57 protein-coding genes and 5 pseudogenes (1 of these 62 running past the window's edge) are annotated in these 56,197 nt (G+C 58.3%); 30 read left to right on the top strand and 32 right to left on the bottom strand.

The annotated features are described in order from the left end of the window. From XH88_RS17875 to XH88_RS17830, 10 genes are all read right to left on the bottom strand, one after another. Positions 1-1,316: the 5' portion of a dipeptide ABC transporter ATP-binding protein gene (locus tag XH88_RS17875; protein ID WP_271669573.1), read on the bottom strand. Its footprint begins 343 nt before the window's first position; 1,316 of the gene's 1,659 nt are visible here — the first part of the coding sequence; it begins with the start codon at positions 1,314-1,316; the stop codon falls past the left edge of the window. Then, entirely contained in the window at positions 1,313-2,173 is an 861-nt protein-coding gene (locus XH88_RS17870; RefSeq protein WP_271669572.1) for an ABC transporter permease, read from the bottom strand. The genes XH88_RS17875 and XH88_RS17870 overlap by 4 nt, the downstream gene beginning before the upstream one ends. A gap of 11 nt (positions 2,174-2,184) precedes the next feature. After that, positions 2,185-3,126, bottom strand: a complete 942-nt coding sequence (locus tag XH88_RS17865; protein WP_271669571.1) for an ABC transporter permease — start codon at positions 3,124-3,126, stop codon at positions 2,185-2,187. A gap of 402 nt (positions 3,127-3,528) precedes the next feature. Continuing rightward, positions 3,529-4,176 (bottom strand): hypothetical protein, encoded by a 648-nt coding sequence (locus tag XH88_RS17860; RefSeq protein ID WP_271669570.1) that lies wholly within the window; start codon positions 4,174-4,176, stop codon positions 3,529-3,531. 102 nt (positions 4,177-4,278) lie between these two features. Next, a complete protein-coding gene (locus tag XH88_RS17855; protein ID WP_271669569.1) occupies positions 4,279-5,526 on the bottom strand; it encodes a serine hydrolase domain-containing protein in 1,248 nt (415 codons plus the stop codon). A 289-nt stretch (positions 5,527-5,815) separates the two neighbouring features. After that, complete coding sequence (locus XH88_RS17850) at positions 5,816-6,595, bottom strand: amino acid ABC transporter ATP-binding protein (RefSeq protein ID WP_271669568.1); 780 nt, start codon at positions 6,593-6,595, stop codon at positions 5,816-5,818. 62 nt (positions 6,596-6,657) lie between these two features. Next, positions 6,658-7,398 (bottom strand): ABC transporter permease, encoded by a 741-nt coding sequence (locus XH88_RS17845; protein ID WP_271669567.1) that lies wholly within the window; start codon positions 7,396-7,398, stop codon positions 6,658-6,660. A gap of 7 nt (positions 7,399-7,405) precedes the next feature. Continuing rightward, positions 7,406-8,080, bottom strand: coding sequence for an ABC transporter permease (locus XH88_RS17840; RefSeq protein ID WP_271669566.1), 675 nt, complete (start codon positions 8,078-8,080; stop codon positions 7,406-7,408). Beyond that, positions 8,077-8,706 carry a hypothetical protein gene (locus XH88_RS17835; protein ID WP_271669565.1) on the bottom strand — a complete coding sequence of 210 codons (630 nt, stop codon included), beginning with the start codon at positions 8,704-8,706 and terminating at the stop codon, positions 8,077-8,079. Before XH88_RS17835 ends, XH88_RS17840 begins: the two co-directional genes overlap by 4 nt. 64 nt (positions 8,707-8,770) lie before the next feature. Further along, positions 8,771-9,538 carry a transporter substrate-binding domain-containing protein gene (locus XH88_RS17830; RefSeq protein ID WP_271669564.1) on the bottom strand — a complete coding sequence of 256 codons (768 nt, stop codon included), beginning with the start codon at positions 9,536-9,538 and terminating at the stop codon, positions 8,771-8,773. Positions 9,539-9,838: 300 nt separating this feature from the next. On the opposite strand from XH88_RS17830, the gene XH88_RS17825 reads away from it, so the two are divergent. Continuing rightward, positions 9,839-10,486: a helix-turn-helix domain-containing protein gene (locus tag XH88_RS17825; protein WP_271669563.1), complete on the top strand. Its 648-nt coding sequence runs from the start codon at positions 9,839-9,841 to the stop codon at positions 10,484-10,486. A 168-nt stretch (positions 10,487-10,654) separates the two neighbouring features. On the opposite strand, the gene XH88_RS17820 is transcribed toward XH88_RS17825, so the two are convergent. Continuing rightward, positions 10,655-12,694 (bottom strand): methyl-accepting chemotaxis protein, encoded by a 2,040-nt coding sequence (locus tag XH88_RS17820; RefSeq protein WP_271670373.1) that lies wholly within the window; start codon positions 12,692-12,694, stop codon positions 10,655-10,657. Positions 12,695-13,842: 1,148 nt separating this feature from the next. Here XH88_RS17820 and XH88_RS17815 point away from each other — a divergent pair. The 5 genes from XH88_RS17815 to XH88_RS17795 all read left to right on the top strand — a co-directional run bounded on the left by XH88_RS17815 (position 13,843) and on the right by XH88_RS17795 (position 18,398). Beyond that, on the top strand, positions 13,843-15,045 hold the full coding sequence (locus XH88_RS17815; protein ID WP_271669562.1) for an acyl-CoA dehydrogenase family protein: 1,203 nt from the start codon (positions 13,843-13,845) through the stop codon (positions 15,043-15,045). Positions 15,046-15,129: 84 nt separating this feature from the next. Further along, the gene (locus tag XH88_RS17810; protein ID WP_271669561.1) at positions 15,130-15,672 is read left to right on the top strand and encodes a VOC family protein; all 543 of its coding nucleotides are present in this window, start codon (positions 15,130-15,132) and stop codon (positions 15,670-15,672) included. A 249-nt stretch (positions 15,673-15,921) separates the two neighbouring features. Beyond that, positions 15,922-16,638: a LuxR family transcriptional regulator gene (locus tag XH88_RS17805; RefSeq protein ID WP_271669560.1), complete on the top strand. Its 717-nt coding sequence runs from the start codon at positions 15,922-15,924 to the stop codon at positions 16,636-16,638. Positions 16,639-16,721: 83 nt separating this feature from the next. Next, complete coding sequence (locus XH88_RS17800) at positions 16,722-17,354, top strand: acyl-homoserine-lactone synthase (RefSeq protein ID WP_271669559.1); 633 nt, start codon at positions 16,722-16,724, stop codon at positions 17,352-17,354. Between the two features lie 84 nt (positions 17,355-17,438). After that, positions 17,439-18,398, top strand: a complete 960-nt coding sequence (locus tag XH88_RS17795) for a LysR family transcriptional regulator (RefSeq protein ID WP_271669558.1) — start codon at positions 17,439-17,441, stop codon at positions 18,396-18,398. Here the strand turns inward: XH88_RS17795 and XH88_RS17790 are convergent. The 3 genes and pseudogenes from XH88_RS17790 to XH88_RS17780 all read right to left on the bottom strand — a co-directional run. Then, the gene (locus XH88_RS17790; RefSeq protein WP_271669557.1) at positions 18,365-18,610 is read right to left on the bottom strand and encodes a DUF2274 domain-containing protein; all 246 of its coding nucleotides are present in this window, start codon (positions 18,608-18,610) and stop codon (positions 18,365-18,367) included. The genes XH88_RS17795 and XH88_RS17790 overlap by 34 nt on opposite strands. Positions 18,611-18,614: 4 nt before the next feature. After that, positions 18,615-19,052, bottom strand: a pseudogene (locus XH88_RS17785) (TrbI/VirB10 family protein); the annotation flags it as partial. Next, positions 19,052-19,240 (bottom strand): annotated as a pseudogene (locus XH88_RS17780) (ArdC-like ssDNA-binding domain-containing protein); the annotation flags it as partial. The pseudogenes XH88_RS17780 and XH88_RS17785, both read right to left, overlap by 1 nt. 1,332 nt (positions 19,241-20,572) lie before the next feature. Between XH88_RS17780 and XH88_RS17775 the strand changes: the two are divergent. Beyond that, a complete protein-coding gene (locus XH88_RS17775; protein WP_271669556.1) occupies positions 20,573-20,851 on the top strand; it encodes a hypothetical protein in 279 nt (92 codons plus the stop codon). Positions 20,852-20,877: 26 nt separating this feature from the next. On the opposite strand, the gene XH88_RS17770 is transcribed toward XH88_RS17775, so the two are convergent. Beyond that, positions 20,878-21,066 carry a DUF3606 domain-containing protein gene (locus tag XH88_RS17770; protein WP_091881179.1) on the bottom strand — a complete coding sequence of 63 codons (189 nt, stop codon included), beginning with the start codon at positions 21,064-21,066 and terminating at the stop codon, positions 20,878-20,880. Positions 21,067-21,188: 122 nt separating this feature from the next. Here XH88_RS17770 and ligD (XH88_RS17765) point away from each other — a divergent pair. Beyond that, positions 21,189-22,092, top strand: a pseudogene (ligD, locus tag XH88_RS17765) (non-homologous end-joining DNA ligase). Continuing rightward, a complete protein-coding gene (locus XH88_RS17760) occupies positions 22,093-22,260 on the top strand; it encodes a hypothetical protein (protein WP_271669555.1) in 168 nt (55 codons plus the stop codon). Between the two features lie 54 nt (positions 22,261-22,314). Here XH88_RS17760 and XH88_RS17755 read toward each other — a convergent pair whose 3' ends face one another. Continuing rightward, positions 22,315-22,932 carry a cell envelope biogenesis protein TolA gene (locus XH88_RS17755; RefSeq protein WP_271669554.1) on the bottom strand — a complete coding sequence of 206 codons (618 nt, stop codon included), beginning with the start codon at positions 22,930-22,932 and terminating at the stop codon, positions 22,315-22,317. A 141-nt stretch (positions 22,933-23,073) separates the two neighbouring features. On the opposite strand from XH88_RS17755, the pseudogene ligD (XH88_RS17750) reads away from it, so the two are divergent. From ligD (XH88_RS17750) to XH88_RS17735, 4 genes and pseudogenes are all read left to right on the top strand, one after another. Beyond that, a pseudogene (gene ligD, locus XH88_RS17750) lies at positions 23,074-24,021 on the top strand (non-homologous end-joining DNA ligase). 334 nt (positions 24,022-24,355) lie between these two features. After that, positions 24,356-24,520 (top strand): hypothetical protein, encoded by a 165-nt coding sequence (locus tag XH88_RS17745; RefSeq protein ID WP_171947749.1) that lies wholly within the window; start codon positions 24,356-24,358, stop codon positions 24,518-24,520. Between the two features lie 67 nt (positions 24,521-24,587). Then, positions 24,588-24,776 carry a hypothetical protein gene (locus XH88_RS17740; protein ID WP_130228312.1) on the top strand — a complete coding sequence of 63 codons (189 nt, stop codon included), beginning with the start codon at positions 24,588-24,590 and terminating at the stop codon, positions 24,774-24,776. Then, on the top strand, positions 24,763-24,996 hold the full coding sequence (locus tag XH88_RS17735; RefSeq protein WP_271669553.1) for a hypothetical protein: 234 nt from the start codon (positions 24,763-24,765) through the stop codon (positions 24,994-24,996). Before XH88_RS17740 ends, XH88_RS17735 begins: the two co-directional genes overlap by 14 nt. Before the next feature lie 176 nt (positions 24,997-25,172). Here XH88_RS17735 and XH88_RS17730 read toward each other — a convergent pair whose 3' ends face one another. The 3 genes from XH88_RS17730 to ku all read right to left on the bottom strand — a co-directional run bounded on the left by XH88_RS17730 (position 25,173) and on the right by ku (position 27,134). Then, positions 25,173-25,637 carry a metallophosphoesterase family protein gene (locus XH88_RS17730; RefSeq protein WP_271669552.1) on the bottom strand — a complete coding sequence of 155 codons (465 nt, stop codon included), beginning with the start codon at positions 25,635-25,637 and terminating at the stop codon, positions 25,173-25,175. After that, a complete protein-coding gene (locus XH88_RS17725) occupies positions 25,634-26,137 on the bottom strand; it encodes an NUDIX domain-containing protein (RefSeq protein ID WP_271669551.1) in 504 nt (167 codons plus the stop codon). The genes XH88_RS17730 and XH88_RS17725 overlap by 4 nt, the downstream gene beginning before the upstream one ends. A gap of 64 nt (positions 26,138-26,201) precedes the next feature. Further along, on the bottom strand, positions 26,202-27,134 hold the full coding sequence (gene ku / locus XH88_RS17720; protein ID WP_271669550.1) for a non-homologous end joining protein Ku: 933 nt from the start codon (positions 27,132-27,134) through the stop codon (positions 26,202-26,204). A 147-nt stretch (positions 27,135-27,281) separates the two neighbouring features. Here ku and XH88_RS17715 point away from each other — a divergent pair, with 147 nt between their 5' ends. The 5 genes from XH88_RS17715 to XH88_RS17695 all read left to right on the top strand — a co-directional run bounded on the left by XH88_RS17715 (position 27,282) and on the right by XH88_RS17695 (position 32,276). Beyond that, positions 27,282-27,677: a hypothetical protein gene (locus tag XH88_RS17715; RefSeq protein WP_271669549.1), complete on the top strand. Its 396-nt coding sequence runs from the start codon at positions 27,282-27,284 to the stop codon at positions 27,675-27,677. A gap of 46 nt (positions 27,678-27,723) precedes the next feature. Further along, positions 27,724-28,173 carry a hypothetical protein gene (locus XH88_RS17710; RefSeq protein ID WP_253587629.1) on the top strand — a complete coding sequence of 150 codons (450 nt, stop codon included), beginning with the start codon at positions 27,724-27,726 and terminating at the stop codon, positions 28,171-28,173. Positions 28,174-28,176: 3 nt separating this feature from the next. Further along, entirely contained in the window at positions 28,177-28,893 is a 717-nt protein-coding gene (locus tag XH88_RS17705; RefSeq protein ID WP_271669548.1) for an SOS response-associated peptidase, read from the top strand. A gap of 225 nt (positions 28,894-29,118) precedes the next feature. Next, complete coding sequence (locus XH88_RS17700; protein ID WP_271669547.1) at positions 29,119-29,484, top strand: hypothetical protein; 366 nt, start codon at positions 29,119-29,121, stop codon at positions 29,482-29,484. Between the two features lie 11 nt (positions 29,485-29,495). Beyond that, entirely contained in the window at positions 29,496-32,276 is a 2,781-nt protein-coding gene (locus XH88_RS17695; protein WP_271669546.1) for a caspase family protein, read from the top strand. A 37-nt stretch (positions 32,277-32,313) separates the two neighbouring features. Here XH88_RS17695 and XH88_RS17690 read toward each other — a convergent pair whose 3' ends face one another. After that, positions 32,314-32,799 carry a hypothetical protein gene (locus tag XH88_RS17690; protein WP_271669545.1) on the bottom strand — a complete coding sequence of 162 codons (486 nt, stop codon included), beginning with the start codon at positions 32,797-32,799 and terminating at the stop codon, positions 32,314-32,316. A 264-nt stretch (positions 32,800-33,063) separates the two neighbouring features. On the opposite strand from XH88_RS17690, the gene XH88_RS17685 reads away from it, so the two are divergent. Next, positions 33,064-33,324 carry a pyocin activator PrtN family protein gene (locus tag XH88_RS17685; protein ID WP_271669544.1) on the top strand — a complete coding sequence of 87 codons (261 nt, stop codon included), beginning with the start codon at positions 33,064-33,066 and terminating at the stop codon, positions 33,322-33,324. Between the two features lie 159 nt (positions 33,325-33,483). On the opposite strand, the gene XH88_RS17680 is transcribed toward XH88_RS17685, so the two are convergent. From XH88_RS17680 to XH88_RS17660, 5 genes are all read right to left on the bottom strand, one after another. Continuing rightward, on the bottom strand, positions 33,484-35,979 hold the full coding sequence (locus XH88_RS17680) for an NACHT domain-containing protein (protein ID WP_271669543.1): 2,496 nt from the start codon (positions 35,977-35,979) through the stop codon (positions 33,484-33,486). Between the two features lie 224 nt (positions 35,980-36,203). Continuing rightward, positions 36,204-37,556, bottom strand: coding sequence for a hypothetical protein (locus tag XH88_RS17675; protein ID WP_271669542.1), 1,353 nt, complete (start codon positions 37,554-37,556; stop codon positions 36,204-36,206). Positions 37,557-37,558: 2 nt separating this feature from the next. After that, complete coding sequence (locus XH88_RS17670) at positions 37,559-38,077, bottom strand: hypothetical protein (protein WP_271669541.1); 519 nt, start codon at positions 38,075-38,077, stop codon at positions 37,559-37,561. Beyond that, on the bottom strand, positions 38,025-38,531 hold the full coding sequence (locus XH88_RS17665; RefSeq protein ID WP_271669540.1) for a DUF7665 family protein: 507 nt from the start codon (positions 38,529-38,531) through the stop codon (positions 38,025-38,027). Before XH88_RS17665 ends, XH88_RS17670 begins: the two co-directional genes overlap by 53 nt. After that, positions 38,524-39,039: a hypothetical protein gene (locus tag XH88_RS17660; protein WP_271669539.1), complete on the bottom strand. Its 516-nt coding sequence runs from the start codon at positions 39,037-39,039 to the stop codon at positions 38,524-38,526. The genes XH88_RS17665 and XH88_RS17660 overlap by 8 nt, the downstream gene beginning before the upstream one ends. A gap of 157 nt (positions 39,040-39,196) precedes the next feature. Between XH88_RS17660 and XH88_RS17655 the strand changes: the two genes are divergently transcribed. The 11 genes from XH88_RS17655 to XH88_RS17605 all read left to right on the top strand — a co-directional run bounded on the left by XH88_RS17655 (position 39,197) and on the right by XH88_RS17605 (position 50,004). Further along, entirely contained in the window at positions 39,197-39,550 is a 354-nt protein-coding gene (locus XH88_RS17655; protein WP_271669538.1) for a helix-turn-helix domain-containing protein, read from the top strand. Then, on the top strand, positions 39,550-40,422 hold the full coding sequence (locus XH88_RS17650; RefSeq protein ID WP_271669537.1) for an ImmA/IrrE family metallo-endopeptidase: 873 nt from the start codon (positions 39,550-39,552) through the stop codon (positions 40,420-40,422). Before XH88_RS17655 ends, XH88_RS17650 begins: the two co-directional genes overlap by 1 nt. A 147-nt stretch (positions 40,423-40,569) precedes the next feature. Continuing rightward, positions 40,570-41,700 (top strand): AAA family ATPase, encoded by a 1,131-nt coding sequence (locus XH88_RS17645; protein WP_271669536.1) that lies wholly within the window; start codon positions 40,570-40,572, stop codon positions 41,698-41,700. Then, entirely contained in the window at positions 41,697-43,940 is a 2,244-nt protein-coding gene (locus XH88_RS17640; RefSeq protein WP_271669535.1) for a S8 family peptidase, read from the top strand. Before XH88_RS17645 ends, XH88_RS17640 begins: the two co-directional genes overlap by 4 nt. A 229-nt stretch (positions 43,941-44,169) precedes the next feature. Beyond that, a complete protein-coding gene (locus XH88_RS39235; RefSeq protein ID WP_442868444.1) occupies positions 44,170-44,607 on the top strand; it encodes a DUF6932 family protein in 438 nt (145 codons plus the stop codon). After that, positions 44,604-46,052 (top strand): XRE family transcriptional regulator, encoded by a 1,449-nt coding sequence (locus XH88_RS17630; RefSeq protein WP_271669533.1) that lies wholly within the window; start codon positions 44,604-44,606, stop codon positions 46,050-46,052. Before XH88_RS39235 ends, XH88_RS17630 begins: the two co-directional genes overlap by 4 nt. Positions 46,053-46,060: 8 nt before the next feature. After that, on the top strand, positions 46,061-46,666 hold the full coding sequence (locus tag XH88_RS17625) for a DUF4186 family protein (RefSeq protein ID WP_271669532.1): 606 nt from the start codon (positions 46,061-46,063) through the stop codon (positions 46,664-46,666). Next, a complete protein-coding gene (locus XH88_RS17620; protein ID WP_271669531.1) occupies positions 46,666-47,694 on the top strand; it encodes a radical SAM protein in 1,029 nt (342 codons plus the stop codon). Before XH88_RS17625 ends, XH88_RS17620 begins: the two co-directional genes overlap by 1 nt. Next, positions 47,691-49,025 carry a hypothetical protein gene (locus XH88_RS17615; RefSeq protein WP_271669530.1) on the top strand — a complete coding sequence of 445 codons (1,335 nt, stop codon included), beginning with the start codon at positions 47,691-47,693 and terminating at the stop codon, positions 49,023-49,025. The genes XH88_RS17620 and XH88_RS17615 overlap by 4 nt, the downstream gene beginning before the upstream one ends. After that, positions 48,968-49,471, top strand: a complete 504-nt coding sequence (locus tag XH88_RS17610; RefSeq protein WP_271669529.1) for a hypothetical protein — start codon at positions 48,968-48,970, stop codon at positions 49,469-49,471. The genes XH88_RS17615 and XH88_RS17610 overlap by 58 nt, the downstream gene beginning before the upstream one ends. Then, positions 49,468-50,004: a hypothetical protein gene (locus XH88_RS17605; protein ID WP_271669528.1), complete on the top strand. Its 537-nt coding sequence runs from the start codon at positions 49,468-49,470 to the stop codon at positions 50,002-50,004. Before XH88_RS17610 ends, XH88_RS17605 begins: the two co-directional genes overlap by 4 nt. A 153-nt stretch (positions 50,005-50,157) precedes the next feature. Here the strand turns inward: XH88_RS17605 and XH88_RS17600 are convergent, their stop codons facing one another. From XH88_RS17600 to XH88_RS17570, 7 genes and pseudogenes are all read right to left on the bottom strand, one after another. After that, positions 50,158-51,120 carry a DUF4238 domain-containing protein gene (locus XH88_RS17600; RefSeq protein ID WP_271669527.1) on the bottom strand — a complete coding sequence of 321 codons (963 nt, stop codon included), beginning with the start codon at positions 51,118-51,120 and terminating at the stop codon, positions 50,158-50,160. Positions 51,121-51,311: 191 nt separating this feature from the next. Further along, complete coding sequence (locus tag XH88_RS17595; RefSeq protein WP_271669526.1) at positions 51,312-52,232, bottom strand: hypothetical protein; 921 nt, start codon at positions 52,230-52,232, stop codon at positions 51,312-51,314. Positions 52,233-52,478: 246 nt separating this feature from the next. After that, positions 52,479-53,165 (bottom strand): hypothetical protein, encoded by a 687-nt coding sequence (locus XH88_RS17590; protein WP_271669525.1) that lies wholly within the window; start codon positions 53,163-53,165, stop codon positions 52,479-52,481. Positions 53,166-54,305: 1,140 nt separating this feature from the next. Continuing rightward, a complete protein-coding gene (locus XH88_RS17585; protein ID WP_164937378.1) occupies positions 54,306-54,473 on the bottom strand; it encodes a hypothetical protein in 168 nt (55 codons plus the stop codon). Positions 54,474-54,993: 520 nt separating this feature from the next. Then, a pseudogene (locus XH88_RS17580) lies at positions 54,994-55,287 on the bottom strand (SOS response-associated peptidase family protein); the annotation flags it as partial. A 17-nt stretch (positions 55,288-55,304) separates the two neighbouring features. After that, positions 55,305-55,727: a hypothetical protein gene (locus XH88_RS17575; RefSeq protein ID WP_128948389.1), complete on the bottom strand. Its 423-nt coding sequence runs from the start codon at positions 55,725-55,727 to the stop codon at positions 55,305-55,307. A 103-nt stretch (positions 55,728-55,830) separates the two neighbouring features. Beyond that, the gene (locus XH88_RS17570) at positions 55,831-56,052 is read right to left on the bottom strand and encodes an excalibur calcium-binding domain-containing protein (RefSeq protein ID WP_245471749.1); all 222 of its coding nucleotides are present in this window, start codon (positions 56,050-56,052) and stop codon (positions 55,831-55,833) included. Positions 56,053-56,197: the final 145 nt, after the last annotated feature.

The following is a 56,197-nucleotide window of genomic DNA, read 5'->3' as shown; positions in this document are numbered from 1 at the left end:
CTTGCGATGCATATACGTTGTCGCTGTCCGCCGGAGAATTCATGTGGAAAGCGATCGAGGTCGTGACGCCGGAGGCCTACGAGTTCAAGCAAACCGCCAGCTTGATCAACAGCTTCCTTGTACTTGGTCCCATAGTATATGGGGCCTTCCGTGATTGCCTGGCCGACGGTGCGCCGTGGATTGAGCGATTTGTATGGATCCTGAAAGATCATCTGAATCCTCCGCCGGAAGTTTCGCAAGCCTGCGCCGCTCAATAGCTCGATATTGTGGCCATTGATCGAGATGCGTCCCCTATCCGGCACTTCAAATCGCATGACGCACTTCGCCAGCGTCGTCTTGCCCGAGCCGGATTCGCCCACAATGCCAACCGTTTCACCCCTGCCAATTTCAAAAGACACGCCGTTCAATGCTCTCGTCTCACGTTTTCTTCCACTGAGCGAGCGACTTTGGTAGGTAAGGTGGAGGTTGTCGGCCTTGAGCACGGGTTCGGTCGTGCCCTCGACTGACCTACGAAACCGAAAGCTCGGCACTGCGGCAACGAGCGCCTGCGTATAGGGATGCGACGGATTGTCCAGCACATCGCGCGGGCCGCCACGCTCGACGACTCGACCGTGCCGCATGACAAGAATTTCGTCGGCGACCTCTGCCACAACGCCGAAGTCGTGCGTAATCAACAAGAGCGCACTTTTGTGTTTGAATAAGAGCTCCCGAAAGAGCTTGAGGATCTGAGCTTGCGTGGTGACATCGAGCGCTGTGGTCGGTTCATCGGCAATTATGAGGGCCGGCTCAAGAGCCAAGGCCATCGCAATCACGGCGCGCTGCCGTTGTCCGCCCGACAGCTGGTGTGGGTAGCTATGACGGATGCCGGCCGGATCCGGCAGGTGAACGTCTGTCAGCAATTCCAGCACGCGGTCATCGATCGCGCGTTTTCGCGAATTCGGTTCATGGATCTTAATGACCTCGGCAATTTGTGCCCCGATTGTCATGACCGGGTTCAGCGCCGTCAGCGGCTCCTGGAAGACCATCGCCATCCGGCTTCCCCGCAACTCGCAAAGTCGCCGATCGCTTGCGACGGCGATTTCCTCACCCTCCAAGAGAATTGAGCCGCGAGAAATCGTCAGCAGCTTCCTTGGCAAGACACCCATGACCGAGGCAGCCGTAACAGACTTGCCCGAGCCGGATTCGCCCACCAGGCAGACGATCTGCCCTTGGCGCACTTCGAGATCCACATCTTCGATCGCATTCTCGCGGTCCATGCCCGCGGGCAACGCGACCGTGAGCTGGTTTACCTTCAGAAGAATCGATGGCTCCGTCATGCCGAGACCTTCGTCATTCGGGACAGTCGCGGATCGAGCCGATCGCGTAAGCCGTCGCCAAGTATGTTGACTGCCAGGACCGTGATCGCGAGAAAAAGGCCGGGAAAAATGATCGTCCAAGGCGCCCGTTGGAACACCGCGCGGCCTTCCGCCAGGATGTTGCCCCATGACGGGATGTCTGGTGGGAAGCCAACTCCTAAGAAGCCGAGAACGGCTTCAAACAGGATGGCCGCCGCGAACATGTAGGTTGCCTGAACCACGAGGGGAGCCATGCAACTCGGCAATATATGGCGGAAAAGTATAATCCGGCGGGGTAGTCCGAGCCCTTGTGCTGCCTGAACGAATGCTTCTTCGCGTACTGTGAGGACGACACCACGGACCAGGCGGGTCACTCGCGGAATCTCGGCGAACGCGATCGCCGCAACAATCGTAAAAAGACTCGGCCGCAGCAACGAAACCATGGCAATAGCCAGGAGCAGCGCCGGGATCGCCATCACGCCATCCATAATTCGCATAATGATTGCATCGAGAACGCGGGAAGCCCCTGCAATCAATCCGATGACAGTTCCGCAGACGCCCCCGGCGAGCGCCGAGGTCGCACCTACAAGAAGTGACGTTCTTCCACCGAAAATAACGCGGCTCAAAACATCTCTTCCAATGGCGTCCGTTCCAAACCAGAGTTCAGCGTTTGGAGGCTTAAGACGAAGACGGGGCCTGATTTGCGCCGGATCCAGACCATGCAGGAACGGCGCGGCGAGCGACAGAACGATCAGGACGAGTAACAGGCCTCCCCCGATGCCGATTGCCATGTTGATCTTCATCACTGGAAATCGCCTGATGAGGAGGCGTTGGGTCATCAGCATTGTCGTCAGTACCGGATACGAGGATCGACCACGATGTAGAGCACGTCGACGACAAGGTTGATGCCGACGTAGAAGAGCGCGAAGAGAAGGATGAGCCCCTGGACGACAGGGTAGTCTCGACTGAGAATGGCATCGATCGTGAGCCGTCCTAGGCCAGGGATGTTGAATACGCTCTCGGTGACCACAACACCGCTGATGACAAGGGCCACGGCTGCGCCAACGACAGTGATAATTGGTATTGCCGCGTTCGGCAGCGCATGGCGCCAGAGGATGCGGGCTCCGCTGCTCCCCTTCGCGAGTGCTGTCTTTATGAAGTTTTCGCCGAGCACATCGAGGACACTCGATCGCGTGACGCGCGAGATCAGGGCAATTAGGACGCAGGACAACGTCAACGATGGCAGCACCAAGTGCTTGATGCTTCCGACGAGGTCCTGAAATGGGCTTACGTAGCCTTGGACCGGTAGCAGGTCGGCCCACATTGCGAAGGCCAAGATCAACAGATAGCCAGTCACGAAGGTCGGCATGGAAAAGCCGGCGACCGACAGCGCCATGACGGCTCGATCGACCCAACGATTGTGATTCCAAGCAGCGATTGTACCCAGCGGAACCGCGATAACGACAGTAAGGACAATTGAGCAGACAGCGAGCACAAGGGTTGGCTCCAGTCGGTCAAGCACCAAGGTCAACACAGACTGCTTCGATTGGATCGAGACGCCGAGATTGCCCTTGGCCATTTCCTCGAGCCAGATGCTGTATTGCGTATAGATCGGCTGATCTAATCCAAGGGCGGCTCGCAACTGCTCAATTCGCTCTGGCGAGGCGGCGTCTCCGGCCATGATGGTTGCAGGGTCACCGGGGCTGAAGCGAAGCAGCGCAAAGACGACCGTCGCAACGACAAAGATGACCGGAATTGCCGCAGCAATGCGCAGTGCAATCAGGATCAGCATCGGAGCAACCTGGCTGGTGACGACTTGAACGAGAGCCCCACTTGGCCGTTTTTTCGCGCTCCGTCGGCCCGGGTGGGCCAGCACAATGTGCACGTACCGCCAGAAGGAGAAACAGAGCGCTGCATGAACCCTCAGCTCAAGGTAATTGCTCACTCCGAAGTCTAGGGTCGGCCTCCTCCCACAATTGTATCTCGGTATACTGGACTGTCGGCTTTTCCGGCCAACAGTAGTGGGGCATTCCGCGCCACGCCTGCCGCCCACACTACCGACTCGGTTCGGGCCAGCTAAAGTTACCGCCGGCGCGGATGATCAGTCGCCCGATTACTTTCCCAATCTCGAGGCACTTGATCTCCGCTCGTCTGCTGCGGGTTCACGTGAAGGTGCCGCCGATCCACACCTGCTCTACTTCAAGCTTAATTCACAGCCTATATCAGACGTTGTCGGCTTTTTGGTGGAATAGACCTGCCATGTGACGTCATGGATAGGTATCAGCTTCAGAATTTTGAACTTTCCAGGGTTCTCGCTGGCGAATGATGTAAACGTTACCGCGGAATCGACCTCGCCAGCGACCAGTTTCCTACCGGCGTCCACATTTGAACGGACCGAAATCTTGACTTCGTACGACATGCCGTCGAAGACTTTTGCCGTTACCGGCATGAAGGCCACGGACCTTGGAGTTTGCACCGTCTCACGCGTCAGCAAACCCATTTCGTACGTGGCACCTTTGAAGCATTCTTCCAGAAAGATCTTATTCTCCCCTTGCTTCGCCATTTCCTTCTGCTGGGGGTGCGCCGGCGTAACGATGACGTAGTTGATCTTGCCATTTGCAAGGTCGTCGCCCGCGATGAGGAAACTATCGTAGTACACGATCTCGGGGTTGGCGACCTTGCGATAAGCGATCCAGCGTTTGACATTCAGATCATGATTGGTGCCTTCCGGAGCCAGCGTGCCAATTTTTACGCTCGGGGTTGCCGTTTGTGCGGCTTGGATGGGCGCCGTCGCAACCTGCGACAGGAGAAGAACTGCCGCAGTCCTTGCCATGTGGCTCATTTTGGTAACCTCCTTAAGAGCTCTCTTCAATTCGTACTAGCCCTCCGATCGATGGCCGGAGGTATGTCCTGTCAGCATCCCTGGTTTTGGAGACAGCCTTGCTCAATGTGGCTGCCAAGCCGAAGCCGCCTTGAGAAAAGCTACAGTCTCATCAGAGGCGCGCTTCTCGCCTGGTGGGAAGTAGCTCAGCTTGACGACCACCGTATGCGTTGCGGGGTCAACAAAGATGTATTGCCCTTGCAGTCCAAGCGCCGTGTAGGCGCCTTCGTTGCCGATAGTCCACCACTGGTATCCGTAGCCACGAGGCTCCGAATGCGCTGGATCGGTAGGACGGGTCGACTCCGTCACCCACTCAGAAGAAAGAATTTGATGTCCGTTGGCGGCGCCCTTGTTAAGCATCATGAGGCCCAAACGGGCGAAATCGCGAAGCGTAGCGTTGAAGCCAGCACCGCTGAATTCTCGACCTACGCCTGGCGCTCCATCCATGATGAAGAAGCCGTCGGACTCTGCACCGATAGGCTCCCAGAGGTGCTTCGCCATGTAGGCGGCCAAATTGCTACCGTCGCTCACACGCTCCAAGAGAAGGCCAAGCACCGCCGTATCCAAAGTCTTGTACTGGAAGACTTCGCCCGGCGGATGCTTTCGCTCAATACTTCGGGCCACATCTGCGAAGCGTACCACGTTCTTGACTAGCGCATCGATGTGATTTCTGGCTGCTACTCCCGGGTTCTGAAAATCGTAGCGCTCTTCGTAGTCGACTCCCGATCGCATTTGCATGACCTGCCGGATCGTCACGCCTTCGTAACCGCCGCCCTTCAACTCCGGTAAATAGATGTCGATCCTCTCATCCAGCGACTTGATTCGGCGTTCGGCCAGTGCACAGCCGATGAGCATTGACGTAATCGACTTCGTCATGGAAAAGCCCATGAAGCGAGTTCGATCGCTCGACTCGTTAAGGTATTTTTCAAAGACGATCTTGCCATTCTTCAGGATGAGGAGCGCGTTCGTGTAGGATCGGTCAAGAAACTGATTGGCCTGAAACGTTTTCCCATCGTACTGATAGTCGAAATCGAGTGCGTGATCGTCCCGCGGAAGCTGCCAGACGGAGCCGGAACGTGCGACCGTGCGCGTGGTGAACAGCGCGTCCATGCTGCGGAAGGTGAGCGCGTTGATCTCGGCGTCCAGCATTGCAAAGCGAAGGTTCTGTATGCCGATCGGCACGTCCGACACTAAACCGCCCGCAAGCTGTGGCCGGAGCGCCTGTTGCGCTGTCGCACGCCCAAGGAGCGTCAGCGACGTGCAGGCGAGAATCACGAAGACAGCAATTCTCTTCGACAAGCGTACTTTCATTACGGTCCTCCCAGTCGAGTAGCGCTCCAAGTTAGCTTCGCGCTTATGCAATTGCGATCCCATGATAGGCGTCGGGCTATTGAGACCATGACCGCAGGCCACCCAGCACGAGTGGCTCGATCTGAGGCGCTCACACGCGAGCTGCACTCGCGGAGCGGCCCTGAGAGGGTTCCAGGCGACACCACGGTGCGCCGAGAACCATGAGCTTTCCTTCTAACACCAAGCTGCTGCATTCGGCGATTAAGAGGCTCAGCCGACTGTCGACCGTATGGATGTCCGCATGGCACGATCAATGCAAAATCCGCGACAGAAAATTCCGCGCTCTCTGCGTCTTGGGCTGACAGAAGAACTGCTCTGGCGCGCCTTCCTCCACGATAGCGCCCTCATCCATGAAGATTACTCGGTCGGCGACCTCTCTCGCAAATCCCATCTCATGAGCCACGCAGATCATCGTCATGCCATCGACGGAGGCGCGCGCGCCAAGTTCCATCATCGTGTCTAGGACTTCCTTGACCATCTCCGGGTCGAGCGCTGAGGTCGGCTCGTCGAGAAGCATTATCTTCGGCCTCATGCACATCGCCCTTGCAATTGCGACGCGTTGCTGCTGCCCGCCGGAGAGTTGAGAGGGATATTTGGTAGCCTGATCGGCGATCCTTACCCGTCTTAAAAAACCAATGGCGACCTCCTCAGCCTCGACCGCTTTCAAACCTCTCACAAGCATCGGCGCCAGCATACAGTTCGCGAGCACCGACATGTGGGGAAAGAGATTGAAACTCTGAAACACCATTCCCACTTCGCGTCTGACCCTGTCCACATTCGCAGCTTTATGGTCGAGAATACATCCGTCAACCACGATCGATCCGCCATCATGCTTCTCGATGTGGTTGATGCATCTAATCAACGTCGATTTCCCAGACCCCGACGGACCACAGACAACGACCTTCTCGCCGCGAGCCACACTCAGATCTATTCCATTGAGCGCGGCGAACGAGCCGAAAAGCTTGGTGACTGCGGACATAACCACGGTGCCACCTTCACATGAGCCACTTTCCATCGTTCGCACGCTCATCTCCACTTCTCGCGCGTTAGACCAGGAATTAGCGACAAAGACGTCGCCCGGATTCGGCATCACTAATGGTTGGTGAGGGCCGGCAGGACGGGTTGAAGCTTCTTGGCGCTCCGCTCCCCAGTCCGGTGGTCGGTGGACAGCCGCTCCTCAAATCTGCGCAACAGCCAGCTCAAGCTGGTGGTGATACAGAAGTAGATTGCTCCTGCTGTCAGAAAGACCTCGTAAGGCGCAAAGGTATTTGACACCTCAAGCCGGGCGGCACCTGTCAGATCGAGGAGAGTGATCGTACTGGCGAGCGAAGTCGCCTTGATCGTGAGGATGATTTCGCTTTCATACGCCGGCAGCGCTGCGCGAACGGCAAGCGGAATAGCCACCTTGCGTTGCGTCTGAAACCACGAGAGACCGAGGGCTTGCGAAGCCTCGAGAAGCCCCTTTGGCACCATTCTCAGCGCACCGGCGACGATTTCCGCGGTGTAGGCGGCCGAATTCAGACCGAGTGCGATGATAACGCACCAAAACGGATCGCGAAGAACCGGCCACAAAACCGAGCTTCGTACGAAGCTTAGCTGTCCAAGTCCGTAATAAACAATGAAGACTTGCAGCAGAGACGGAACTCCGCGAACGACAAGAATGTAGATCTTCGCCGGACCGTGGAGCCAAATCGATTGTGCGTTCCGCGCGTAGGCGAGCGGCACAGCTATCGTCATCCCGAGAAGCAAAATGAGTACGGCCAGCCGCCCCGTCAAACCCGCCCCCTTGAGCAGGCTCGGAAGCGCGTCTGCCATGATCGAGAATTCTAGCATGGCGCCCTCACGCAAAGCCCCGATTGGACCAAATACGGGCGTGGCGAAAACCCCAGGACGCAAAACTCGTCATGATCAGGTATAGGATCGCAGTCACCGAATAGACGAGAAACGGTTGTCTGGTTGCGCCGGAAATTACGGACGACGCCCGCAATAACTCTTCAAGTCCGATCACGGAAATCAATGACGTCTGCTTGATCAGGATGATGGCGAGGTTTCCGAAGCCTGGTAGCGCCAACCGCCATGCCTGGGGCAAGATGATCCGAAGGAAGGCGGCGCGTCGCGAGAGACCAAGCGCATGCGCTGCATCAAACTGGCCGCGCGGGACTTGTTTTATAGCCCCTCGAAAAATGTCGCTCGCGTAGGCCGCGAAAATGAAAGCGAGCGATGCAACACCAGCGGCGAAGCCGTTGATGTCCACATACCGTCCGGTCAACTTGGTCAGCGCGACCGTACCGCCAAAATAGATCAAGTAGATGATGATGAGATCGGGTACGCCCCGAACGAGGGCAGTGTATACTTCCGCGCTGTAGCGAAACGGCTTGGCGCCATAAATTTTAACGGCACCGAGCGAGATGCCGAACACGGTTCCGATAATGAGCGCCATGAGCGTCACCGAAAGCGTCGTGACCACGCCCCAAAGCAATTGCAGGCCATAACCAGAAACCCAATCCGCCGTCACAGGTTGGACCCGCCAGATTTTCGTAAGCCATCGCTTTCCACCTTCTGGCGGATCAACTCGCGGACAGGTCCTTCATGCCAGGCCTGAAGCTTTCCCTTGGATGTTCTCTCGTTCGCATAGACGATCCAGACGTCATCGGGCGAACCGATAACCTGATCCACCCGCACCCGATCCGGATACTGTTCTGCGTACTCGAGGTAAACGAGGGCAGAATCGTATTTTTCCTTGAGAAGATTCTCGAAAATGATCGGGAGTGACGGCTCGGACACCCGCGTCTGCCATCGGCTGACATCGATGTAGCTCTCGGTCGCAGGAGCCAAAAGACCGATTGATTTCGGTGTTTCGACATCCGAGCGCGTGAGAATCGCCAGCTCCTTGCTGCGGCAAATGAAGCTATCGACGGCGAACATTCTTCTAAAGTGCGTACCGAGTGTCGAAGGCGTGTCAGGATGCACGGCACATTGTAAGATGAAATCGTACTCACTGTTGATCAGCCCCTTCATGGCGACGTCGAAATCTGGCACGAGTACAATCTTTGCTTCCGGGATGCCGTGAAACTTGATGTACTCCTTAGTCACGAATTCATGGTTGGTCCCGGCCGGGCCGAGCGTTGCGAAGGTGATCATCGAATTCTGCCCGCGTACCTAAAAGCGTTGAACGTCGTCTTTGCCGCGCCGAAACGCTTAATCGCTACATTAGTTTGAAGTCGAAATACCGTTTTACAATCTTGTCGTAAGTCCCGTTCGACAAGATCGTATCGATGGCGGAATTTACTTGCTCGAGCAGTTTGGTGTCATCCTTGCGCAAGGCAATCGCGTTTCCTTCCCCGAGGAGACCGCCAGAATATTCCGGACCGACGAGCTCATACTCAGCCGCTTGCGGGCTCTTGAGGAAGCCCAGCAACGACGTCACACGGTTCGCGAGAAGCAGGTCGATACGACCCGCACTAAGGTCCATCTCCACGTCAGTGGTCTTGTCATAGCGAACGATCTGGGAATCGGGATAAGTCGCCGTCAGGTATGCATCCTGAATGCTGCCGCGCTGTACGCCGATCGTTTTACCCTTCAGCGCGCCGGGGCTTGTGTCAGTGAAGGCGCCCTTTCGCGCAACAAACTGGCTGGACGTGTTCTTGTATTTTTTGGTGAAAGCGACCTGTTGCTTGCGCTTTTCGGTCACGCCCATGCTGGCGACGATCATGTCGTATTTTCTTGCGTTCAGGCCGGGAATAATGCCATCCCATTCCTGGGCAACGATCTTGCATTTGACCTGCATGACCTCGCAAAGGGCGTTTGCAATATCGACGTCCCAGCCGGTCAACGTACCCTTGGCGTCGACAAAGCTCCACGGCGGATAAGTGCCTTCGGTGGCGATGCGTAGGTCCTGAGCAATTGCACCTGATGCAGCAAGCGCAGAAAGCGCAAAGCTAAGTGCCACGTTCCGACAACTCAAATGGTTCATGTCTGTCCCGCGTCGAGCGCTCAAAGTAGAGAGCTTGTTCAATCAAGTGTCCGGCTGCGAGCTTCGATCGTCAACGTCGCTGAGAATATTTTAATCTCATGCAAATCGGGCTACCAGGCGGCATGGTCGGCGCTTCGGCACTTGGCACGGCGCGTGCCGAATCCGCCTTTTTGCCTGGACGACCAGATCGAATATTGTGATGTTTTTCTACGTGGAAGAAGGGAGCGTAAATTGTCCGGTGGCACGCGCACTAAGAGACCGATGGGGGGTAAGCGGGTCCGCAGGGGGGCGCTCTCGCTTATGACCAGGCCGACCCAATCTGCGACGCCGGTGCAATCCGAAGCTTCGGCCGATTCCGATCAGTACAACTCCGAGAAAGGAGGTGCTCTGGCATTGGCCGTTGGCAAAGAGATCAAAAGCTTGAGGCTGAGCCTGAATATGGCGGCAAACCAACTCGCCGAGGCCGCAGGCTTGTCGAACGCCATGCTCTCTAGGATCGAGCATGGATCCACCACGCCATCCTTCACGACACTGGTGTCACTATCAGTCGCGCTCAAGGTTCCGGTGTCACGACTTTTCGCCGCCTATAATCAGCCCATCGACTATTCTCTCGTTCGGTCGGGTAAGGGCATCAACGTCCAGCGACAGGCTCATCGATCCGGCCTGAACTATCAGTTGCTCGGGCATTTATTGTCCGGCGAGAAATATGTCGAACCGTATCTCGTGACGCTGACAAGTGATTGCGCAAACAACCCCGGATTTCAGCATACCGGGATCGAATTGATCTATGTGCTGGAAGGCTCGATGATTTACCGTTATGCAGATGCGGTGATGGAGCTGCATCCCGGAGATACGCTCGTCTTCGATGCGAATTTTGTCCACGGTCATGAAAACCTGCTGACGCCGACAGTTCGTATTCTGTCGGTCGTGTTTAATTTGCGTACGTAAGTGCGCAGAGAGACCGCGCAACCACTCCGCAAATGGCCTGCTTCGCTCAACAATGATAACCCGCAAAGTGACGCGCGCCTCGCAGCCGGTTCTGCGTAGGCCCGGTTCAGCTTGAGCAAGTTGAGATCCGACGAACCGCTCTGTCTCCAGTAGCCCGCACTCTTGAGGCTAGGCGGCGCGAACGGATTCGAGGAACTTATTGACCTCGCTCTTGAGACGGTTGCTCTCGCTTGAGAGGCTCTGCGCTGCAGAGAGCACCTGAGACGAAGCCGTTCCAGCCTCGGCAGCGCCGCGTTGTACGTCGATGACATTAGTGGAGACCTGCTGCGTACCCTGCGCTGCCTGCTGGACGTTGCGCGATATTTCTAGTGTGGTGGCCCCCTGCTCTTCCACTGCTGCGGCGATGATGGACGATATTTCCGACAGTTTTTCGATGGTCTCGCTGATTTCCTTGATCGCACCCACGGATGTCTGGGTCGCCGTCTGGATGCTGTTGATTTGCTGGCCGATCTCCTCAGTGGCCTTGGCGGTCTGCTCCGCCAACGCCTTCACTTCCGTCGCGACAACTGCGAAGCTGCGACTGGCTTCACCCGCTCGGGCCGCCTCGATATTGGCATTGAGTGCCAAGAGATTCGTCTGTCCCGCGATTGTGCTGATCAACTCGACGACATCTCCAATACGGCTGGCAACCTTCGAAAGCTCGCTGACCTGCTCATTGGTCCTGCGCGCTTGCTCAACGGCCTCACCGGCCATCCGCGCCGACTCCTGCACCTGACGGCTGATCTCGTTACCTGATGATGACAGTTCCTCGGTGGCGCAAGCGACAGACTGAACGTTGGTCGATGCCTCTTCGGATGCTATAGCGACTGCCGTGGTCAGCTCTTGCGCCCGCTGCGCCGTGGCAGTCAGCATACCGGCGGATGCTTCGAGCTCAATCGAGGCTAGGGACACGGTTTCGACAACCGCGCCGACGGCGGCTTCGAACGAGTCGGCAAGCCTGATCATATCGGCCTTGCGCAGTTGCGCAGCGATCTGATCCTGCTCCATCTTCGCTTCGGCTTCATCGCGCGCCTTCTGTTCAGCTTTGATCTTGAAGGTCTCGACCGCCCGCGCCATGTCACCGACTTCATCGCCACGGCCGAGGCCGGGGAGCACGACCTGGAAATTCCCGTCGGCGAGTTCGCGCATACCGCGACATAGACCGACCACTGGCTTCGAGATCGCACGTCCGATCAACCAAGCAAGGACCACACCAACACTCAAGCATGCAACCGATAAGATCAGAATGAAGCTTTCGGTTGACGCGACAAGGGCTTCCGTCTCGCCTTTGACCTCTGTCTCGTCCGCTAGGCCGGCTTCTTTGATCGCTTCAGCGGCGGCGCCGATCATTTGCGCCATCAATGCCATTTCTCCATTGGCGAGTACCTCGGCTTCGTGCGCATTATGCGCTGCCTTGCGATAGGCATCGGTGTATCTCTGGATGTTGACCGCTAGGTCGGCAAATATTTTGCGGACATCGTCATTGACGAATTTCCCGTCGAGGCTGGTCATCGCGACTTTGAGCGCCGAGTGAGCCTTGTCCGCTCTCTCGGCCGAACCCTGTTCATAGCGAACCAACAACTTGTTGACGTTGAGCTGCAACAGCAGCAATTGCTTCAAGGCCTCGTCAGCCAAGATCAGTGTGCTCGAGTTACCCCCGTTGCTTGCCATCGCCTGAAGCTCCTCGATCTTAGCGCGAGACTTCAAGCCAAGAGGATTGAGGACTTCCTCAACCAGTGTATTTTGCTCCTGCTTCAGAGCGACAAGCTTGTCGAAATCGTTGATATAAGGCTCGAATTGCCCAATCAAATCCGTCATCATCTGGCGGTGCTCGGGGTTCTTGATCTCGTCCAGACCGCGCCTCATATCCTTAACCAGGAGTTGCTGCCGTCTACGCGCCTCTTCAAGCAAACCTGCATCGCCTGAGAGGGAGAATTCGCGCACGTACCGGCGGAATTCGATAAAGCCGCGATCAACATCGCGAGCGATCGTCGCTACGTTGATGTGCTGATTGAACGTCTGGAACCCCTCCGAGACCTTGCTAAAGCTGCGATAGGATGTGACCGCCAATATCGCCGTCAGCATCAGTACGGCGAGGTATCCAATCCTTATTTTTGTGCTGATCCTGCGGTCGGTAAAGAGCCGGAAAAGGACTCGGTGACCTGCCATGGCTTGGAAAGAAATGATCAAGTGCTTGTTCCCCTCAACCAAAAGAACGACTCACGATTCGGAGGCATCAGTCGCGCAGCGGCGGTTGCGCTTTCGAAGCGGCCCGACTTTCATGGGTAGTAGCGGTATAAATTTCTGGAGTGCCCGGCCATAGACCCAGCTAACATCGGTACTGTTTGCGGAGGACAGCATCCGGTGCACGAGCCGCAGCCGCTTTCATGCAGCACGCACCAACGGCGATCGATCAGCCGCCACTTCTCGAAATTTCGGTGTTCGCGACGCAACCTGCGCTGATACCAACAAAGAGCTGACGGACAAGTCGCTTCGCTCCCGCTAGTGGACAGCAGGCGATCCCGGCATCTCAAGCCAACACCTGTGATTCCCGACTCCTCTTGGACAAGGATAGCGTGACTTTCAGGTTGACGTCCTTCCAGCGCCGAGCAAGCTAAACCGCAGCCATAGCGCCCGGAGTCTCTCAGTGGTGCGGGGATAATGCTGTATCCGGCGATACAGATGCATCAATTCGACAACCGAACTGAAGTGATTCGCGTTTGCACGTGCGGATCCCAATCACCACTAGGCCGTGAGTACAGAATGACGCGGTCGGCTGGACCGCGGTCGTCGGTTTCTTGCGGTCGGAAGGGAAAGGCCGCCGTCAGAGGGCGCTATGTCAGGGACGCTATCCCACAAAATCTGAATTGCGCACGGTACTCTGCCCTCCGTTCAGACATCGGACCATGCTCGCTCGCGCGACTGCTATCCTCAGATGCAGAGCAAAGAGCTAGTAACAACGCGATCGGCCGCAATCCTTGTCCCTCCGCTCGCCGCGGCAGCCGCCATGTGGTCCGATCACATCGACTCCCGCCAACTGCAGAACCGAAATGAACAGTCCCGCCTAAGCTGAGTTGACACACCATATCGCCGCTTCGGCAAATATATTTCCCAATCAAGTCGCCACCCATGTGAGCGTGAGGCTGTCGTATGCCCCGCTCCACGAGCATCTAACGTAGGCGCACGATCGTATCGACGGATACAGACCTACTCCGTCGCGAGGCTCTAAGCGTTGGATCACGTTGCAACGCTCCACATGCACTTTATTGCCGACTGGGCGCTGTGACTCGATGTCCGCCACTATTTGCGAGGAAACGATGAAGCAGGAAAAGATAAGAGTAATCCCGACGGAGACCGCGTTGATTAGTGCGGCTCGCGATCTAATTCCCTTCTTGAGGGATGCCGGCAGCAGTCATGACACAGAGAAGCGTCTTTCAAATCGAGTCGCTGAGAAGCTACGCGACGCAGGATTCTTCCGCATCTGCCAATCGCAAGAGAACGGAGGCTACGGCCTGTGCCCATCGACCTTGTGGCGGGTAACGCGAGAACTCGCTCGCGGTGACAGCGCCACGGCATGGATCGTGGCTTTGGCGGGATTGCACCCCTGGATGGCGGGAATGTTTCCGCCGGCTGCTCAGGATGATGTGTTCGAGGGCGGCCGCGACGCGGTCGTCATCGCTTTGACAGGCAACGTTGGCCGGGGCGTCAACGCAACACTCGACGGCGAGTATTACTGTCTGACAGGGAAGTGGACGTACGCGTCGGGCATCGATGTAGCTGACTGGGCGTCCGTCCTGGTCGATGTTCCGACAACTGGCGGATCTCGGGAATTGCGCCTGTTGCTCGTGCCGAAATCCAGTTTCCGCATCGACCACGAAAGTTGGAACGTCTTCGGCATGCAAGGAACCGGCAGTAAGGACGTATATCTCGAAGACGAGCGCGTCCCCGCCTATCGCACGCTGAGTTGGAGCAACCTGCAGCGCGGAATTGTACCCGGCACCGAGCGAAATCGCGGCCCAATGTTTCGTATTCCCCACACGAGCTTGTTCGTGATGTCAGTCGCTGCGCCGATCGTCGCCGTGTCGTATGGATTGCTCGACCATACAATTGAGGCGATGAAGAAGCGCTTCCCTGCCGGCACCAGCGCACCACAGACCGAGGACCGGTTTTCGGTCGCTGAACTCGGAAAAGCGGCGAGCAAGATTGACATGGCATTCAATCAGCTCATGCATGATGTAGATGAGATGTGGGACCAGGCGGTTGCCGAGCTGCCATTCACAGCGGAGCAACGCACACGCTACCGCATCAGCGGCGCGACGATCTGTGACACTGCTCTTGCCTCTGGTGACGATCTCGCCCGAATTGTGGGCGGAAGCCTTTTACCACGAGGCCCAGTCGAGCGATATTTTCGCGACCTCCATAGCATGGCCGCCCACTTCCTGATGCAAGCGAACCACGCCGGCGAGCTCTACGGACGCGCGCTTCTCGGCGTCGATCTCCCGCCCAACGCTCGCATTTAGCTTCCACTTACCTGGGATTGGAGAGGATCAAACGGACAACATCCTCTTTCGACCTGGCCAACTGATCAATTGGAGCCGCCAACAATGAAAATCCAGAAGATTCACCACGTCGCGTATCGCTGCGTCGACGCCAAAACGACCGTCGAGTTCTACAAAAAGATACTGAATATGGACCTTCTCGGTGCCATCGCGGAGGACACTGTCCCCTCGACAAAGGAGCCTGATCCCTACATGCACATTTTTCTGGATGCGGGCGATGGGAATATATTGGCCTTTTTCGAATTGCCGAACTCTCCGCCGATGGGACGGGACGTCAATACGCCAGAATGGACGCAGCACATTGCCTTTCAGGTCGCCGATCTCAAAGAACTCAACGAGGCCAAGTCACGAGCTGAGGCTGCTGGGCTCGAGGTCGTCGGCGTCACGGATCACACGATCTTCAAGTCGATCTACTTTCGCGATCCCAGCGGTCACCGTCTCGAAATCGCGGCTTGGACGGCTACGAACGACCAAATCGCTCGCATGAAATCGGTCGCCCAAGAAATGATTGACGAGTGGTCGCTGACCAAGCGTGCGCCTCGTCACAACGCCTGGCTGCACGAGAAGGAACTCGCCAAGCCGAATTAGCCTTGGTTTGAATAGGGAGGCGACTTGGCTTGACCCCTCATGGGCCGCGCCGCAGGTCCTGGACGCATCCCTTCTTGACGCGCGAAAGCCGTCCCCAGGAGGCAGGTCATTTGCGGAGGCCTCTGTCCGCTACGCATCGGCAATTGAAGCACCCCGCGATTGAACCGCAATGGCGCTCGCACGAAACCCGGTTGAGACTTCCCTCAATTTACTTGCAGAGTTCTCCCCCAACACACTCGCGTTTCGCACATGCACCGGATCTTCCAAAGATTCATTGATCTCCTCTCCAGCGCCGAATCTGCGGCTGACTTTTCCCACGCAATGTCAGTGACGGCTGCTGCTTTGGATCTATCCTGTTTCGCCTACCTGGCTTTGCCGCAAGGACAGCGCGGAAAGCCGCGTTTGATCTCGACTTATCCGCCTAGGTGGACCTCTCGCTATCTGGAGAATCACTACGAAGATATTGATCCTGTAGTAATGCAGGCCCTCAAAGATCCTGAACCCTTCACATGGGGGATTCATGCCAAGGGTACATCACTGGACCAGCAACGGCTCCTCGATGAGGCAGCACAATTCGGAATTCGGTTCGGATTTACTGTCCCAATTCACGATGGTCGCAGTCCCATTGCCGCCCTTACCTTTGCTGCCGATCAACGACACGCGCCATTTGCAGCCTGCGTGACCTCGCACGGTCGAGTACTCCAACTTATGGCGATGTATTTCCATGCACATGTTCGGCGTAAACTCTCGAATGAACTGATAATTAATGGCTTGTCCCGCCGAGAGCTCGAGTGCCTACAATGGGCGGCACAGGGCAAAAGCGCCTGGGAAATTGGACGCATTCTAAATATATCACGCAACACCGTCGCATACTACTTAGAGAACGCGAAGGAAAAGCTGGGGGTTCGAACGGTCGTCCAGGCCGCGACGCGCTTGGCCGCTGCTAAGAAAGATAAGCAAAATTAGGGTGAATATCCCCTGCGACTACAGGTGGTGTATTCGATCGATATTTCCGCTCCAAGGAGGCGCCAGACCTTTTTGGAGGACCTATGATCCAGCTGATTACACCGGCTTCGTACGGCGACTTTACGGATACTCTCGTTGCTATGCATCGGTTGCGGCATCGCGTTTTCAAGCTTCGAATGGAATGGGACGTTCAAACCAGCAGCGACATGGAGATTGATGATTTTGACGCACTCCATCCCGCCTACTTGGCCCAAGTATCTGATAGCGGCCAAGTACAAGGTTGCGTCCGCCTGCTCCCAACCCTTGGCCCGACGATGCTTCGCGATACCTTTCCCGCGCTTCTTGGAGGCCAACCGGCGCCCGCAACATCTCTCGTTTGGGAAAGCAGTAGATTCGCAATTGATGTAGCTCCCAATGATCCAAAAGGGGATCACGGTATCGCGCGCGCCACTTACGAACTCTTTGCCGGAATGGTCGAGTTCGGGCTTTCTCGACAGCTCACTGATATCGTTACCGTCACGGACGTCCGAATGGAGAGAGTTCTCCGTCGAGCCGGTTGGCCCCTGCGACGCATTGGCAGTCCCTCCACTATTGGCAATACGCTAGCCGTGGCAGGTTATCTTGCGATTACAAGAGAGATTCTCTCTAACCTTCGTAAGGCTGGTGATCTTTCGAGGCCGGCTCTTTGGACACCAGTCATCTTCGCGGCAGCGTAGAGACGTTTCACGAAACAGACGTGATATACGTCCCCGCGCGGAGCGGGGACGCTGTGTCTTGCGGTTTTCTACCGAGCGACAAGCATGACCGAAATCGAGATTAGGAACGATCGACGGAGCGCCGGAATTGCTGTTGACCTGCAACAGCTTCGGCTGGCCGTTGCCGCCTGTGATTATGGAAGCTTTCGGCGGGCCGCAGAGGTGCTTTCAATCAAGCACACGGTCCTCAGTCGTTCTATTAGCCAGCTCGAATATCTGGTCGGAACGTCATTGTTTGAGCGCTCAAGCGGAGGGATCAAGCCTACTAGCGCCGGCCGCAAGGTCCTGCGAATTGCTCGGCTAATCCTGGAGCAAGTCGATGCGCTCGTCGACACCGGTAGATCTAATGGCCGAGGTGAAGCGGGTCATCTTGCGATAGGCTTCTGCACGTCCATTTCCACCGGCAATTTGCGAGCTACATTAGCGGAGTTCAAAAAGCAGTTTCCCAAAATCGAATTGGCGACAGTAGAACGCTCTCGCCTTCGTCTAATGACCGCCCTTCGTAGCGGCACCGTCGATGTAATCGTCACCCCAGGGCGCTTCTATTCGAAAGACACCAAAGCACTACCTCTCTGGAGCGAACGCATCCTTATCTCGCTGCCCCAGGCTCACCGTTTGGCAGCACGCGAAACCGTCTACTGGACTGATCTGCGTAACGAAACGCTTCTCTTAAGTCAGTATGATCCGGGACGCGAGCTTGAAGATCTCTTGATATCGAAGCTCGCAATACCCGAGGACCGTCCCAGGATCGAGCGCCATGACGTTAGCCGAGACATCATCAAAAGCCTGATAAGTATGGGCATTGGGCTAAGTCTTGTGATGGAGTCGGATATTGGAGCGAGCTTTTCCGGCTCGGCGTACCGAGAGTTGCAGGACGGAACGGGGCCAAGCCGGTTAGACTTCTATGCACAATGGCGCGATGACAATGAAAATCCGGTTCTGAAGCGTTTCCTGAATCTGTTGGCGGAACGCTACCCCTCACCTCCGCCAGATCTCGGGGAGTGACCGGTTCGACGCGCTTTTGCAAATCCGCGGTCCGCGGCCATAAAGCGAGCCAGCATGGGCGCGATCAGCTTTCCAGGATCAATGCGCTGCCCATTTTCGCGTGCCACAGCCTCTGCATAGGCGACCAGATCCCGATGCACTGATGCTGGGAGTTCAATGCTGATCTTGACCGGTTTGTCATCAAGCAGAGTTCCGATTCTAAGCTTGGGCATCCCGCTACCCTCCGTAAGGCACAAGTATGAGGTCACGATTGACGAGAACGCGAACCGGAAAACCGGGACGTACGGTCAGGGTCGGCTGGATGTTGAGACTGCGCCTGACCACTTGCTGTCCGGTTTGATTAAGTGAGTCGGAGGCGCCGTGTCGCAGTGCTTGGATGATGGCGCTGTCGTTGCTATTGGTGTCGGAGCCTGCGCCTAGTTCCGTACCGACCGCCAAGAACGTCGATAGCGCGGCAGCCTTGAATAACTCACCCCAGTGATTGTCGATTTCGTCTTGGAGGCCGGCATAGCCAGCGGTGTCCGCACCCGGCTGCCGCTCTAGAACGATAGAACGTCCATTGGGCATGATCAGCCGCGTCCAGACAAGCAGGACGCGGGACTGGCCGAAAGTGACCTGGCTATCGTAAATGCCGATCAGGCGCGCTCCCTGCGGCCGCTGTATTGCCGGTTAGTCGACGCATTTTTCGGCATGGCCAGCGGCGCTTTCGCCGCGGACGTACCCCAGGGCTGAACCCAGGGGACGCGTCCGGCCTCAAGCTCGGCAATGATCTTGTCGGTAATTTCGTTATAGAGGGTTGCCCGGTCCTGGCAGGCGCGCGCGCGAGCAGTAGTGTTTGACATCGCGGGTCTCCGCGACGGGCGCCGCGAGCCTCTCTCGCAACATCCAACCCGTCACGGAAAAACCAACCTGCACTCTTACTCTCAGCCCTTGCGCCATCTACCGAGAGCCTCATTCGCGATCAGGCGTGCGCCCAAGGGCGCATCGCCGCAACGGAAAATGGCACCCGGAGAGCGTGAGCATAGCGACCCGAAGGGGCACGCGGGTCCGAGTGCAGCGACGAGACCGGTTCAATAGCGGCACCCGGGAACGGGGCAGTGATAGCGATCGCCGCAGGCGAGCCCCTTTCCCGAGTGCCCCCGGCGAGGAGCACCAAAGCTCTTGCGCGAGGGATCGAAGCCGCAAGGCCGAGACGCTGCGCGGCTCGGTTCACGAGAGCCCGGTGCGGCTCTTGCCGCACGTGCCAAGACCTGAGCGAACGTGATGCAGGCGAGAAGCCTGTGGGCGGAGCGAAAGCGAAGTCCGCTCGCGGACGCGGCGAAAGAGGCACCAGCAGGAGAGTCAGGATAGCGTCGACGCGTAGCGGCGGGACTCGGACCAACACCGGTTAAGAAGCCACCCGAGCCCGAGACAGTGATAGCGACGCCGGAATGCAATGACGGCGGGACCCGAGAGCGAGTGCCTCCGGCGAGCGACTCAATGCGGCTTCACGTCTGCTTGGTATCAATTTTGCTTTTGTGATATCGTCTCACTCGTGTGCATGTCTATGCACGGCGTGGGCATGTTCACTGAGAGCCAATTCTTACAGAGGACGACATGGCCAAGAAAGCGAAGAAGGCAAAGAAGACCGCGAAGGCAGCTACCAAGAAGGTGGCAAAGAAGACTTCAAAGAAAAAGAAGTAGCCGTATCGGCTGCTGATGTACTGCCGCCTCCGGGTCGAAAACCCGGATGAAGAGCGAGACCTCCCAAAGGATATGAAGCGTCCTTTGCAGCCGTTTGGTATCGCGGCACGCTAAGATAAGGCCGGACCTTTGTGCAGGTGGCTGCTGCATAAAGGTCCGGTTTTTCGTTTCTGCCCCGGAGGGCGTGATCTGCCCGTGCGCGAGGGATCGAAGCCGCAAGGCCGAGACGCAGCGCGGCTCGGTTCACGAGAGCCCGGTGCGGCGACGGCCGCGCGCGCTAATCGGATAGGGACTGACCACCTGAGCTCGGACGTCTGAAGTATCGGAAAAACCGCTTCTTCAGTTCGTTCTTGCCCACCCTAGCACCTGCCCGGGCGGAAAATTCGGCCTTCGAAAAACCACGAGATCCCACGACCCAGAATCCCAGCCTTGTGCTAGCAGCCGGAACAAACGACGCGCCACAGGATTCGTCGTATTCGGAGTCTATTTCAATGTTGATGACCAAGCAGAGACGGCCGGCGATCCGCGCCTTGCGCGGCTGGGCGATCCACGTGCTGAACGAAGCGGGCGCCATCCGCGAGTGCGAGGAGCACGGTTGGATGCAGGACCGCGCCGAGCCGCACGCACGAGAGCGCGCGTTCGATATCGCCCGTCAGGACCCGCCAGCAGACGTCTCCCCTCAAGCAGCGGAGGCCGCGGTTCGCGACGTGCTGGACTCAATTGGTGATACCTGCCCAGAATGCGCCCCTGACGAGGAGGACCGGCGCTAAACATCGACGCCAGCCCGTCTCCGAGGTCAGCGGCCTAGCCGTTTCTCCACGCGCTTCCGCGCGTTGCCGACCTTTTTGACGGCCTTTTTCACCGCCGGCGCCGACTTTCCCGTCTTTTTCGCCTCGTACTGTACTTCGTAGTCCTGCCCGCCGGCCACCCGCGCCCGGTCCTGCTTTCGTCCGCGCGCCGTCTTGCTCTTCTTCGCTACCGCCATCGGTGCCTCCTGTTGTGACATCGAAGCAACGCGATACTGATTCGCAGGTTCCGGAACGATTCGATCTGTGCCAATTTGAATCGGCTGTAGCGTGGAGTTCTTCAGAGGCGTTTCAGCGTAAAATGCCGGCGGCTATCGGCGTCAAGGCGCCCTTCCCCGGCTTTATCGAACCGGCCCTGGCCACCTCGATCGAGAAGGTGCCATCCGGAGAGCGCTGGATTCACGAAATCAAGTTCGACGGCTACCGTGTTCAGGTCCATCTGGCCAACGAGGCGGCGAAGATCTTCACCCGGCGCGGCCACGATTGGACGCATCGCTTCAAGAAGGTCGCTCATGACGCCTGGCGGATCAAGGCGAACTCGGCGGTGGTGGACGGCGAGATCGTGGTACCGGCCGCCGACGGCACGACCGATTTCTCGGTCCTGCAGAACGAGCTCAAGGGCAAATCGAAGAGCATCGTGCTCGTCGCGTTCGATCTGCTCTATCTGAACGGCCGAGATATCCGGAAGCTACCGCTCTCTCAGCGCAAAGCCGAACTCAAGAAGATTCTAAGCGGCACCGACGTCCAGTTCAGTCGAAAGCTTCGAGATAGACGGCCGCGAGATGTTCGCGCACGCCTGCAAGCTCGGCCTCGAAGGCGTCGTCTCGAAGGTCCGGGGCAGCGCCTATCCAACGGGACGCACGAATGATTGGGTCAAAAAGACCTGCGTACAGCGTGAGACGTTGACCATTGCCGGCTTCGCACTCGATGGGACGAAGTGGGACGGCATCTACGTCGGCCGGCGCAAGGGTGATGATCTGGTCTACGCTGGCAAGGTCGACCACGGCTTCGACAAGGTCTCGGCCGCCGATCTGCAGAGACGGCTTAGACCCCTCATCCGAAAGACCCAGCCTTACACCAAGCGCATCGGTCACAAGGGCATCTGGGTCGAACCCAAGCTTCTGGCCGAGATCGAGTATCGCGCGAAGTCGGCCGAGGGCAAGGTCCGGCACCCGTTCTTCCGGGGCCTGCGGGAGGACCTATGAATGGATGCGTTTGATCGCTTCTGGCAATGGGCGAACAAGCCGCCGGAAAGTCCACTGACTATTCCGGCCGAGCTCCATCGAGCGGTCATGGAGATCGCTCCTGAAGACCGACAACACCGCACCGCGGTGAACCGAGCCGCAGCGCGCATACCAGACGCCGAACGATGATGACGGCACCTCTGGGCTTTCCTCGGTGCCACGGAGCAAGAACCCGTCAAGAGATTAACTCCGGGCGCGCCGCAGCGCAGCTTCCAAGCGCTCCTTCTCCTTATTCCAGCGATTGTCTTCGGCTTGCGATCTCTTCGCGAGAGCCTCAACCTCGGCCTGGATGGCGGCGGCCCGCTTCGCGTGTTCCTGCTCCGCCATGTCCAGCGCAGCCTGCGCCTTGTCGACCGCCTGCTGACGGCGCTCACGTTCTCTCTGCCTGGCGGCCTCTTCCCTCGCCCGCTCACCTTCCCGACGCCTCTCCTCCCGTTCGTAGGCGAGTGCAGCCTTCCGCTCGACCGTCTTGTCGACGGGACGTGAGGAAGGCCTCTTCGCAGTTTGGCCCTTCGATTTGCGCGGGGCGTTCGTCGATCTTCTGTCCCCGCCGAGATCAGAGGGCAGTTCGGCTTGCTCGCTGAAGGATCGGTCGGATCCGACAGGGCGCTTGAGAACGACGCCAGGCTTCTTCATGGCCGCAGCGATGATGTCCGGATCGTCGCTTTCCCTCGCCGCGCCCTGGTGGAAGAGATTGCTGTTGGCGCCCCAGGCTTCGAGGGCCGCTTTCATGGAAGGAGCGGCGATCGCGAGATCGAAGAAGCCCAGCGAAGTCTGAAAGGTTTTCAGTTTTCTCGCCATCGGTCTGATCCGCCCTCCTTTAATCGAGCGTCAACGTCGCATGCCACGGAGTCTGCGGAACACGACGCGGCTCCGAACCGTTCCCTAATCCTTGAAGGACGTCCATGCATTTCGCAACGTGCTCTTAAGGATTGGTCTCGAATGAGCCGGACGTCGACCCTGCCCAAACGCCTGCAGCCGATGCTCGCTACGCTCACCGACGCGCCGTTCGACGACCCTGGTTGGGTTTTCGAGGACAAGTACGACGGCTTCCGCATGATTGCGGAAATCCGGCGAGGCAAGGTTGCGCTCTACAGCCGCAACGGCAAGATCATCAGCCGCAGCTATATCGAGGTCGCGAAAGCGCTAGAGGGGGTGAAGGGCGATGCCGTGATCGACGGGGAGCTCGTCGCGATCGGAAAGGACGGCGTCTCGCATTTCCAGTTGCTTCAAAACGCGCTGCGCCATGAGGCGAAGCTCGTGTATTGCGCCTTCGATCTCATGTTTGAGAACGCAACAGACTTGCGCAAGCGGCCTCTTCTCGAGCGCAAGAAACGGTTGAAGGCAATCCTGCCGCGCGACAAGCTGATCGCCTTCAGCCCTCACCGCAAAGGGGACGGTACGAGATTCTTCACCGAGGCCGAGCGGAAGGGCCTCGAAGGCATCATGGCAAAGCGCGCCGACAGTTCGTATGCGTCGGGAAGCCGGACCCCGGATTGGCTGAAAATCAAGATGGCAAAGCGACAGGAAGTGGTGATCGTCGGCTTCACGGCGCCCAGGCGCACCAGGCCGTTCTTTGGCGCGCTGGTCCTCGCCGTGCGGGAAGACGACGCATGGCGTTACATCGGGCATGTCGGCACTGGCTTCACCCACAAGGCCCTGGAAGACCTCTATGCCAAGCTCTTGAAGCTGAGGGTCTCTAAGTCACCCTTTCTTGCCAAAGTGAAGGACTAGGCCGCCAAGACCTGGGTCAGGCCCTCGCTGGTTGCCGAGGTCAAATTCGCGGAGTGGACAAGCAAGGGCGAACTGCGCCAGCCGGTCTATCTCGGGCTCAGGTCCGACAAGCGGGCCAAGGATGTCGTGCGCGAACGAGAACGTTCGCGCAAATAGCGACCCCTTCGTACCTAACCGGCGAACGTAACGAATTGAGTCGGCGGCGCGCGAGCTGCCGCGAATCCGCCATGAATCGGTCGGACACAGGACTCCGCATCAGAGCATAGTCAGACCCACAGCCCGGTGGCGACAATTGCTCGCACCTCGGATCGTAATACGAGGAGAATAGGGACTAGCGATCCCAACAATGGCTACCGGCACGCCGCCGGATCTAGAATGATCTTCCTGGTGCGCACGCTGTGCACCACGCGCAATGGGCCTCGATTGCACAGGGATGATCCCAACACGTAACTGGCCTTGGCGAAAAGCCTGGGTACGTGGGGATTGTCCTATGAAGACCATCGGCTGGGCCGCAATTATTTACACCGTTCACGATGCCTACACCTTCGGAGCGCTCGTCCTTTTGGTCGCTGGCGAGCTTGCTGCTGCCTACGTGTCAGGCAAGCGGCTGAAGCCGGATGTCCGCAAGAAATTAAGTTCTCGGCGTTTAAGTTGAATTTAACCATCTGCCCGTATGGTGACGGTGCCAAATTCCCGTTTCACCCGCAGTTTCAGAGGCATCGATGAGCGAATCACCAAGAAATGTCCAAAAAATTGACGTCCAAACTTTGGACGTCATTCGCAAGGCGATGGCCACTGGCCTGCACCGCCTGGTCGTGCGGACTCGTAAGGTCAAGCTGAATTGGTGGAGCGGCCATGTCGCCGCGGAGGAAACCGTCACCACTGTGGAGCCGACCGATGCTCGGCACTGAACTCCCGGAATGGCGCAGCCGTAACCGATTCACACAAGACACGTTGCGGATGGCGCTGGGCGTCAAATCGCGCCAGACCATCATCACCTGGGAGAAGTCGACCGAGCCGCTGCCTCGCCTCGTCGAGCTGGCGTTGATGACCCTGGAGCGGTTTCCTGAGGAGCGGAAAGTGACAACGTTGGCGACGGTTCACCGCCCCCCTATCCCGGCGTCGTTTTAGCCTTTCTCTTGTTCGCGGCCACCTTGGCTTCTGTAGCCACTACGATGAAGCCGCAGCAATGGCGCCGTGCGTTTGTCACCACATCGGTATCGCTCGCGTCTCGAATCTCTTGCTTCCGGTCCTCGTGTGGGGTGACGGCTATGTATGCCTCGCGCACTCCCTCCACGACGTTGCGTTCAATCGCCTCCAAGGTCGTGGATCTCCGGTCGCATCCCCTCAGGCGTGATTTCGAGCGTCGCAACCGTGATTGGCAGCTTGAAGCGCCGCCGCCCCGCGCTGCCGGGATTCAGGTAGAGAATGCCGCCGACCGTGTCGATCTTCGGTACGTGGGAATGCCCAGAGACGATCACGTCGATGCCGGCGCCGGGATCGGCCTCGAGTGTCTTCAGGTCGTGCAGAACGTAGATCGACTTTCCCGCCAGGCGCACGAGTTTCGTGTCGGAGTATTCGCCGGCCCACTCGCCACTGTCCACGTTTCCACGGATGGCGGTGACGGGCGCGATCCGACGAAGCGCATCCACGATCTCGGGGCGCCCGATGTCTCCGGCATGAATGATGTGATCGACGCCCGTCAGGCCTCGTTCCGCCTCGGGCCTCAACAGGCCGTGCGTGTCCGAAATGATTCCAATCCTGAACATCATTTTCTGTCGCTCTCAGCCGCGATCGCCAAAAGACGATCGAGAAGTTCGACCTGAGCGGACAGTATCTTGGTCCGTGCGAACTCGATATCGAACCATTCCGCGCGGTCTACTTCGGGAAAGCTCTGCCGTCGACCGCTTCGTGGCGGCCATTCGATATCAAAGGTGTTGCTGGTCAGAGCCGCCGGGTCAAAATGCCCCTCGCCGGCGAACGCGATGACACGCTTTCCTCCTCGCTGTCGGATATCTCCCAGCGCCCGGAGCGGTCCAATCGAAGCACTCGAGCCGAGTTCTTCGGCGAACTCGCGCCGCGCGACCTGCTCCGGAGCGTCCGCGCCATCGATTTCGCCCTTCGGAATGGACCAAGCGCCATTATCCTTCTTGCGCCAGAACGGACCGCCGGGATGAACGAGCAGAACCTCGAGCCCGCGAGTGCCCTTGCGGTATGCGAGAATGCCCGCACTCAACATCGATCTCCCGGAAGTCTTTTTCAGCGCAGCCATATCGCTCCTTGCCGCGGACGACGAACTAACGGCCGTCTGGCATCAAGGGACGCTTCACGACGCGCTAGGCTGACTTCCGCTGCGGTCTGGCCGCCGGCTTCTTTGCCGCGGCTTCCTTCGCTGGCTTCTTGCCGGCAATCGGCATCAGCATTTCCTTTTGCCCTGCCGCCGCCTTGCGCGGCTTCTTGGCCGTCTTCTTCGGCGCCTCTGTCGGGCCCATCGCGTCTCGTCCGATGCTCTTGCGCAGTGCGTCCATCAGGTCCACGACGTTCTCACCTCGAGGACGCGCTTTGGCGGTGATGGGTTTGCCCGCGCGCTTCTGATTGATGAGATCGATGAGGGCCGTTTCGTACTGGTCCTCGAACTTGTCCGGCTCGAAATGGCCCGCCTTCTGATTGACGATGTGTTTGGCGAGATCGAGCATGTCCTTGGTCACTTTGACATCCTGGATGTCGTCGAAATACTCGTCCGCGTAACGGACTTCATAAGGATAGCGCAACAGCGTCCCCATCAGTCCCTTGTCTAACGGCTCGAGCGCGATGATGTGCTCCCGATTGGTCAGCACCACACGGCCGATTGCGACCTTGTTCATCTCGCGGATGGTTTCCCGAATGACGGCGAAGGCATCGTGCCCGACTTTACCGTCAGGACGCAGGTAGTAGGGGCGAATGAGATATCGCGGATCGATCTCGCTGCGGTCGACGAACTCGTCGATCTCGATAGTTCGCGTCGATTCCAGCGCGACGTTCTCAAGCTCCTCCTTGGTCACCTCGATGAAGGTATCGGTATCAACCTTGTAGCCCTTGACGATGTCCTCGTTGTCGACCTCCTCGCCGGTGTCGGCGTCGACCTTGGCGTACTTGATCCGATGGCCAGTCTTTCGGTTCAGCTGGTTGAAAGAGACCTTTTCGGATTCCGACGTGGCCGGATAGAGCGCGACCGGACAGGTGACGAGGGAGAGACGCAGGAAGCCTTTCCAGTTGGCGCGGGGGGCCATCGCGGGGGAACTCCATTACTGATGCCGGATTCAAGACGAAGGGCCCGCCATGGTTCCGACATCGCGCCCCGTCCGACAGGCCGATTTTTCTCCACCTAGGCCAATGGACGGACTCGACTTTTGTTCATGTTATGTTCTAATGGAGAGATGACCGACCGACCCGCGAGCTGGCGCATGCCGACCACCAAGCAAATGGAAAAGCTGGCCGCCGAAGCCGCCCGTAGGCCGAGCCCTTCCGCTGCGGCTCCAGAGGCGCCGCTTCCTGCCGAATACTGGGAATCCGTCCTCAGAGACCCTCGCGCCGACACGACCGGGGCTCAAATGCGGCAGCGGTGTCTTTCCGAAATTCAGCGCCACGTACTCCGCGTCTCCTGCCGTCGCTGCGAGCGGACCGTGGAAATCCAGACCGCCGATGCCATTCGCCTGTATGGCGCCAACGCGGTCTGGAAGGACGTGGCGCAGCGGCTGCTCGACAACACCTGCCAGCAACGCACCGGCAGGCATGAAGAAGACGGGTGCTGGCCAGCGTTCGAGACGCCGTAGTCGCTCTGGATTTGCCGATCCGATCTCTTTGCGCCTGGATGTCCGGATGGCCCCGAAGTATCACCCTACGCCCCTGTCGGGCGGCGATCGCAAGGCTCTGGCAAAAGAGCTCGGCAAGGCACGCGCAATGGCTAACATCCTGGCTACCCAGTCGGCGGAGATGCGGGCCAAAGGCGAGGCGATGATTCAGCAAGCCGATAGGCTGCTTTGCGAAAGCTGGAATGAGCGGATGTGGAGTGACGGCGAACCGATCGATCCGTCGCCGACCATCGATCAGGCTGTGAATGGAGGCTTCCCCTGGCTAGAGATCAGATGCGCGCGCTGCAAGACGCCGAGCGACGTGGACCTCGCGGCGATGAAGCACCCGCCGACCACTTTCGTGCACGATCTCGCCAGCCGGCTGCGCTGCCGCAAATGCGCCAAGGCGGGCCGGCGTCCATCCGCGACTCTGCTACAATTGACGTGGCAGCCGCGCCACCCTCGAACCGAATCTTGACCGATGTGCAATCTTTATTCAATCACGACCAACCAGGCCGCGATCAGCGCGTTGTTTCGTGTCGTGAACCGATACGTTGGAAATCTAGCGCCGATGCCAGGAGTATTTCCCGACTACAAGGCACCCATCGTGCGAAACGGAGCCGAGGGCCGCGAACTCACTACTGCGCGATGGGGAATGCCATCGTCATCAAAAGCGCTGATGGACGCCACGAAGAAACGAGCCGAGAAGCTGCAGGCGAAGGGTAAGCCGGTCGATTTCAAGGAACTGCTACGGATGGAGCCTGACAGCGGCACGACCAACATCCGCAACGTAAAAAGCAAGCATTGGACGCGATGGCTCGGAACTGAAAATCGCTGCGTGGTGCCGTTCAACTCGTTCAGCGAGTTCAACAAGGGTGAGGGCGGCGACATCTGGTTCGCGTTCGATGATACCCGCCCCCTTGCCTGCTTCGCCGGCATCTGGACCAGTTGGACGTCGGTCCGGAAGGTCAAGGAAGGTGAGACGACCAACGACCTCTATGCGTTCCTCACGACGGAGCCGAACGCCGAGGTCGGCGCCATCCATCCGAAGGCAATGCCCGTCATCCTGACAACGCCGGAAGAAGTCGAGACCTGGATGACGGCTCCTCCCGACGAGGCTCTGAAATTGCAAAGGCCGCTGCCGGACGGAGCACTCCGGATCGTCGCCTGCGGCGTCAAGGAAGACCCACCGCGGTGATCCCGACCACCGGATAGGAGCGCACGTTTGGATGCGCGCTCCGTGGGACGAGGCCAAGAGGCTACCACGCCCCTTGCCCGATGATGCGCTGACAATCGTGATGCCCGACAAGGATGACAAGGTTGGGGCCTGGGTCTCTGCGTCGGGCGCAACGGACAGTGTATGCCTTGGCACTCCTATAACTTATGGTACATATGACCATCACGATCTGAAGTGGGATTGATCATGGCTGGGATGCTGCCAAACGAATTTTTTACGCCGCAAAGCATGCTCACCCTGACGGGGGCAACGGGAATTGTGTTCGTCGTTACGAACGGGCTTAAGACAGCCTTCAATCTTGCGCCTCGGTGGATGGGATTGGCGATTGCTCAAGTCGTCGCGGCCATCGGAGTGACACTGAGCGGTGGCGGCGGCATGGACTATTTCGTGGGCGTGATCAACGGATTTTTGATCTTCAGCACCGCGGCGGGAGTCTCATCGGCTGGCGGCTCCGAGGGGGCAACCCCGCGCGGCGACGTCTTGAACGCAGACGACATCAGGCAAGGGCGTAAATTGGAAACTCGCCGGCGCTTCTGGTCATCCTGGTTCTAACCGAGATACGAATGCCCCTCGGGTTGCACCTGCCTCACACCGACGAACAAACCGGTGTGACGGCTGCGCTGTGCATTGGCGTCAGTCGTTTCGATGATCCCGAGATCGCAACGCTAGACGGAGCGGCGCGGCAGACAGCGAGCTTGTACCGAGCCCTTGTTGATCCGAACGGTTGTGCTCTGGATCCGACCAGGGTCGAGCTGCTCGGTGGAAGACTCTCGCCCAAAACGTCAGAGATAGTGGAGGCGATGAAGCGCACTACCGCGAGCGCCCAGGCTGACGATGTGCTCTTTATCTACTTTTCGGGTCACGCATACCGGGACGGTCCGGCAGGTGACATATATCTTTGCGGCCGAGACACGTTCAGGAATGATCTAAAAGGAACGGGGATATCGGCCGCAGCATTTGCAGCAAATCTGGAGCCCAATCGTGCGCGCGGCGTTTTTCTTGTGCTTGATTGCTGCGTAAGCGCCGGCTTTGCAGAAGAAGCCCCTCTCTTCTTTCGGCGAGCCGAAAACAGTGAGTTTCGAATTGTTTTCGCGGCATCTCGCTCAAACGAGCCCTCTTGGGAATTGGCGGACCACAGCGGAACTCTGTTCTCGAAGCATTTGATCGAGGTCTTGTCCGGCAGGACGCCTGTCGGCGTAACACCAGGAAACATCAAACTTGCGGGGCTTGTGGATGCGATCGATTTTGGCCTCAACGAAGACTTGCAGGTTTTGCATCCGGACGTACCGCCACAACGGCCGCTCGTTGCGGGCTCTTATGGCGGAGATCCACTTCTCTTCATTCACCGGCGAAACAAATCGGCCGGGCTAAGCGTCGATGCGGGACGGATCAGTAGAGGGCTCCACCGAAAGAGCGTTCGAAATCTCTTTCTCGGATTTCTCGGTCTTACGGCTTTTCTGGGGCTGAGCTATCTCAGCATTGTTAATGGCACGCGTTATGCCGAGGCAATCGATGCAAATTCCGTCCGCGTGTTTCAAGGCCACCCGGATTTCGGCGCTCCAACTTATCCGCGTCTGGTCAGAGAGCTTCCTCTTGCTTCGCCCGCGCTCAGGGCAGACAGCCCCTTGCGAAATGGAAAGCCTCTTGTCGCGCCCCCGGGGAAATCGATCGACGCGCTGATTGAGTCACAACTCAATGATATCGGCACGATTGGGCGCATGATTGAGCAGGGACGACAGCAAGAGGCTCGCGCAATCTTACTGCCTCTCCTCGACGCTCCAGTTCTCGATCCGGAACGGGCTCACTATGTCAGAGTCATGTTTCCCCAAGTTGCAACAAAGGACGATCTGGCTCGCCTCCGCGATTTGGCGAATGCGCCTCGAAACGAGGTCCGCTCCATGGCTATCGTCGGGCTATTGAGGCTTGTGCCCCGGGAAGCATTCAGCACCCTTGAGCAATCGCTCGGCGATCACACTCGTTTTGACCAGAGAGCAATCATCCAACACATTGCGGCTCCCTGCCCTGACGGCGGAGCAAGCTATTTCTCTGCTGCGGCTCGTAGCGCTCTGTTCAATGGTGCTTATTCGACGCTAGCTGACGTTGCCGCTAGAACCAAATGTGATCTGGATCAATCGGCGATCTATCATCTGATCGGCTTCTGGCCCAGCTACCAGCTCGAGGATCTTGCCCGCTACGCAGATCTGTTCGGAGTGAAGCCGCCCCGCCTGCAAGAACTGGATACGCCCGATCGGCTTCCTAACCTAATGCTCTTTCGCGCGGACGGTGCCGATCCAAATTGTATGACGCCCCTTGTGCGGACAATGGCCTCTTCGGCAAATACAGCGGTTGCTCGCGATCGCCTGAAGCTTCAACTGACAAGCAACGCATGCAGGTCACAGCTTCGTGTCGTTGTCGAGGCGCCCGCCGGAGACGGTCCGCTTCTACTCCGAGCGATGGAAGATGGCGACAGCCGTCCGATCGACATTCAGATGCCGTTCGACGCGCAGCGACCGATCCCTGCGCCATTGATTGATCACCTCTCAAAGTGGCTGGCATCTGAGCCACCCGACCCATCCGCCAAGAACATTCAGGCAGTTCTTCAACTCATCGCATCGAAACACAATGATCTCGCGACCCGCGCTAACGCCATGATGGCGCTAAGCGATGCTCGCCGCCCTTTGGTCCCGAGTTCGGACATGCTGACTTCGAGCTCTTTGGAGCTACGATACGCGGCATACGAGTGTCTATCTCGCCTTCGGCCAGATCGAACGGCGGGATCTTTAATGGCCAGAATCAACGACGCAGACCTGCTCGACTGGCCTGAACTGATATCCCTCGTACCTTCCAAGAGCTTGGATTTGTCGGAGGTACGGCGATTGTCCCAAACGGGCGTGCTGGCGAAACAGCGGGCGGTTGCGGCACTTGTGATGTATGGGGAGCGTCAGGATCTGGCTGCGTTATCCGATCATGCTGATCTGGATACCCAACGCGCTCTGCGGGACTATCTTGCAGCGCGAACGGACCTCGAAGCCCTAGCAACTGCGACCGCCACCAAGACTGCCGCGGCTGCGTCGAGCACGTGGACGCCGTCCCTGGCTCGATTGATTTCAATCGCAACAGCGGAACAAAGGCGGATCAAGGAAGAACTCGCGCAAACTCCTGAAACGCTGCGCATTTGGAGAGCGACACAAATCCTGGCTGCCCGAAAGAACGCATTTGACGCCGGATTTCAGCGTGTGATGTCACCAGGAGCCAAGATTTGGCTTGAGCAATACATTCGCCCTCGTGCACTAACTTCCGGCCAACCTGCAGGACAGCCACCGGAGCCATCAGCACCTAAGTGAGCCATCTTTGGGCCATCAATGTAGAAGCGATAAAGCCTCACTCAACGGGAACGCCATTGTCACGCGTGAATTCAAATACGCCCGGCTTGTCCCCCTGCACCGAGCGCATGACCCGACCGGCGGCCAGATCAATGTCCGCCTCGAGCCGCTGCATCACATGGATGACCGCGTTCATGATGGAGTTTGCCTCATTGAAGTGGCCTAACCCGACGGCGTGTCCCAACCCTTGAGTAAATATCAGATCGATATTGCTGCAGCTTGTCTCGGGATTGATGACAAACTTAAAGTATTGATGCTCCCAACACCGGTAGTGAGCGAAGTTGAGGAGTATTGTACGTCCCGGCAGCTGTGCGTATACCGCGTTCAACGGCTGATCCAGTGCGAAAGGGCCGGTCTCCTGGGTTAAAATTCGAACCACAAATGGAACAGACTGTGGGCAACCGAGCGAAATGACCTGGGGTGGAGTAAACAGCACAAAGTCTGTTTTGCTTCGGGACACACGGGTGTCGAGAAACTCGCCCAATTTCTCATCGTAATGTGCTCGACGGCGCCAGAGTTCGGACGTCCAGGTCCCAATTGCTGTCGCAAAAGCCGTCCTGCACCAGTTTACGTAACTGAGCGATTGGCGGCAGACGCTCGCCGCTGTTTGCCGCTTCCGGGAGGCGATCGCGGCGCTCCTAATTATGCGCGAAAGACGCCGAATACCGCACCGGGCCTAGTTCGGGCCTGAACAAGCCGCATGGTCTTGTCTACCATTCTACTCCTAGGGCCGATCCGGGAGCATTGGATGAACACTACCTTTCTTCTCATGGCTCAGTACGGAGGCAAGGCGATCATTCCCGTCGAGCAGGCCTGCCAAGACTATTTCACGCATTTGAGCGCCAACAAGCTGATTCAAAAACTGAGCCTCGGAGAGATTCCGATTCCCTTGGTCCGCATCGAGGCAAGCCAAAAATGCGCGAAAGGCATCTATCTCGTGGATCTGGCCAACTACCTCGACGGACGGATAGCCGCGGCAAGGAAGGAGCTGGCGACAATGAGCCGATAAAGACGGCACGCTTCAAGGCTCGGGGACAGCCGAAATCGTCACAATGGCTTGGGCGAGTTTTGCTCCCCCGGCACAAGCAACGTGCAGGAACGGGGTGTGACCCGCTAGAGTAACTTGTCAGATTCTTCAACCAGCAACGACAAAATTGGCCCCTCGACCTCACAAGTGAGGCGGAGATCGCCTTTTCAACTTCAAGGTCGCCTTCTTGACCGACTTGGCGCTGGCTGCTGGTTTATCAAAATCCTCGCGGGCAGTCCGCACGACTTCAAGCGGCAAAATCCTTCCGCGAACCTTTTCATCAGTAAAGAACGGTCGAATTTTATCCAGCTCAGATTCTCTTACCCCCCATGATCGATAGATCGGTTGTACTTGCGCGGAGAAATAACGGGCATCTTCAGGCACGTTTTCGTCTTGTTCGTCAGCAAATCCCATCGGCATTGCGAAACCAGCGCGCTTTCTCAATTCAACGAGATCAATCGTCACACGTAGTGGATTCCCTTCCACTTTGGCTGCATGCAGAAAACACCAAAGCGGAAAATTGTCGTCTATTGGAATATAGTGCGGCTTGTTGCGCCCGATCTCTCGTGCTGTCTGCACCGCAGCTCGTAGTCCACCGGGATCGAGCCATTTCGCAATGAATTGGGTGGCTAGCTTCCCACGCACATCGGAATGCCGCGCGAACACTTCGGCAAAGAGCATTAGCGCAGCGGCCTGCTGCTCTCGGTTGCCGGCAAGATACCGGAATGACGCTGCGAGCTGCTCAGCGGCTGCCGACGTTTTCGGAGCAAACTCGGCGGCCTTGTTTGCGGCAAAGTAGCGAAGCCAGATAAACCAGGGATCATGCGCACGCGCGAGAGATTCAGAAAAAAGCGGATACAATTCCGACAAGAAACGTACCCCAGAACGAGGGACGCCCCTGCGTCGAAGGTCCTTCAAAATATCGAACCACATCAATACGGCTTCGGACACTTGGCTCGCGGAATTCGCGGCTTCCACGATGAAACTGCCAATCTCGGGCGTTATCAGGGCAAGCGTCCACACCGCGGCACTCTTATCCTCGCTCGACACTCCATTGAAGTCCGTTGCGATCAGGTGTTCGGCAACAAGAAATTCCTGCAGCGACCGATGACCGAAGTAAATTGTCCCGGTTGCGCCTTTTTCGATGAGACAGCCGGCAGTCAGCTCCTTGCGCAGCGCGGTATCATCATAATCGTGCCGAACGTCGGATGTGGCCTGTCGGCAAATTTCGGCAGGGACGGATGCGAGCGTAACCGTTGAAACACCGCCTTGCTCCCATAACCAAAACGCTAGAGCTCGGTTGAAGTTTCGTCGGACCTCCAGCGAAAAATGAGGGTCTCGACCACGCTTGTTTACTTCCCGATCGATAAGGAAGTGAACAAACCGATCGAACAAGCGGTATTTCGAAAGATCGGTAAGCGATTGACTCGGATCGGTTGCGATCTGGCACAACATCTGCGCGTGCACTGGCCGCTTGAGTAGCTCGTCGAAAGCATCGCTCAGTAGTTCGGCCAACCGCGTTGCGATCCAGGCTTCATCGACAGGCTTCCCCGATCCGCGCACGGCCTCACGCGCGACAACTGGAAAAAAACTTTTGACGAACCTCCGAGCCTCGCTCGCGGTGAAATTCCGGACGGTCAACTCACGAAAGGCGCGCCGCCCTCGGGCAGCAATCTCTTGTCCGCCTGCAGTAATTTGACGTCCTTGAATGATTGACTTGAATTCATAGTCATCCTGAAACGCGGTGTCGCGACCAAGAATGATGATTTTTGCTGCATTCTTGTCTAGTCGCATCAATTCGGTGATGTTGGCCTCGAAGCGAGCGAGGGTCATCCCATGCTTCATCTCGTCGAAACCGTCGAAGATCACGACATACCGACCAGCCTTGTTGAGCTTCTCAAACAGGCCAAAGTTATAGCCGCGCACACCGGGACGGGTCGTGAAAACCTTTCCCAATAGCCCCTCAAGCGATTGCTCATCGACAATATCACCCAACGGGACAAGCACCGGTACGCGAAGCGAAGGCTCCTTTAGAGCCTCACGAGCCAAGACAGACGCTAGGTGTCGAGCAAATGTGGACTTTCCTTTGCCGTAGCCCGCGACAATGGCTATGGGAAGTGCATCAGCCTCCTCAATCCATTTGCGTACGACTCTCTCCAGATCAGCGTCATCATCGGTATGTAGTGGAATATACCAATCGGCAATCTGCTCAGCATCGAACGACGCGATTAGATCGTGAAGATAGCTATCGAGCCCGAGCAGGCGACGCTGAAACTCGGCGAATGTCATCGCCTTACAGCCACGCTTTGCGTCGACTAACGCTCGGCCATCTGGGCTAATCGGCCCCTTGGAAATGAGCCAGGCGCGATCAGCATCGTTGCTTTCAATTAGCGCACCATAATCGGAAACGAATTCGCGGCATTCCGCGAGACCGAGCGTGCCCTCGTAATCCTTAGCCTCAACAAAGTATCTGAGAGGCCCATCGAGGTCTTCACGCCGCCAGCGGACGTCGACTTTTTTGAAGTTTTCGCGCGTTTCGGTCTCAGCAATAAAGCTCGCCGATTCGAGCATCGACGCGACCAAGTCACGAAAGGCATTGCCTTTCTCGATTGTGTTCTGGCCCCCCGGCCTCGACATTCGCCCCAACCTCCTGCAAAGCCGCCGCGGTAAGCAGCGCGGCTCTTTGGATCACGCTTCGGTGGCGCTGTGCAAGTTCCCGCGCCGCAACCGCTCATGGCTGTGCTTACGTTATTGGTCTCATAGCAGCAATCGTCGATGTTCTGAAAGCTGGAAGTGGCCGGAACTTCCGGCTTCCCCGAGCGCTGTCGAACTGCGCCGCGTCTAGACGAAGCGATGTTCGCTTAAAGCCGCATCGAAAAGCTTCCTAGATTAGAATGCGGCGCCTCGGTGAGCCCCCCCAACGTTGCCATGTCCGGCGCGCCGAGCTCCATCTGAAGGAAGACTGGGGCCGGCTCCAGCGTTGCAAGTCGGATCGCCTGACCGATGACGATCGCGCCGGTGGCCGCGCCGACAAATGGGACGGCTACGCTCGCCTCGGCGAAGCTCACTTTGCCGCATTCGCCGACATGCTGCTCGAGCTCCAGATAGGCCGGCCGATCCAAGAGACCCTTCGTCCCGTCCTCGATCTCCTCCGCCTTGGCGGGCTCGCTCCAGAGACCCGCGGGCGGCTTCCCGTTCACGATGGTGCGCATTTGAATACCCTCGAAGTCGCCGGCCCCATGCCCGATGCCGGCGTCAATCATGAACGGGAAACCATGCTTGGCCAGCACCAGCCGCGGCTTCAGCCGGTCGAGGCCCGAAAGCAGAATGGGCGGATCATCGTCGCCGAGGGCGACATCACCGACATGGCGGCGTTCGATCAAGCTCGTTTCCCAGCCAGCCTGCTTGAGCCAGACGTCGGCGACGCGCACCTTCTTCTCACCAAGCTGTTCATCACCGGGAAGCACCAGCAAGCTCGTTGCTTCGTTCTCTTCGCTGATCTTCTGATTGTCCTGAAGCACAACAAGGCGCTCGCCCTCCCCGCGCAGGAAGCAGAGCGTCCATACGAAGGCTTGGCCAAGATGGCCGAGACCGAGTAACCAGAGCTTGTCGGGAACATCGAAGCGCTCGGGTCCGATCTCATCCATGCTCGCCCGCTGCCAGGAGGTCCATAGCGAAACCGTCGCATCGCGCACGGGGATGTCACGTCCTGCCAGAACACAGGCAAAGACCTGTCGCACGGCAACCGCGCCAGCGAACACGCCCGACACCGATAGACGGCTGTCCCCGATCCTGTCGTCATCGAACGCGCGCGTCCCGGCCAACCAGCGATCCCACCAGCACCGGACATTCCATCTGGCACCAGCCGGGGTATTTCCGATGCGGATCGTGTGCGTCGCCAGCTTGCTCGCATGCGTGTCGACCCGGGCGCCAAGGCGCCGTGCCGCCGCCTTGACCGTCTCACCGATCGGCAAGATGGTGATCAGAGGCGCGTCGCCAGCCATCACCAGCGTCACCCGACCGAAACACTTACGGGCCGTCGCGACAGCGGTCAATGCCGCGGCTTGCCCGGCGGCGGTGGCCAATTGGTCATCGCCGAGCACGACATCCACGCGCACCTTGTTCAGCCGTGCCTCCGCTTCCTCGAAGGACCCAGCTCGCCCGCCGTCCGTCAGCGCCTTCGTGACGCGCGAGCGCTTCCAAAACTTCGTCATCGCTAACCTCCCAGACGAAAGAACTTGTGGCCCTTGCCGCTATGCTCGACCCACTGTCCGTTGCCGAGAAACTCGAACATTCCGATCGAGCCTGGCTGCGGATTGTTGCGGGCGAAGTGAGGAAGGATCAACGCGATGTGCCCCGCGCGCGGCATGACGGGGTTGGCCATATCGGATTCACTCTGGCCAAAACCGCCGGGATGCACGTGAACGTCGGCGACAACCCCGTAGCCGCGCGCACGGCAAATCTCCCATAAGCGCGGCAACGCGGTCTCGCGGATCGTCACGATGCCGGTGCTGAGCGCTTCCGGATCGACGTCGTCGTAATAGATGAAGTCGAGAACGTCCCGGCTGCCATCCGGCCGATGCGTGCCGAGGAGATAAGCGCCGCTCTCGCGCCTTGCACCGAGCGTGCGCCGCGCGAGCTGCTGCACGCCATCGTTCCAGATCGAGGCGCGGCAGCGCAGCCTAGGCGGCGCGAGACCGAGCCAACCAAGCAGCGTGCTCAGAAACGAGGCCATAGAGATGCTCCATGATGAAGGTGATGTGGCGGTCGCGCCGCCAAACTTCGTCCGGGCGCTTTGCCGCCCAGCCGTTGTGTAGCGCCGCGTAGCGCTGCCATGCGCGGTAAATCCCGCCGTGGTCGCTGGTACCGTCGCGCGTCCAGTCCTTCAACGCATCGACGACGCCGGGCGATGTGGTGCCGTTGGCGGGTGCCGGCGGCCGTGTCTGCCGCGCAAAGTCCCAGCGCTGAACGAAAGGGCCCAGCGCAGGAAAATTGTCGCAGACGAACTGGAACTCCAAGCTGGCCTTTGTACCGCTGTGGGGCTCGCAGCCCGTCACCCGAACATCGAGCACGGGAAATGCGTAGCGAAGGAGGGTCCAGCGCCCCTCCTCGATGCCGCACTGGAAGCGCACCGAATTGAGGTGCGCTTCCAGCGAACGCTGCGAGGCCGAGAGGGTCTCATCAGCCATTGGTGAAGTCCTTCAGCGTCAGATCGACCACCAGCGTGCAGTGACCATGCTTCACGTACTTGCCGAGGACATCCTCGCGAGGCAGCGGCTGATCGGCGCCCGGCAGGATCAAGTTGGCCTTGGCGGCTTGCATCGGATCAAGGTTGTAGCCGTGCTTTCCGACCGCCCACTGGAGAGCACGGAACACCGTCGTCGACGGCGGGAAATGGTGATGCTTGACGAGGTGCTCTTGACGCACCTCCAGCGTCACCTGGTGGCAACGATGGCCGACAATCCGCAGGTGCTTGCGACCCTGCGGATGATGATGGAGGGGCTGGTCATGGTCGCGCTCGAACAGATGCACGTCGGCATCGAGCTCAAGCTGAGTGCGGATCAGCTCCACCAGTACCATGTTATCGGTGATCGGGATCACCAAGACCTCGACGCGGTCCTCGATCTCGACCTCGACATGGACCGCCTCGTCGTGAGGCCGGCCCTCCGGATGCTGGTGGTTGGTATGGGTATTCATAGCAAAACCTCGTGTTTTCAGATGTTTCCACGACGATTCTGCTTGAATATGCCGATATCGTCGCGTATGTTTATGACGAAGTCGTCAAGTCATGGGTCCAAAAATAGGGCCCAAAGCCCATTACGATCCCGTCAACTATCAACTATACGTATTCGTCATGTCATCGTCAAGCCCGGCTCCGTCTGCCGTTTTCCCGGATCGCCTGAAATCCGCGCGGAACCTGCGCGGCCTCAACCAGGACCAGCTGGCCACTCGCTCCGGCCTGCAGGGCTCTGCCATCTCTCATTTCGAGACCGGCACCCGGAAGCCGTCGTTCGACAATCTCCGCCGCCTTGCCGATGCGCTTGGCGTCACCACCGACTATCTTCTCGGGCGGTCCGATGATCCGGAAGGATATGCGGCACCGAGTGATCCGCTTTATCGTGACGTCCAGCGGCTCAACAAAAAGAACCGCGACCTCGCCAGCCAAATCATTCGATCACTGGCGTTCCCTACCGAGGACGAAAGCTAATGGGACGGCGGGGGCCATACGATTTCGCCACCGCCTTCGCCGAGAAGCTGCTGCGCGACCAGTTCAAGATCGACAAGCTGCCCGTCAAGCCCATCGCGCTCGCCAAGAGCCAGGGTATCCGCGTCATACCAATGCCGAAGGACCATGACGGCGTCTCCGGCATGTTTATTCACGCCCACGGCAAATCCGCCATCGCGTATGCGACCCACATCGAGAGCAAGGGCTTCCAGCACTTCAGCGTCGCCCATGAAATCGGGCACTGCTACCTGCCCGGCCATATGGATGCGATCCTGCCCAACGGTGCAACCGAACATTTTTCCCGAAGTGGCTTTGTATCGGACGACCGCTACGAACTGGAAGCCGATCATTTTGCCGCTGGCCTTCTGATGCCGGCACGCCTGTTCACGCGGGCGATGGAGACGGCCGGCGATGGACTGGACGCCATCGAGCATCTCAAGACGCGCTGCGAGACGTCGCTCACGGCGACAGCCATCCGTTATCAGCAGCTCACTGACGAGGCCGTTGCCATCATCCAGTCACGCGAACACCGGATTGAGTTCTGCTTTATGTCCGACCAGTTTCTCTCCCTTAAACCGGGACGATGGCCACGCAAAGGGGATCCAATACCGCGGCGTTCCGAAACCCATAAACTCAACGCAGCCCCGGATCGGATCCTGCGAGCCGAGCGCCTCAACGAAGAGGCGCACGCGACTGACTGGTTCGGTGCTTTTCCGGATATCGAGCTTTACGAGGAGGTCGTTGGCCTTGGGCGCTACGGGCGTTCGCTCACGGTCATCACCACAGTGGACGCGTTGGATGACGGGAACGGCGATTCTGGTCCCGAAGCCCCTTGGGAATCCCGGTTCAGGTAGCCATTAGACCGTAATAGCCCACCATATATCCAACATGACACATTGATTTTATTGAATTTTCTTATTCAGTGGACTAGACCTCACACATTAATTGTGAATTAGCCCACCCTATATTACATTATCCGCCTTCTCTCATACGGCAGGACCATGGCGGAACGAACAAAACAAATAACCGGAGATTTCGTCGATCTGGCGCGGCTTGCGCTGACCGGAAGGCCCCAGGACGTGCAGCTGCTCGTCCACCGGGCGGTCAAACGGTATCAACCCGAATTCCCTGAAATGGCGGCGAACCTCGCCGCGCTTCTACGGGAGTCACCGACACGCGCCTCCCCGCTGCGCCGGCAATCCGAGGTGCCACTTCCAGTCGACGCGGACTCCCGGCTTCATCTGTTGCGCGTGGAGAATTCGATTTCGCTCGATCACGAGATGGTGCTGGCGCCGGACATCGAAGCCAGCCTCAAGCAGCTTGTCGTCGAGCGCCGCGAACCGGAGGCGCTGCAGAAGGCAGGCTTGCATCCCACGCGCACGATCTTGTTCACCGGCCCCCCCGGCGTGGGCAAAACCATGGCGGCGCGATGGCTCGCCCGCGAACTCGACCGCCCGCTCCTCATTCTGGACCTTGCGGCTGTTATGAGCAGTTTTCTAGGCCGCACGGGCAGCAATCTCCGTCACGTGCTGGATTACGCCAAGAGCATCGAATGCGTGCTTCTTCTCGATGAACTCGACGCGCTTGCTAAGCGCCGCGACGATCGCGGCGAAGTCGGCGAACTGAAGCGGCTCGTCACGGTGCTCCTGCAGGAGGTCGATGATTGGCCAGCCACCGGCATCCTAGTCGCGGCTACCAACCATGCCGAACTTCTTGACCCGGCCGTATGGCGGCGGTTCGAGATGGCGGTGGCCTTCAGCGTGCCAAACCCGCTCCAAATCGAGCAGCTAGTGAAGACCCTGTTGAAGCCGTACTTCGACGAAGCCGACAAGTGGAGCAAAGTTCTCTCGCTCGCGCTCAAAGGAAAAACCCACAATGACGTCGAGCGCGCGATTACGCTTGCACGCCGTTCGTCAGTGACCTCCGGGGCACCGCTCGATGAGCAGCTCAAGGCGCTTGTACGCGCTGACGAGCTGACGCGTTCCGAGCGCATCGATCTCGCCCGGCTTCTGGAGCAATCCGGCGTGACGTCGCAGCGCGAGGCGCAACGCATCACAGGTGTGTCCCGTGACACGATCCGCAAAGAGGCTCCGACATCCAGCCGTGCCCGCCGTCGAAAGGTGACCGCATGAAAAATCGCAATTTTCTGCTGGCTCGGGGCGAACGCCTTGCGCACCGCATCGAGATCAAGTCCGGCGGAGCCGAGAAGCAACACCCTTACACGTTCGCGGAAGCCCGATCCCGAATCGCGCCGATGCTGGCCACTGTCGCGCGCAAGCTGGATGCCCTGCCTGCGGCCGCCTGCCCGAACGATCAGGCTGTTGCGACCTTAACCTTGAACCCGGAGTACATCGCCAAATCCTATTTCCCGGGAGACCTTCTGCGGTCGGTCGGGCTGACTTCAGTCGGCAGCCGGCCCAAGAGCATTACGCCGCAAAAGCGTAGCGGCGGCCGGGAGCCCACCGAGACCGTCACCACCGAGCTCTTCCTCATGGGCTCGCGACGTACGTTCCGCCGCTGGTCACAGCAGGTCGAAGGCTGGCGGCCAGACACTGACGGTGCCAAGCAGTTGCCGACCATCGAGGAGGTCAACGTCCCCACCGCGACGGAAAAGCTGATCCATATCGAGGAAGCCGGCAAGACCGGCGTCTTCGAAGTAGTCCTTCATGCCAACGAGGATGACGGCGAGGACGACTACGTTCCGCTGTTCAAGGAATATTTGGAGTCCCTTGGCCTGCAGCCGCCGCTCGAGAAGCGATTCTATGCCGGCGGCCTTTGCTTCCTCGAACTTGAGGCGCCGCGCAACAAGATGAAGGATGTTGCTGCGTTCAGCCTTGTGCGCGCCATCCGTCCGATGCCGCCCTTGCGGATGCTGCGGCCGACCATCCGCACGGCCGGCGTTGGCTCTGACTCCGTCATCTTGCCGAAGGAAGGCCCAATCGACCCCAAGATCCGCGCCGCGATCTTCGATGGTGGGCTACCAGCGAAACATCCGCTGACGAAATGGGCAACACCCATTGATGCGCCGGGCGTTGGCGCACCAGAGGATACGCTTCTTCGCCACGGCGTCGGCGTCACCTCCGCTTTTTTGTTCGGCCACCTTCAGCCCAACAAGCCCGCGCCGCGGCCGTTCGCGCCCGTACATCATTACCGGGTTGTCGATACAACGCCCGGCCAAAACGCTTACGAGCTTTATGAGGTGCTTGACCGCATCAAAAACGTGCTGGCCAGCACCAAGTACGACTTCATCAATCTTAGCCTCGGCCCTGAGCTCCCCATCGACGACAACGAAGTCCATGCCTGGACTGCGGTGTTCGATGACTGTTTGTCCAAGGGCGATTGCCTTGCCGTGGTGGCGGCTGGCAATGGCGGCGAAGGCGACGAAATGATCGGCGCCAACCGGGTGCAGGTCCCGGCCGATTGCGTCAACGCCTTGGCCGTGGGCGCGGCCGACAGCCCCGACGACGGATGGCTTCGCGCCGGCTACAGTTCAGTCGGTCCGGGACGCAGCCCGGGTCTCATCAAACCCGATCTTGTCGCATTCGGTGGATCGACAGCGCGACCGTTTCTGGTCCTGCGCACCAAGGATGCTCCAAAAATCGAACCGACAGGCGGTACCAGCTTTGCCGCTCCCTCCGTGCTGCGCATGGGCTCCGGCGTCCGAGCGCATCTCGGCTCCCTCCTCAGTCCGCTCGCCATCCGCGCGCTGCTGGTCCACTGCGTCGAGACCGCAGATATTCCGCATGCCGAGATCGGCTGGGGGCGCCTCCCCCATCATCTCGACGATATCGTCATTTGCAATGATGACACCGTGCGTGTCGTCTACCAAGGCACCGTTACCGCCTCAAAGTACATTCGCGCGCCAATCCCGATGCCTGACGAAGAGCTGAAAGGCATGGTCAAGGTCAAGGCGACCCTCTGCTACACGACTGAGGTCGATCCGCATCACCCAAGCAACTACACGCGCGCCGGCCTCGACGTCGTCTTCCGTCCAAACAAGACCGTGTTCAAGGATGACGATGCCGCGCATGCGGCCAGCAAGCCGTTCTTCGGCAAAAACCGACCGCAAGTCACCGAAGAAGAGCTGCGCCGTGACGCATGGAAATGGGAGAACTGCCTGCATGGCGAAAGCAATTTCCGCGGCCGATCCCTAGATGGTCCGGTATTCGACATCCACTACAACGCACGCGCCGAAGGGCACGGCATCCGTCAGTCGCTGGAGCTGAAATACGCGCTGGTCGTGTCCGTGACCGCAAGGCGCGTCGCCAATCTCTACGAACGCATCGTCCGGCGCTACCGCGGGCAGCTTGAAGCCCTGGTCCCGCTGGTCGAGATTCCTGTGCGCGTCCAGAATGAAGATGAAGCGGAATAAGTGAGTTCTTGAGAGCTAGCGGTCCCTGCCCACCCTAGCGGAACCGCCCAATTGCGCGGAGAGGCAGAGAAGGGCGGCTCGCTCGGATTAGCGATCTAGACTACTTCAATAAACAATATTCACTAATTAATTCAATATCTTATGTGCGCTTATCACCTTCCACTCATGGAAGAGAGCCGATCAGACAGGAACACTTGACGAACAAGTAACACAACGATATTGTTGTGTCATGCTACCGGATGTCGACTCATCGACTGGGTACCTGCCCCCGGGGGTGCATGACGCACCCTGGAGCGAAGTTGCGCCGCGCTTCAGCTGCAATGGTCACCGAACCCGTCTCGTCGGAGGCCTCCTCGCGGCCCTGCAAAATCTCGCTGGTGCAAGTTGCCGGTCGGTCCTCCTCGATGGAAGCTTCGTTTCACAGAAGGAACTGCCGGACGACTATGACGGAGCTTGGGACACGCGAGGAGTCGATCCGTTTCGCCTCGACCCCGTGCTGCTTGATTTCACTAACGCTCGAGCGGCCATGAAATCCAAATACCTGGGCGAACTCTTTCCGGCATCGTACCTCGCCGCCCCTGGCGTGCTCTACCGCGACTTCTTTATGAAGGACCGCAACGGCGTGCCCAAAGGCGTCGTCAACATCGACCTTGGGAGCCTGCCATGATCACCAATGAACGGCAGTACAAGATCACTCGAAGCGAGGCTGACCGGTTTCGCAAAGCGATCAGCGAGTTTGCAAAAAGCCCATTGCCGACGGATGTGCATCCACGCCTGCGCCAAGCCGAGCGGGAGGCCATGGAGAGCCAGCTTGCGGACCTGCAGGCTGAGCTTGCAGAATATGATCGCCTGAGGTCTGCCGACCTTTCGGTGATCACGATCAGCTCGTTCGACGGATTAGCTGACGGCCTCATCCAGGCACGGATCGCGAGCGGACTCAGCCAAAAGGCTCTCGCCGATCGACTTGGCCTTAAGGAACAGCAAATCCAGCGCTACGAGTCGGAGCGCTACTCGTCCGCCAGCTATCAGCGCCTGCGCGAGATCGCCAGCGCGCTTGGCGTGCGCATCAAGAACGACATTCTCCTGCCAGTAGCTCCCGACAGCTTTGGCGGGCTCGTCAGCAAGCTACGCCAGGTTGGACTTGATCGTGAATTTCTGCTGTCGCGCCTATTGCCGTCGGCCGACGCTGCGCGTGCCAGCGGCGAGGTAGCCACCGACGATGACGACTATGCGTTGACCGCGAAGGCAGGCGTGGTCCTCGAACGGGTATTTGGTTGGACGCGAGACAATGTATTCGGCGCGCAGGCGTTGGTCGCGCCTCGCTTCGCGGCGGCCGAAGCGCGGTTCAAAATGCCCGCTAATCGTGCACAGGCATCGACCAGCCTTTATGCTGCCTACGCGAACTATCTTGCCGTCGTCGTGCTCAAGGGAGCGCGATCGCTTTCCAAGGCCGAAATCCCAACAGACCCAGCGGTTATGCATCACCGAATTCAGGACGCTTACAAGTCTGTCGATCTCAAGAGCGCACTTCACACCGCTTGGGACCTTGGCGTCGTCGTTCTGCCGCTTCGCGACCGTGGTACCTTTCATGGTGCTTGCTGGCGTTATGAAGGACGCAACGCGGTCGTACTGAAACAAACGTCGAAGCATGAGGCCCGGTGGCTATTCGATCTGCTGCATGAGCTCTTTCATGCTGGCCAACACCCTGAGGCCGAAACACTGGAGGTCATAGAAGCGGATGAGACCTCAGCCGAACGGCGAAACTCGAATGAGGAAATCGCCGCGAGCCAATTTGCCGGCGATGTTGTGCTTAACGGAAAGGCCGAGACCTTAGCGCAGGCATGTGTCCAAGCCGCGCGCAAATCGATCGAGCGGTTGAAGGGCGTCGTCCCGGCGGTTGCGGCCAAGAACGGCGTGAGTGTCGGCGCGCTGGCAAACTACCTCGCCTTTCGTCTCTCCTGGCAAGGCGTGAATTGGTGGGGCACAGCCGCCAACCTGCAATCGGATGACAGCGATCCTTGGACAATCGCACGCGACGTATTCGTCGAACGCTTCCCTTACGACATCGACAACGAGCTTGATCGGCAGTTGCTCGATCGAGCGCTCCATTGAGGTCATCAATGCCCGAATTCCAGAAACCTCCGCCGCTCGACATCAAATGCACGTCGACCGACTGCGACAACGACCTGCACTGCTTTAAACAACTGAAGAAGATGACGCCTGACCAGCGCGGCAAATGCCGAGCATGCGGGGCTGACCTAGTCGATTGGAAGCGCTTACATCGCCGTGACAAGGGCGATGCGGCGCATACCTTTGAGTCTCTTCAGCACGAGTTGATACGGCACCACTTCTTCCACCGTCCGGTTGACGAGGACGCAATGCGCCACGCCCAACGCAAAGGGCGCATCGCACTGAAGGATGCCGCCCGAGACCGGCTCCGGAAATACCTCGCCGTCGCCGAGCCGCCCCGTGACGGTCGTCAGACTCCTCTCCAAGGCAATGCAATCTATTACGCGCAGCACGCGACGGCGACATGCTGCCGGACTTGTCTCGAATATTGGCATGACATCCCCAAGGGCCGACCGTTGCGCGCTGAAGAATTCAATTACTGCGCTACCCTTGTGGACCTCTTCCTCGATCAAAAGCTGCCCGAACTGGCGGATGAGCCGACCAAAGTTCCGCGCCGCCGTGGCTTGCCGCCCGAACCGGAGGGACCACATCCGTGATGCGTGGAGCCAAGCCCATTGATACTGAGCGTTTCGCTGCGCAGTTGCGCGCGCGCGCGGTCGACATCGAGGGCGGCCGCGTCTTGATCTCTCGCCTCGCTGGCTCGGGCCAAGAGGTCGACCTCACCCTTCCCGCCAACTGCGACGGATACGGGCGCGTTCGCCATTTCCGGATGGCAACTGCCGACGGTTGGCCAGCCAATCCACTCCCGATCGCGCCGGCCTGCCGCGCGCTCGGCATCACGCCGGTTCCAGAGGTGATGACCGCGTTGGTATTTCAGAACGCTGCTTGCGCATGGCGCTGCTGGTACTGTTTTGTGCCGGAGGAGCTTCTTAAAGCCGACCTCAGCCGCTCGGCGTGGTTCACAGCCGCCGAACTCGTCCACCTATATCGGCAGATTCCGGACGCTCCTCGCATTATCGACCTCTCGGGAGGATCGCCGGACCTGGTGCCGGAATGGACTCCGTGGATGATGCGAGCACTCGCCGAAGCTGGTCTCGCCGAAACAACCTATCTTTGGACGGACGACAACCTCAGCACGACCTATCTCTTTGACGCGCTTCCGCCCTCCGATCTCGCGCTCCTGCGCAGCTACCATAACTATGGTCGCGTCTGCTGCGTGAAAGGCTTCGACGCCCGCTCTTTCGCTTTCAACACGCGCGCCGCGCCGGAGGATTATGACCGCCAGTTTGAGGTCTTGCGGCGCGTGCTGGACTTGGGCCTAGACGTCTACGGCTATGTGACATTAACCTCCTCCCACGATGATGGCATCGCTCAGGGCGTTGCCGACCTCATGGATCGACTCCAGGCAATTGACCCAAACTATCCGCTCCGCGTCATTCCCTTGCAGATCCAGGTGTTCACGCCGGTCGAACAGCGACTTGCACGCGACGACGTACGAGAGAGAAGCTTGGCCGTCCAGGAGGAGGCTATCGCCGCGTGGTTAGGCCAGCTTGAACGCCGCTTCTCCCCGAACCTGCGCGCGTTGCAGATCTGCGACGTACCGCTGCGTACGAGGCCGGCATGATCGCTGCGCGACGGTCATTGTCTCAGGCGGCCTTCGCGGCACGAGTCGATGACCTCGTTAAGGCTGCCATCATCGATGGCACGACTTGCTTTGCGGCGCTCCTGCATCGTCTCCCTGGCGTCTATCCGACCGAGGCCCTGGCGGCACTCGATCGCCTGTTAGACGTCAAGGCAATATGCCCAGTTGCAGCGGCATCAATCCGCCGGCAGGCGGCTGCCAACGGCTCCCCCGTGGCCGAGGGGCGATCCCTGTTGCCGCTCCCGCACCCTCTGGACTACGAATGGCGGTTCACGCCGGACTCGGCTCGCTTACTGCTCAATCGTGCGGTCGATATGACGCACATGGGCGGCGATCTGTTACTGTTCGGCACCCCGGGCCTCGCGGTCGAGGCGCTGACCTTGCCTGTCGGTCGACGCATTGCGTTTCTTGCGGAGAGCAACAGTGTCACGGATCGGGTTCTCGCGCTCAACCGAGTTACTGGGACACCGCTCTCCATCGCGCTCTGCAGCGGTGGCTTGCCGCGCGAAAGCGCGGACGCCGTTCTGCTCGATCCGCCTTGGTATCTAGACTTCGTGCGTCCCATGCTTGCTGCCGCCGCGCATGCGTGCCGCCCTGGAGGCGTTGCGCTGATCAGCTTGCCTCCCGACGGGGCGCGGCCGAGCGCTGCGGCCGACAGGCAAGCTACAATCGCGTTCGCGCGACGACTTGGGCTTACCCTTATCGAGCACTCGTCCCTATCCATCAGCTATGAAACGCCGTTCTTCGAGCGCAACGCGTTAGCGGCCGCTCAAATCTATCCACCGCCGCAATGGCGCCGCGGCGATTTAGTCGTGTTTAGGAAAGAGCGCGCATCGACTAGGCCACCACCTGCTTCCTCAAACCGCAGTCGTTTCTGGACTGAGGTGGGCATTGGCCGCATGCGCTTATTCATACAAGGCGCGGATGAAGTAAGCTCCGATGAAGCAGGTTTGATATCACTAGTCGACGACGATATCCTCCCGACGGTAAGCCGCCGGGATCCGCGGCGCCGGCTGGCTAACGTCTGGACCTCGGGTAATCGTATCTTTCGTACCCGCAATCCACAGCTTGTCCTCGAGGCAGCAATTTCGTGCGCTGGCGAGACGATGGGCTCTGGTGTCCAGCCTGATCTCTGGGGCACTATTCGCGAGCGCGAAGCGTTAGAGCGAGTCGGGGCCGAACTGCGAGCGCTAGCGGCAATCGAGGAACAAGAAGAGGGCAAAGCGCCCAGCTTAGCGACGGAACGGAGTGTAGCTTGGAGGTCGAGCTCGACGAACTACTGGAGCAGGTCGACGGCCATCATTTCTGGCTGACCTATTTGTCGGACGCGATCCGACCTGGGAGCCGGATCGGTATGCATCTTGCGATCTTCGCTGAGCCGTTCTTATCCATGGTTCTCTCCGGCGAAAAGACAATCGAATCGCGCTTCAGTCGCAACCGATGCGCGCCTTACGGCGAGATCGATGATGGTGACATTATTCTCCTCAAGGAGGTAGCCGGCCCGATCTGTGGCCTTGTGCTTGCCCGACGCATCTGGAGCTACGACCTCAGCAGCGAACCGATCGACCGCATCCGGCATCGCTTTGGCCCAGGAATCAGAGCCGACGATGAATTCTGGTCCTCTCGCGCCGATGCGCTGTATGCGACCCTGATAGAGCTCGATGCGCCCGCTTCAACTGAGCCAGTCAGTTGCGACAAGCGTGACCGGCGAGGCTGGGTCTCTCTACGATCGCGTCAGATGGCATTCAACTTCACATGAGCTTGCTACTTTGTCTTTCCGGCCAGATCGGCAGCGGCAAGTCCTCCGTCACCACAGCGATTGCCGCAGCGCTCGGCTGGCGCCGGGCGGGCTTTGGCGACTATCTGCGAAGCGAGGTCGCTCGGCTCGGCGGCGACCCGAATGACCGCAAAGCGCTGCAGGACCTGGGTCAAAGGCTCGTCGAGGACGATTCTGCGGCGTTCTGCCGCTGTGTGCTCGCTTCGGGAGGCTTTCACCCCGGCGACGACTTTGTAATCGACGGCATCCGGCACGTTGCCATATTTGATATCCTTGCCGCCGTAGGTAAGCCATCTCAGCCACGGTTATTGTTTCTTGGTGCCCCTGCAGCCACCCGCAATGCGCGCGTCCAATCGAGGGACGATGCCGAAGACTTCGCCCGCGCGTCCCGTCATCGCGTCGAAACTGAGTTGCAAGATGAGCTCCCGCGACGTGCCGATGCCGTTATCGACGCCAACCAACCATTAGATCGGGTCGTGGCCGAATCCCTCGAATTGGTCCGCCGCTGGCAATAGGGTTGTGGAAGCGTTGTGGGATGAAAAAAGGTGGACAGCCAGAACTCGTCCGGTTGTGTGAAAGCGCCGCCGACAAGACTTGCTGACGCAAGGTCCTCCACGACATGTAAGAGGCCTCGACTAGCCGGAGTAACGCGTTCGATACTTGGATGGTTACGCCTCACGAGGAAGAAAATGGGGGTCCCTCAGAAGCGCGAAGCCTCGCCCGATCGGCACGTGGGGAGAGCGAGTGTAATAGAACTGATCATCCACCGAATATATCTGCTTCAACGCGAAGCCCATCACCGTTGCATTGGCGCTGGCAACGGTATGAAGATCGACCTCAATAACGTCCTCCTCGCCTTCCTGCCGTCCAATCAGGCAAACGAGAGGAGACAGCGGAAATAGGATGTCGCGATCCGCTAGTCCGAAGCCGGGAGCATAGAGCTGTCCATAATTTACCGGAGCTTCCGGCTTGTGCACGCACACAGGATGATCAGTGGTCACGAAGCCACCGGTCCCCTCTTTCGCCTTCAAAATACGCCATCGGCGTTCATCGAAGACCGGGTACATTTTTTCTAAGGCCGCAATTTCCATCTCGAGCGTAAGGTTTTTATGCGCGTAGAGCTTGTCCTTATTCTCCTCGACATACTTTTTGAAGCCCTCGAAATCAGTAGACTGGCCTTCGGGCCACTGGCCCATCTCCTTCATCTGCTTCACAACGGCTTCCCAACGCTTCGGATCCTCGAACGGCGCGACGAGCATCGCGCGCAAAAGATCCGTTTCGAGCCGTTGTATGCCTTCGCGAACTCTCGGATTCCGTACCGCCAAGAGCGTTACGAGATTGATGACGTCTTCGCGATCCTCGTCATTCGTCCCGAAGGATGCTGTTTCGCGAACCCTCTTAATGCCGGGCGCTATGAGGCCTTCAAGCTTACCGAGCTCCTTTTCTAGAGCGTCTTTCGGTACTCCGTTAATGTCGATCTGATTCCAATCGCGCTCCGCGGCAATGTTGGTGGGGCCGACTGCAAACGTCTTCGGTATCGAGGCATCGCTGGCCCACAATTGGCCGTTTGAGTTCGCGAAACCTGACAAGTACATCTGTGGCACGTAGTGATGCTTCCGGGCCTCGGTCATTCGCCTTCCTCCTCTCCAAAGGGCCGGTTGCGCGCGCTCTCTGATAAAACCTATGGTCGTAGTGTAGATTGGCTCACGAGTCCTTGCAAGCTGCCAGCATAAGGAGCTCGTGCATCTAACCGCTAGTCGGGCACTTGATGTATTTCGACCCTTGCCGAGATGGTCCGCTAGCGGCGCGGCGCGGCAGCCGATCAAAAATAGAACGGAGAGCGCAGCCAGCTCAACATAACCTGCCCAGAGTCTGTTTCGACGGGCCAGCGCGCAATGGCCTCTTGGATGGTATATTTCACGTCCGGATGATCTGGAGCGTAGATCGCGAGGAAAAAATCAAACAAGCGCTTCTCTGAATGCGACCATGCCCAACTCAGCGCAAGTTCGCTTGGTCGCGCCATATCTATCTTCGCTTCGACAGACCAAGCATCTGTGAACTTCATTACTGATTCTAGCGCGGATGTGGTCCACATCTGCTCGAAGGCCTTTACTCTGGTGTAGCGCTCGTATTGCCGAGGCCCTTGCGCATGGAAATCGTTGATAAAGGTGATTGCGGCGTCTGTGCCTGCCTTCAAATACGCGACGTCGAGCGGCAAGGGTTTTCCCGAACTTGGTTCGGTTCGAGCATTTGGCCCCGCCTTGCTTTGGTAGATTGCGTTCCACCTGCCGCCATTATGAACGTACAGGTCACGAGTGGCTTTGAACTCCTGAACGACGGGCAAAGCCGTACTCTTGAAGGGCTTTGGTTGAAAATACTTCATGACTGTTTCGGAGATCACCTCGAAACGTTTGTATCCGAGGCTGTCAGTCTGCTTCTCCACCATCGTGACAATAAAGTCGTTGGCGTTCTTTACATAGTCCTGCAGCTTGATGTCACTGTCCTTGAGTTTGTCAGGGAAGCACTCAAGCATTTCCGAGGCGATATCCAAAAGATAGCCTTCGAACGCGCTATACACTGCGCCAAGGTACGCCTGATGGTGGAAAGTCTCATGGTCTGGAGTCAAACTCCACGACGAAGTAAGTGCCAAATAGCTTGTAGCCTTATTCAATTCCTTGATCGTCTCGTCGCGCTTCTTGATCAGGAATTTTCCCAAAGTCGCTTGTCGGCCGAATGTCATCATGCCGGCTTCATCCTTCCGTGGCGAATTGCAGTTGGGGACAAAGAGTGACTGACGGCTGCGCTAGAACATGCGTGGCCGTCTCGGTCTGGCCAACTGGACGGCGTCGATTAGACGGTACTGCGTATGGTACTGCGCGAGTGGTTGCCAACAAGGCTTAGCTACTGGTTGCACTCTGCTTTTTGGGAAAGGTCGGTCCAATCCATCATATTCGGGCTGAGCACATGAAGCGTGACATCGATGAGGCCACTAAGCTTTGAACGGTGTATCAGGGTAATCAGGATAATCTCTGTCGAGCTCCTTCAACAACTCTCCACGGAGTATCCCCCAGAGTGCTAATATTGTATCCCGTGCGATTTCGGAGTCTTGCGACGTTATCGAACTGCCGTAGCCCAAGCGTGAGATGACGGAAGAAATCTGCTTTAGACTTTCGAATGGATAAAGACCGATAGATTTCTTTTCTGGGAAGCCGTACGTCGCCAACGCACTTGCGCAGGCGCTTAGTGATTTAGCATGTTGAATGGCCAAAACGAATTTTCTGGTTTCATGGGACAAAGCTGTGCGCTCTTCCCCTACATTCCGAAACGCACCCCGTACATCATCTATTCGGCAACTTAGGCTGTGCATGACCTTCGCGTATTCAGCCTGCGTGTGCGTTGGCGAATGCGTGTACTGTATTGCGTCCTGAACTGTAACCACAATTTTCTGCCACACATCAAAGAGGGCTTTCGTGAAAGCAACCCTCCGCTGAACGCAGAACGCGAGCCAAGCAGCCCCGATAGGAATCAAAACCGCAGGAACGACCCGCAGGGCGCTGCTATATGGGTCGCTAGCATTTGGGTTACCCCAACAACTAGCGGCTAACGAAAGTAGGGAAAGTAGGAGCACTATTAAGATCGTTCCGATGACTTGCTGCTTGAAGGTTTTGCCTGTCATGGGCCGCCTCCCGGATGGCTGCTCGCGTAGCCTATCTTACGGAGGCCTCGCCTTCAATTGCGGCGAGCGATTTTTGCTCGGGACAATCGCGTACCCGCCTGTTACCGCGAGTGCGAAAGCGCCGGTAACCCGTCAAAGCTCATGGCGTTCAACTAGGCCGGTTGTCGGGAGCGCTCTTGGACGCTTCAACGAACGCGCGTCCCACATCCCCTAGTTCAGCCTTAAATTCAATCTCCATCTGCTCGTCCGGTCCCTTGCGGACGCGCACTAAGTGGCGTCGGCCTTCGTCGAGAGCAGACGCAAGGGTGTCTTGCATCTGCTCCGCGGTCAGGCCCCGGCCCCATATGTGCCGCGTGACTACCAGCTCCATGAGTCGAGCTAGGTCTTCTCGATTACCGTCCGTTCGATCTGCTCTGGACATTCTCGCAGCCACTCAAATACACATTCGAGACCGTACGACTGTTCGATTGCGGGATCGCCCGGCAGGGAGCCTGCCACCCTCAGGACGAAATCAACGTCAGACTTACGGTACATCCGGTCTTGCAGCTCGTATTCTTCACGCGTGACGGGATTACAGTCGTGGTAGTGCCTTGTAGCGATTAGTTGCATTCCCCTTGCCCCATACCCTCGGTTTGATAAATGACCCGCCCTGGAATCAGCGGCTCGACCGACTTTTGTGCGAACTGACCCGGATCGACAACGGCTTTATTTTTCGCGTGCGAGGGCTTCGCTACCTAGACGACGCGCGTGTCACAACGATAATAGGCGCCCAGAACGTAAGGTTTGTGAGGCGACAAACCTTACAGACTGTCAGGCATCGTACCTCACGAGGCCTGAGCATGCCGCCCGCTTGGGGTAGCGCTTAAGCAGTTCTCGCGAACGACGACGCCCCAGGGCACCGCTCTAGGAACAACGGCCCGCAGTACGTCACCACGGCCTGCACCGCGTCGCGCGGAACGTACTGTCGGCGCGAAGCCACGTAAGCCAAGCCGGGCAAGATCATGTCCGGCAGCGAGTCAATTAGCACGAGAGCATCAATCGAGGTCTGACATTCACGCAGCCTCGCGAGCGCAGGCACGAGGATGTCCAGCGACGGTTCATACGTTGCGCCCCGCCGGGGCGCGTACTGGATTCGCTCCACTAGAACTCCCCCTTTGCAATGCCGAGCTGAACCACGTTGACTTCGATCCGCGAAACACCATCGGGCTTCGCGTCCCTCACTTCATATAGGGCGCGATTGCAAAGGCGCATGATGCGGTAACCCTGCATGAGCGGGAACGGCAACTCCTTAACGTCCTCGAACGTCATGTTCGATTTCTTCGTCGCCACCGCAGCGAGGTCGTTAAGATGCGTCGCTTTTGTCTGAGCATCGGACGGACTATCGAAGTGAACGCCATACTGAAGCGTTGGTAGCGGGGGAGCGCTACCTGCGTTCCCCCCGACACAGCTAACCTGAGTATCTGGTATCCATCGGTGAATGACGTCCACACCGGATCGAGGGCGGCGCGATCGGATAGAAAACCCGCCTAATCCTCAGGCTGCTTCGAGCTGCCTGTGTACGCCTTCTTCTTCACTTTAGAGATGAGCATGCCCTTAGAGTGGAAATCAAACTCTCGTCGCAGAACTGATGTGTAATCCATGCGCCCCAGAACATAGTCGATCAAGTTCTGCAAAAGGACCGCCTCGTTTAATATCTCACTTTGCGATTTGTTCTTTATCGCCCAGATCATGAGGGAAATAATGTAACCGCTCCGCCGCAATCCCGCCCGCTGTAGTTGCCCCATCAGCCGTCGATAGATTTCAGTTGCGGCTTCGTCGGAAGCGGTTATTCGGCGAAGCTGTTGAACGGCACAAGGCAACGGTTCTCGGGCTTTAGCCAGCCGCGCCAATGTGGTGATGACGTATTACGGATGTTAGTAACTGGCGGGCCACCCGCGCGCGGCGGCATGCCCCAGCGCATGAGCGTCATCTCAGTCCCGCCTTCCGTGTTGCGGATCACCGGCACCGGGTAGTCCGGAAAGACGCCGGGCATTGGCTGTAGGTTTCCGACGTAGCGGTTGACCACGCGGAAGAGCGCGAGGATGGCGGCTTGGTTGGTGGTGATGCTGTAAAGGTTGCACATGTGGGCAAACAACAAGGTCAGTTATTCAGCTTTCGGCACAATACCTGAACGGCCACGAAGCACCCGATGCAATATGGCTTAGCCGTGTTACCGTAGTTGCGGACGCCCACGACGTAAGAGCCTTTTGGACAAGTCGCCGTGACTGGCCCATAACCGCCGTTGACGTTTTTGGGGTCCAAGGGACCAGGATCCTGGCCCCACTCGCCAAGGCGAGCTATTTGGTAATCGTTGTAGAGTATTGTGATAGCGCCATTCAGGAAGCCAGATATGGTCACAGCCGCAATGATGGTGATGACCATAGAGCGAGGAATGCCCTTCTTGGCAATCGATCTTGTGATTGGCGCAACATTCAGGATTAGCCAGCCGCCAAGGGCGAGAATTCCCCATTTCAAAGCCTCAACGATCAGCGCTTTTATCAGTTCGTAGGTAAGCTCCCACATTTACCTCCTCCCGTTTCAACATGTTTCCGGCTGGGGGCCCCATTAAATGTCTTGGAGCTCAGCCTTGGGCCGCTAGAGAATTGGCCGAAACACGAACCTTAAACTACCGCGACGGCCATGGCTCACAAGCAACTCCGTCCCTGTCGCGATCATGATGTCTCCAGTACCCCGGCTCTCCCAGCCTCGCCGGTGCCAAGCCAAACAAGCGGGCAAACTCACAGTTGGGCGCGGACGCGATATGTCTGAGCGTTGTCGTGACCGGCCAAGGGCTCGAAGCCAAGACCCCGAAGACCGCAACAGCTAGTGTAACGGCTGAGATCGCCATCGCCGCGTTCATGACACGGCGCAGCTTGATAGCACGATCATGACGCGACGACACCGCACGGAACCTGCGCTGCAAGTTGCGCAGTCGCTGTTCAGGACCGGGACCGGGGCGAACCGGATTGAGGTTCGGAAGGTGCGGCATGGCC

Origin of the sequence: Bradyrhizobium sp. CCBAU 51627 (genome assembly GCF_028128765.1) — a bacterium.
Lineage (GTDB): Bacteria > Pseudomonadota > Alphaproteobacteria > Rhizobiales > Xanthobacteraceae > Bradyrhizobium.
Note: the sequence above shows the minus strand (reverse complement) of the source record. Positions and strands in the feature narration are given on the sequence as shown.

Coding starts and splice junctions, on each gene's coding strand:
- XH88_RS39235 (WP_442868444.1), top strand. CDS start 44,170: ATGCTACCGGATGTCGACTCATCGACTGGGTACCTGCCCCCGGGGGTG.
- ku (WP_271669550.1), bottom strand. CDS start 27,134: ATGGCCCCCCGCGCCAACTGGAAAGGCTTCCTGCGTCTCTCCCTCGTC.
- XH88_RS17850 (WP_271669568.1), bottom strand. CDS start 6,595: ATGAGCGTGCGAACGATGGAAAGTGGCTCATGTGAAGGTGGCACCGTG.
- XH88_RS17760 (WP_271669555.1), top strand. CDS start 22,093: ATGGATGCGTTTGATCGCTTCTGGCAATGGGCGAACAAGCCGCCGGAA.
- XH88_RS17755 (WP_271669554.1), bottom strand. CDS start 22,932: ATGGCGAGAAAACTGAAAACCTTTCAGACTTCGCTGGGCTTCTTCGAT.
- XH88_RS17870 (WP_271669572.1), bottom strand. CDS start 2,173: ATGACCCAACGCCTCCTCATCAGGCGATTTCCAGTGATGAAGATCAAC.
- XH88_RS17670 (WP_271669541.1), bottom strand. CDS start 38,077: ATGGCCTCGTTTCTGAGCACGCTGCTTGGTTGGCTCGGTCTCGCGCCG.
- XH88_RS17725 (WP_271669551.1), bottom strand. CDS start 26,137: ATGGCTGCGCTGAAAAAGACTTCCGGGAGATCGATGTTGAGTGCGGGC.
- XH88_RS17705 (WP_271669548.1), top strand. CDS start 28,177: ATGTGCAATCTTTATTCAATCACGACCAACCAGGCCGCGATCAGCGCG.
- XH88_RS17795 (WP_271669558.1), top strand. CDS start 17,439: ATGACCGAAATCGAGATTAGGAACGATCGACGGAGCGCCGGAATTGCT.
- XH88_RS17630 (WP_271669533.1), top strand. CDS start 44,604: ATGATCACCAATGAACGGCAGTACAAGATCACTCGAAGCGAGGCTGAC.
- XH88_RS17675 (WP_271669542.1), bottom strand. CDS start 37,556: ATGACGAAGTTTTGGAAGCGCTCGCGCGTCACGAAGGCGCTGACGGAC.
- XH88_RS17605 (WP_271669528.1), top strand. CDS start 49,468: ATGAGCTTGCTACTTTGTCTTTCCGGCCAGATCGGCAGCGGCAAGTCC.
- XH88_RS17665 (WP_271669540.1), bottom strand. CDS start 38,531: ATGGCTGATGAGACCCTCTCGGCCTCGCAGCGTTCGCTGGAAGCGCAC.
- XH88_RS17845 (WP_271669567.1), bottom strand. CDS start 7,398: ATGCTAGAATTCTCGATCATGGCAGACGCGCTTCCGAGCCTGCTCAAG.
- XH88_RS17775 (WP_271669556.1), top strand. CDS start 20,573: ATGTTGATGACCAAGCAGAGACGGCCGGCGATCCGCGCCTTGCGCGGC.
- XH88_RS17685 (WP_271669544.1), top strand. CDS start 33,064: ATGAACACTACCTTTCTTCTCATGGCTCAGTACGGAGGCAAGGCGATC.
- XH88_RS17830 (WP_271669564.1), bottom strand. CDS start 9,538: ATGAACCATTTGAGTTGTCGGAACGTGGCACTTAGCTTTGCGCTTTCT.
- XH88_RS17595 (WP_271669526.1), bottom strand. CDS start 52,232: ATGATGACATTCGGCCGACAAGCGACTTTGGGAAAATTCCTGATCAAG.
- XH88_RS17700 (WP_271669547.1), top strand. CDS start 29,119: ATGGCTGGGATGCTGCCAAACGAATTTTTTACGCCGCAAAGCATGCTC.
- XH88_RS17810 (WP_271669561.1), top strand. CDS start 15,130: ATGAAAATCCAGAAGATTCACCACGTCGCGTATCGCTGCGTCGACGCC.
- XH88_RS17585 (WP_164937378.1), bottom strand. CDS start 54,473: ATGACGTTCGAGGACGTTAAGGAGTTGCCGTTCCCGCTCATGCAGGGT.
- XH88_RS17800 (WP_271669559.1), top strand. CDS start 16,722: ATGATCCAGCTGATTACACCGGCTTCGTACGGCGACTTTACGGATACT.
- XH88_RS17865 (WP_271669571.1), bottom strand. CDS start 3,126: ATGCTGATCCTGATTGCACTGCGCATTGCTGCGGCAATTCCGGTCATC.
- XH88_RS17815 (WP_271669562.1), top strand. CDS start 13,843: ATGAAGCAGGAAAAGATAAGAGTAATCCCGACGGAGACCGCGTTGATT.
- XH88_RS17835 (WP_271669565.1), bottom strand. CDS start 8,706: ATGATCACCTTCGCAACGCTCGGCCCGGCCGGGACCAACCATGAATTC.
- XH88_RS17860 (WP_271669570.1), bottom strand. CDS start 4,176: ATGAGCCACATGGCAAGGACTGCGGCAGTTCTTCTCCTGTCGCAGGTT.
- XH88_RS17620 (WP_271669531.1), top strand. CDS start 46,666: ATGCGTGGAGCCAAGCCCATTGATACTGAGCGTTTCGCTGCGCAGTTG.
- XH88_RS17770 (WP_091881179.1), bottom strand. CDS start 21,066: ATGGCGGTAGCGAAGAAGAGCAAGACGGCGCGCGGACGAAAGCAGGAC.
- XH88_RS17790 (WP_271669557.1), bottom strand. CDS start 18,610: ATGCCCAAGCTTAGAATCGGAACTCTGCTTGATGACAAACCGGTCAAG.
- XH88_RS17825 (WP_271669563.1), top strand. CDS start 9,839: ATGACCAGGCCGACCCAATCTGCGACGCCGGTGCAATCCGAAGCTTCG.
- XH88_RS17745 (WP_171947749.1), top strand. CDS start 24,356: ATGAAGACCATCGGCTGGGCCGCAATTATTTACACCGTTCACGATGCC.
- XH88_RS17590 (WP_271669525.1), bottom strand. CDS start 53,165: ATGACAGGCAAAACCTTCAAGCAGCAAGTCATCGGAACGATCTTAATA.
- XH88_RS17655 (WP_271669538.1), top strand. CDS start 39,197: ATGTCATCGTCAAGCCCGGCTCCGTCTGCCGTTTTCCCGGATCGCCTG.
- XH88_RS17680 (WP_271669543.1), bottom strand. CDS start 35,979: ATGTCGAGGCCGGGGGGCCAGAACACAATCGAGAAAGGCAATGCCTTT.
- XH88_RS17575 (WP_128948389.1), bottom strand. CDS start 55,727: ATGTGGGAGCTTACCTACGAACTGATAAAAGCGCTGATCGTTGAGGCT.
- XH88_RS17805 (WP_271669560.1), top strand. CDS start 15,922: ATGCACCGGATCTTCCAAAGATTCATTGATCTCCTCTCCAGCGCCGAA.
- XH88_RS17570 (WP_245471749.1), bottom strand. CDS start 56,052: ATGGCGATCTCAGCCGTTACACTAGCTGTTGCGGTCTTCGGGGTCTTG.
- XH88_RS17715 (WP_271669549.1), top strand. CDS start 27,282: ATGACCGACCGACCCGCGAGCTGGCGCATGCCGACCACCAAGCAAATG.
- XH88_RS17710 (WP_253587629.1), top strand. CDS start 27,724: ATGGCCCCGAAGTATCACCCTACGCCCCTGTCGGGCGGCGATCGCAAG.
- XH88_RS17695 (WP_271669546.1), top strand. CDS start 29,496: ATGCCCCTCGGGTTGCACCTGCCTCACACCGACGAACAAACCGGTGTG.
- XH88_RS17615 (WP_271669530.1), top strand. CDS start 47,691: ATGATCGCTGCGCGACGGTCATTGTCTCAGGCGGCCTTCGCGGCACGA.
- XH88_RS17640 (WP_271669535.1), top strand. CDS start 41,697: ATGAAAAATCGCAATTTTCTGCTGGCTCGGGGCGAACGCCTTGCGCAC.
- XH88_RS17820 (WP_271670373.1), bottom strand. CDS start 12,694: ATGGCAGGTCACCGAGTCCTTTTCCGGCTCTTTACCGACCGCAGGATC.
- XH88_RS17735 (WP_271669553.1), top strand. CDS start 24,763: ATGCTCGGCACTGAACTCCCGGAATGGCGCAGCCGTAACCGATTCACA.
- XH88_RS17645 (WP_271669536.1), top strand. CDS start 40,570: ATGGCGGAACGAACAAAACAAATAACCGGAGATTTCGTCGATCTGGCG.
- XH88_RS17740 (WP_130228312.1), top strand. CDS start 24,588: ATGAGCGAATCACCAAGAAATGTCCAAAAAATTGACGTCCAAACTTTG.
- XH88_RS17625 (WP_271669532.1), top strand. CDS start 46,061: ATGCCCGAATTCCAGAAACCTCCGCCGCTCGACATCAAATGCACGTCG.
- XH88_RS17600 (WP_271669527.1), bottom strand. CDS start 51,120: ATGACCGAGGCCCGGAAGCATCACTACGTGCCACAGATGTACTTGTCA.
- XH88_RS17650 (WP_271669537.1), top strand. CDS start 39,550: ATGGGACGGCGGGGGCCATACGATTTCGCCACCGCCTTCGCCGAGAAG.
- XH88_RS17730 (WP_271669552.1), bottom strand. CDS start 25,637: ATGATGTTCAGGATTGGAATCATTTCGGACACGCACGGCCTGTTGAGG.
- XH88_RS17855 (WP_271669569.1), bottom strand. CDS start 5,526: ATGAAAGTACGCTTGTCGAAGAGAATTGCTGTCTTCGTGATTCTCGCC.
- XH88_RS17660 (WP_271669539.1), bottom strand. CDS start 39,039: ATGAATACCCATACCAACCACCAGCATCCGGAGGGCCGGCCTCACGAC.